This window comes from Pseudomonas sp. C5pp, from assembly GCF_000814065.1.
GTDB classification, from domain to species: domain Bacteria; phylum Pseudomonadota; class Gammaproteobacteria; order Pseudomonadales; family Pseudomonadaceae; genus Aquipseudomonas; species Aquipseudomonas asiatica.
The window spans coordinates 114,281-171,951 of the sequence record NZ_JWLN01000007.1 but is presented as its reverse complement, the minus strand read 5'-3'; the positions used below and the strand labels follow the sequence as shown (position 1 = coordinate 171,951).

Sequence of the window (57,671 nt, the reverse complement as noted above, 5' to 3'; positions counted from 1 at the left end):
CACCGTGCGTGCCTTCTGGAAAGGCGACGAAAGCCAACTGGCCGACTTTGCCTCGCGCATGACAGCCTCGGGGGACATGTTCAACAACCGTGGCCGGCGCCCCTATGCCTCGGTCAACTTCGTCACCGCCCACGACGGTTTCACCTTGCGCGACCTGGTGTCGTACAACCACAAGCACAACGAGGACAACGACGAGAACAACCAGGACGGCACAGATAACAACCTGTCATGGAACTGCGGTGTCGAGGGGCCAACCGACGACCCGGCCGTGAATGCTCTGCGCATGCGCCAGATGCGCAACTACTTCGCTACCCTGCTGCTGGCCCAGGGCACGCCGATGATCGTCGCCGGCGATGAGTTCAGCCGTACCCAGCATGGCAACAACAATGCCTATTGCCAGGACAGCGAGATCGGCTGGGTGAACTGGGACCTGGACCAGGAGGGCAAAGAGCTGCTGGCTTTCGTCAAGCGCCTCACCCGCCTGCGCCTGGCCTACCCGGTACTGCGCCGCTCGCGCTTCCTGGTTGGCGACTACAATGAGGCGATCGGCGTCAAGGATGTGACCTGGCTGGCACCGGATGGCAACGAGATGAGCGTGGAACAATGGGAAGACCCGCACGGGCGTTGCCTGGGCATGTTGATCGATGGCCGTGCCCAGGTCAGCGGCATTGCCAGGCCAGGCGCCGAGGCCACCGTGCTGCTGATCGTCAATGCCCACCATGACATCGTGCCGTTCCAGCTGCCAACCGTGCCCGAGGGGGATTACTGGAGCTGCCTGGTCGATACCGACCGGCCAGAGCTGCGCAAGGGGCAGCATCTGCAGTTCGACAGCACCTTCGAGGTGAAGGGGCGGTCGTTGCTGCTGATGGTGTTGCAGCGTGATGAGGAGTGAACCTGAAACGCTGGTATGTGTCCCTTGTGTAGGAGCGGCCTTGTGTCGCGATCGGGCCGCACAGCGGCCCCAGCTATTCTTGCCTTGGTGCTGACAAACGGGGCCGCTGCGCGGCCCGATCGCGACACAAGGCCGCTCCTACAAGGATCCGCGCAAACCCGTTGACCGAGGAGTAACCGTGAACCCCGAAGCCGGCAGTAAAGGTTTCGCCAGTGTCAACCAGGCCCCGGCCGTGAAGCGGCTGCGGGTGCTGACGGTGAATACCCACAAGGGCTTCACCGCCTTCAACCGGCGCTTCATCCTGCCGGAACTGCGCGAGGCGGTGCGCAGCACCCAGGCCGACATCGTCTTTCTCCAGGAGGTGCTCGGCAGCCACGACCGCCACGCCGCGCGCTACCCCGGCTGGCCGCAGACCTCGCAGTACGAGTTCCTCGCCGACAGCATGTGGAGCGACTTCGCCTACGGGCGCAACGCGGTCTACCCCGACGGCCACCACGGCAACGCGCTGCTGTCCAAATACCCGATCATCGAACATCGCAACCTCGACGTGTCGATCACCGGCCCCGAACGACGTGGCCTGCTGCACTGCGTCCTCGACGTGCCTGGCCAGCATCAGGTACATGCCATCTGCGTACATCTGTCGTTACTGGAAAGCCACCGCCAGAAGCAGCTGCAACTGCTGCGCAAGCTGCTCGAATCCTTGCCCGCCGACGCCCCGGTGATCATCGCTGGCGACTTCAACGACTGGAAATCCCACGGCAACCGCACCTTGGGCCTGCAGCGTGACCTGCACGAGGCCTTCGAACGCCACCATGGCCACCTGGCCCGCACCTATCCTGCGCGGCTGCCGCTGTTGCGCCTGGACCGTGTCTACCTGCGCAACGCCGAAAGCCATGGGCCGCGGATTCTGGGGCACAAACCTTGGTCGCACCTGTCGGACCACCTGCCGTTGTCGGTCGAAGTCAGGCTTAGCAATCATTCTTCATAGCCGCAGCACGGCAAATAGCGAACCTGGCTATACCTGACCGAATTGTCTTTTAATTCAACAAGTTGAACAAAGCCACGGAACCTGAACACTTCCTTCACGCTTTCTTGACGCAAGCGGCGCCCTCTCCTTAGCTGAACATATCAAGCAGTAATGATCTCGTGCCGGGCCTCTAGCTCGCGCCTTCGTGCGCGATGCAGAAAGCCAGGCGTGCTGGTTTGGGTCGCCCACTGTTTTTGCCGTACAGCTCGTGACAACAGGCCAGGTCCTAGGGCTGTAACACAAAAACAAAGGAGATCCGCCATGAAAAGCACCTCGAACCCCTTGCGCTTCGAAAGCATTTTCTACGCGGTTTCCACGTCGCTGCTTCTGGCAACCCCGGTGGAAACTATCGCGTATGAACTGCAGGACGACCCGACCTCGCCCGGCTTCCTGCACCAACCGGCAGTACCACAGCTTACGCTCGACCCGGTCAGCGCCAGTGGCTTGAGTATCGGTACCTTGAACGCGTTCTCGCAAAAGATGAGCGAACGCCATGGGCAGCCTGCACCGGACCTGGTCGCCAGCCAGTGGGCGCAGTTCTTCCCCACCACCGCGCGCAGTGGCGCGCAGCCTCCGGACCAGCTGGAGGCCCCCAGCCAGCAACTGATGATCGGCCCGGACCTGTTCGTGCGTGAAACTGCAGCGGGCAATGTGCACCGCGCGGGGATCTTCGTGGGGCAAAACAACCTGCAGACCAACTTCAACGGCATGCGCCAGCTGTTGGGCGACAAGCAACGCAACGCCGTGAACCTCAGCGGCGAAAGCCTGGGGGTGTACTGGAGCATGACCCATGAACAGGGCTGGCACCTGGATGCCGTGGCCATGGGCTCACGCATCGACGTCAACGGTCGAGGCGAAAACGGCCAGCGTCTGGACGATAGCGGCCACGCGATGACCTTTTCGCTGGAAGGCGGCATCCCCATCGGCCTGGGTGGCGGCTGGGTGATCGAGCCACAGGCACAGTTGATCAACCAGCAGTTCTTCCCCGGCAGCCGGGCGCAGGAAGAGACCTTGCAGGCCTTCGACAGCCAGCCGAGCTGGAGCGGTCGGGTCGGCGCCAGGCTGTCCGGGCGTTATGAAGTACGCGGCATGCCGATCGAACCCTATGTGCGGACCAACGTGTGGTATGACTTCAGCAATGCCGATGAGGTGAAGCTGGACCAGGTCGACAAGATCTCCAGCTCGCGCTACTCGACCACAGTGGAACTGGGGTTGGGGCTGGTGGCGCGGGTGACACCCACGGTGGCGCTGTTTGTCAGTGCCGATTACAGCAGTGACGTGGACGACAATGATCTGAACGGGTTGATTGGCAGCCTTGGAGTGCGGATGCGGTGGTAGGCAGGGTCGGCCCTTTCGGGGGTGAACCCGCTCCCACAAGGACCGCACAGGGTCTGAAGCTTGTGCAATACCTGTGGGAGCGGGTTTACCCGCGAAGAGGCCAGTACTGGCAAAACATCAGGCTGGTTTCATTATCAGAACACCCAGCGGCGGCAGGTTCAGGGCCAGCGACTGCGGCTGCCCATGGCTGGCTATCTCGTCACTTTGCACGACCCCCAGGTTGCCGACATTGGACCCTGCATACAGCTCCGCATCACTGTTCAACAGCTCCTGCCAGCGTTCGCCAAACGGCACGCCAATGCGATACCCCTCGCGCGGCACAGGGGTGAAGTTGGCCACCACCAGCACCGGCTCGCCACTGCTGCTCCAGCGCAGCCAGGCATACACGCTGTTCTGCGCATCGTCACCAATCAGCCACTGGAACCCCTGCGGCTGGCAATCCTGCTCATGCAACGCCGGCACCTCGCGGTACAGGCGGTTGAGGTCGCCTACCAGGCGCTGTACACCCTGGTGCTCAGGGTACTGCAGCAGGTACCAGTCCAGCTCGCCATCGTGGTCCCACTCACGCCACTGGCCGAACTCGCAGCCCATGAACAGCAGCTTCTTGCCCGGATGCGCCCACATGAAGGTGAGGTAGGCACGCAGGTTGGCGAACTTCTGCCAGCGGTCGCCGGGCATCTTGTCGATCAGCGAATGCTTGCCGTGCACCACTTCGTCGTGGGAGATGGGCAGGATGAAGTGCTCGGAATAGGCATAGATCAGCCCGAAGCTCATCTCGTTGTGATGATAAGTGCGGTGCACCGGGTCGTTTTGAATGTAATGCAAGGTGTCGTGCATCCAGCCCATGTTCCACTTGTAGGCAAAGCCCAGGCCACCCTGCTGGGTCGGCTGGCTGACGCCGGGCCAGGCGGTGGACTCCTCGGCGATGATCAGCGCGCCCGGGGCCTCGTGGGCCGCCACGCCGTTGAGGTGGCGGATGAAGTCGATGGCCTCCAGGTTCTCGCGCCCGCCGTGGCGGTTGGGCACCCATTCGCCGGCCTTGCGCGAATAGTCGCGGTACAGCATCGAGGCCACTGCATCGACGCGCAGGCCATCGATGTGGAAGTGCTTCAGCCAGTGCAGCGCCGAAGCCATCATGAAGCCGCGCACTTCGTTGCGGCCAAGGTTGTAGATCAGCGTGTTCCAGTCCTGGTGGTAGCCCTCCAGGGGGTTGTCGTATTCGTACAGGGCGGTGCCGTCGAAACGCGCCAGGCCGTGTTCGTCGGTGGGGAAATGCGCCGGTACCCAGTCCAGCAGTACACCAATGCCCCCTTGGTGGCAGGCGTCGATGAACGCGGCGAAGTCCTCGGCGCTGCCATAGCGCGAGGTGGGGGCGAACAGCGACAGCGGCTGGTAGCCCCAGGAGCCGCCGAACGGGTGCTCCATGATCGGCAGCAGTTCGATGTGGGTGAAGCCCAGTTCCTGAACGTACGGCACCAGGCGCTCGGCCAGCTCGCGCCAGTTGTAATAGCGCCCGACCTCGCCCGCCTCATCCAGCTCGCAGCGCCACGACCCCGGGTGCAGTTCGTAGATCGACAGCGGCGCGCTGTAGGCATGGCGTTGCGCGCGTTGCGCCATCCAGTCGTGGTCTTGCCAGTCGTGGCTGAGCGCCCCTGCCACCTTGGATGCGGTGCTTGGCGGCAGTTCGGTGGCGCGCGCCAGCGGGTCGGCCTTCAGGGGCAGTATGCCGTCCTTGCCCAGCACCTCGAACTTGTAGGTTTCGCCCACGCCCAGGCGCGGCACGAACAGCTCCCACACTCCGGCGCTGTGGCGCAGGCGCATGGGGTGGCGGCGGCCATCCCAGTTGTTGAAGTCACCCACCACCGACACCCGCCGCGCGTTCGGTGCCCACACCGAGAAACACACGCCGTCGACGCCATCGACCTGGATGGGTTGCGCACCGAAGCGCCCGGACAGGTCGCGGTGGTTGCCTTCGGCGAACAGGTACAGGTCCATGTCGCCCAGTTGCGGGCCGAAGCTGTAGGGGTCTTCGGTAATCTGCTCGCCACCGGCCCAACCGATCTGCAGCAGGTACGGGTGTGCCTCATCGAGGTGCGCGGTGAACAACCCTGGCAGGCTGCCCTGCTCCATTTCGGCGAGGATGCGCCCGTCATGCCGGGCCAGGATGCGCACATTCAGGGCGTTGGGCAGGAAGGCGCGGACCACCTGCCCGCCGGCGCCGTCGCCATGGGGGCCGAGTACCGCAAATGGATCGGCGTGCTCGGCGCGGGCCAGGGCGTCGAGGTCCCGTTGCCGAAGGCCGCCGTTTTCACGCGTGGTTGCATTCATCTATGACTCTCCCCAGGTACTGATCAGTCCATGCAGGCCATGCAAAGGCACGGCCAGCCAGCTCGGACGGTTCTCGGCTTCGTATGTGATTTCGTAGGCAGCTTTTTCCAGGCAGAACAGCTCCAGTGCAGCACGCTCGCCCTCGGCCTGTTGCCAGGCGTGAGGCATGGCCGCGGTGGCCAGGCCATAGGCTTCGACAAAGGCATGCCGCGACTGGTGCAGGTACTGCCTGGCAACCCGTTGCCGGGCTTGGCGCGCCGGGTCGGAAAGGTCGACCGCAGACGCGCTGCGCAAGATCATGGCAGCAGCATAGTCGAAGGATCGCAGCACGCCGCTGACATCTTTGTACGGGCTGTGTTTTGCCCGACGCTCTTGCAGCGGCCGGGCCGGTTCACCTTCGAAATCGATGAGGTAGGCGTCGCCCTGCACCACCAGCACCTGGCCCAGGTGCAGGTCGCCGTGCACGCGCATCAGCAGGCCGCCCTGGGCCTGGCGGGTCAGGTTGGCGATGTGCTGGGCCAGGCCGTCGCGCTGTTGCTGCAAATCGTCGACCAGCGCCTGGCTTTCGCTATCTAGGCTGTCGCGGTGCTGGGCCAGCAGGTCGAGGGCATGGGTGAGTTCGGCGCTGATCTGCGCACTCCAGCGTTCGCTGTCGTCGGCATCGCTCGGGCGCGGCTGGAAGGCCTCGTCGTTGGTCGGTGCAGCCAGCAGCAGGTGCATCTCGCCCAGGCGCTGGCCGAGCAAGGCGGCAAAGCCGGTGAGTTCGGCCAGTGCATCGGTGTGCGCATCGGCGTCGAGGCTGGAAGGCTCCATCTGGTCGCGGATGGCCCGTTCCAGGGTGTTCTGGGTCCAGGCCCAGGCGTCACCCTGGTTGCTCAGGTAGCCCTGGGCGATCATCAGCAGGTGTGGCGCGCCCTGCTCGTCCACCCGGCTGACCCAGGCCAGCAGCGGCGAAATGTTGGCAAAGCCTGCGGCGGTCAGGTAGGCACTCATTTCCAGCTCGGGGTGCACACCCGGGTTGACCCGGCGAATCAGCTTGAGCACCACCTGGTCGCCAATCACCACCGAGCTGTTGGACTGCTCGGCGCTGAGGTAGCGCACGCTGCTTTCGTCGTTCAACGCCAGGCCCGCCAACTGCTGCGTGCTTTCGAAGCGCAGCTCGCCCTCGCCGTTGCCACAAGGCAGATGCATGCCATCCTCACAAGCACGCAGTACCGCGCGGATGAATGGTTCGAGGACGAAGGCGTCGGTGATCAGACCAACCTGATGGGCACGACGCACCCGCGCCAGGGCCAGCTGCTGCGGCAACGCGGTACTGATCTGCTCTTCGGGCAGCAGGCCGAACGGCAGCTGATAGCGGGTAGCCACACCCTCGCTGAGCACTTCGATTTCACCGAGCAGCACCGGCGTGGTGGCGGTGCCGAAACGCACGCCGTAGCACAGGCGCACCTGGTCGATCGGCCCTTCCTTGCCGGCGAACCAGCGCCGCTTGGGCAGGTACTGCGGCAGGATGGCGCTTTGCAGGGTATCGCTGGAGGGGGCCTCCAGCAGTTCTTCCATGCGCTTGCGCAATACCAGTGTGGTCAATTCGGGTAACCCCTCGGTGGCCTGGATGTGCCAGCTGGGCATGCGGTCGTGGCTGGCCAGCAGGAACCAGTAAAAGGCGTAGGGTGGCAATGTCAGCAGGAACGGCAGTTGCCCGATTGGCGGGAAGGCGCTGCCGCCGAGCATCTCCACCGGTACTTTGTCGGCGTATTGTGACAGTTCCAGTTCAGCTGCCTGGGCGGCGCGGGAAACGTTGGCCACGCACAGGATGACTTCAGTGTTGCCATCGGCGTCGGTGTACTCGCGCAAGTAGGCGAGGATGCGCCGGTTGTTCGGCGTGAGGGTGCGCAGGCTGCCGCGGCCGAAGGCCTTCTGCTGCTTGCGCACCGCCAGCATGCGCCGGGTCCAGTTCAGCAGCGAATGCGGGTCGTTGGCCTGGGCTTCGACGTTGACGGTCTGGTAACCATACAGCGGGTCCATGATCGGCGGCAGTACCAGGCGCTGCGGGTCTGCGCGGGAGAAACCGCCGTTGCGGTCCGGCGACCATTGCATGGGCGTGCGCACACCGTCGCGGTCGCCCAGGTAGATGTTGTCGCCCATGCCCAGTTCGTCGCCGTAGTACAGGGTGGGCGTGCCGGGCATCGACAGCAGCAGGCTGGTGAGCAGTTCGATGCGCCGGCGGTCACGCTGCAGCAACGGCGCCAGGCGGCGGCGGATGCCCAGGTTGATGCGGGCGCGGCGGTCTTCGGCGTAGTAGTTCCACAAGTAGTCGCGCTCGCGGTCGGTAACCATTTCCAGGGTCAGCTCATCGTGGTTGCGCAGGAAGATCGCCCATTGGCAGTTGGCGGGGATTTCCGGGGTCTGGCGCAGGATGTCGGTGATCGGGAAGCGGTCTTCCATGGCCAGGGCCATGTACATGCGCGGCATCAACGGGAAGTGGAAGGCCATGTGGCATTCGTCGCCCTCGCCTTCGCCAAAGTACGGGCGGGTGTCCTCGGGCCACTGGTTGGCCTCGGCCAGCAGCATGCGGTCGGGGTAGTTGGCGTCGATTTCGGCGCGGATCGCCTTGAGCACGTCGTGGGTTTCGGCAAGGTTCTCGTTGTTGGTGCCGTCACGCTCGATCAGGTAAGGGATGGCGTCCAGGCGCAGGCCATCGACACCCAGGTCCAGCCAGAAGCGCATCACCCCGATCACGGCCTTGAGCACTTGCGGGTTGTCGAAGTTGAGGTCGGGCTGGTGCGAGTAGAAGCGGTGCCAGAAGTACTGGCCGGCGACCGGGTCCCAGGTCCAGTTGGACTTCTCGGTGTCGAGGAAGATGATGCGCGTGCCGTCGTACTTCTGGTCATCATCCGACCACACGTAGAAGTCCCGTGCCTTGCTGCCGCGCTTGGCATGGCGGGCGCGCTGGAACCAGGGGTGCTGGTCGCTGGTGTGGTTGATGACTAGCTCGGTGATTACCCGCAGGCCGCGTTTATGCGCCTCGGCGATGAAGCGGCGGGCATCGGCCAGGTTGCCGTAGTCGGGGTGCACGGCCTTGTATTCGGCGATGTCGTAGCCGTCGTCGCGGCGTGGCGAGGGATAGAACGGTAGCAGCCACAGGGTGTTGACGCCCAGCTCGGCGATGTAGTCGAGCTTGCTGATCAGGCCGGCGAAGTCGCCGATGCCGTCGTTGTTCGAATCGAAGAACGACTTGATGTGCAGCTGGTAGATGACGGCGTCCTTGTACCACAGCGGGTCGTCGATGAAGGCTGCAGGGCGGGAACGCTTGGCCATGTGCGACTCCTTTCAATTTCTGGTTGCTCTGGCCCTGATGCACAAGCAACTGACTTGACACAATCCCTGTGGGAGCGGGTTTACCCGCGAACACTGGCGAAGCCGGTGCCATGCTCCGCGGCGCCTGCTTCGCGGGTAAACCCGCTCCCACAGGGGATGGCGTATCCCGTCGCTAACGGGCCTTTTCGATGCGCCAGATACCGAACGGCAGATGCCAGGGTTCGATGCGCATCCATTGGGTCTTGCCGTACCACGACCAGCGATGTCCGTTCATCAAGTCCTCACCATGGGTTTCGGCGTTGTCATCCAGCCCCAGCTCCCACAGCGGCAGCTCGAAGTGCGCCTCCTGGGCGTTGTGCGGGTCGAGGCTGATTGCCACCAGAATGTAGTTGTCGCGCTCGGGCGTGCGCTTGGCGAAGTACAGGATGTTGTCGTTCCAGCAGTTGAAGAACGCCACGCCCAGGTGGGTCTGCAAGGCGCGGTTCTGCCGGCGGATGCGGTTGAGCTGGGCGATCTCGGCAATGATGTTGCCGGGTTGGCTGAAATCGCGTGGGCGGATTTCGTACTTCTCCGAATCCAGGTACTCCTCCTTGCCCGGCAGCGGTGTGCCTTCGCACAGTTCGAAGCCCGAATACATGCCCCACAGCCCCGACCCCATGGTGGCCAGTGCAGCGCGTATGAGGAAGCCGGCACGGCCGGAGGTATGCAGGAAGTACGGGTTGATGTCGGGCGTGTTGACGAAGAAGTTGGGCCGGTAGCACTGGCTCCATGGCGGCTGGTTGAGCTGCTCGAAGTATTCGCGCAGTTCCTGTTTGTGATTGCGCCAGGTGAAGTAGGTATAGCTCTGCGCGTACCCGACCTTGCCCAGGCGGGCCATCATCGCCGGTTTGGTGAAGGCTTCGGCGAGGAAGATGACCTCCGGGTGCCGGCTGCGCACATTGGCGATCAGCCATTGCCAGAATGGCAGTGGTTTGGTGTGCGGGTTGTCGACGCGGAAGGTCTTCACACCCTCCTCGACCCAGCCAACCACTACGTCACGCAAAGCCAGCCACAGCGAGGGCACGGCCTCGGGCGCGTAGAAATCGACGTTGACGATGTCCTGGTATTTCTTCGGCGGGTTCTCGGCATATCGGATGGTGCCGTCCGGTCGCCAGCTGAACCAGCCGGGGTGCTCCTTGAGCCAGGGGTGGTCCTGGGAGCACTGGATCGCGAAGTCGAGGGCGATTTCCAGGCCATGCTCGGCCGCTGCGGCCACCAGGCGACGGAAGTCGTCGCGGCTGCCCAGTTGTGGGTGAATCGCCTCGTGGCCGCCTTCCGCGCTGCCGATGGCATACGGGCTGCCCGGGTCGCCGGGCTCCGCGGTGAGGGCGTTGTTGCGGCCCTTGCGGTGCTGCATGCCGATGGGATGGATCGGCGGAAAATACAGTACGTCGAAGCCCATGTCGCGGATCATCGGCAGGCGCTCGTGCACATCGTTGAACGTGCCGTGGCGCTCGGGGCTGTCGGTGACCGAACGCGGGAACAGCTCGTACCAGCTGGCGAACTGCGCGGCCGGGCGGTCGACATCGACGGGGAATTCGCGGCTGCGGGCCAGGTAGCTGCGGTGCTCGGCGTCGCTCATCAGGCGGGCGGTAGCGGGGTCGAGAAACAGTGCCACCTGGTCGTCGGCATTCAGCGTGGGCAGGCGCTGCTGCAATGCCTGGAGCTCCTCGCGCAGGGCACCGTTGCACAGCTCGATGCCCTTGCCCAGCATCAATCGGCCTTCCTCCAGCTCCAACCGGACCTCGACACCGGCGTGGTACTTCTTCTCCAGGTCGTGGCAGTAAGTAGCGAACGGGTCGATCCAGGCCTCGATGCTGAACAGGTGCGGGCCCAGTTCGGTGGGGGTGAACTCGGCCAGCCACAGGTCGTTGCCCGGCGAGTACATGGGTACGCAATGCCAGCGCCGGCTGTGGGCCTGGCGCCAGTTGAGCATCACGGCCAGGCGGTCGTGGCCGTCGCTGTAGACCTTGCTGCTGACCGCCACCGGCTGGCCACTGATGGCCTTGGCGGCGAAGGTGCCGGCCTCGAGCACGGGTTGGGTGTCTTCGATCACGATGCGCGGCGCCAGCAGCGCCTGGGACAGGCTGATGGCCTGGTCCGGGTGATCGTTGGCCATGGGCACGCTTTCGAAGGGCTCGTTTCGTGACATCGGACCTTGCTCCCTCAGGCTGGTGGCGGTAAGGGTTCAGAGCCGGGCACAGGCGTGGGGTTCAAAAAAATTGAGCGAACGGCAGCTGCGAGGGGTCGAAGCCTGCAGCACCTCTTCAATTACCCAAGCGAGGTCAGGCCATGAACATTCCCATTCCACCGGAGACTCCCGATCCCAACATCGACGACCCGAGCCTGCCGCCGCCCGTGCCGGAGGAAGACCCGGACGAGCTGCCGATCAAGCCGACCGTGCCGCCGACAGTGGGCGACCCGCCGAGCCAGGAACCACCGGTGAAGGCTTAAGGGTAGACCAGGATCGACGCAGGCAGGACCGGCCCTTTCGCGGGTGAACCCGCTCCCACAGGGACCACGCCGATTTCGAACGCGGCGCTGTACCTTGTAGGAGCGGGTTTACCCGCGAAAGGGCCGGCAGCATCAATACATCAACCAGCAGTTAAAGCCGAGATCTCCGCCACACTGATCTCCCGCATGCGGAACTTCTGCACCTTGCCGGTCACCGTCATCGGGTACTCGTCGACAAAGCGGATATGCCGCGGCACCTTGAAGTGTGCAATGCGCGCCTTGCACCAGCCCTGCAGTTCCTCGACCGTGGCACTGTGCCCCGGGTGCAGCTTGATCCAGGCGACGATCTCCTCGCCATAACGGCTGCACGGGATGCCGATCACCTGGGCATCGGCCACCGCCGGGTGGGTGTAGAAGAACTCTTCCAGTTCACGCGGGTAGATGTTCTCGCCGCCGCGAATGATCATGTCCTTGTTGCGCCCGACAATGCGCACGTAGCCGTGCTCGTCCATCACCGCCAGGTCGCCAGAATGCATCCAGCCGGCCGGGTCGATGGCATCTGCCGTGGCCTGGGGGTTGTCCCAGTAGCCGAGCATCACGCTGTAGCCGCGGGTGCACAGCTCGCCGATCTCGCCGCGCGGGACGATGCAGCCGTCGGCGTCCACCAGCTTGTTCTCCAGCTGCGGCTGGGTGCGGCCGACGGTGGTCACGCGTAGCTCCAGGTCGTCGTCCGGGCCGGTCTGCAGCGACACCGGGCTGGTTTCGGTCATGCCGTAGGCGATCTGTACTTCGGCCATGTGCATCTGGTCGATGACCCGGCGCATCACCTCGATCGGGCAGGTGGCGCCGGCCATGATGCCGCTGCGCAGGGTCGACAGGTCCATTTGCCCGCGCGCGGGGTGGTCGAGCATGGCGATGAACATGGTCGGCACGCCATAGAGGATGCTGGCACGCTCTTCGGCCACGGCGCGCAGGGTGAGCTCGGCGTCGAAGGCGTCGTTGGGGTAGATCATGGTGCTGCCATGGGTGATGCAGCCGAGGTTGGCCATGACCATGCCGAAGCAGTGGTACAGCGGTACCGGGATCACCATGCGGTCGCGTGCGGTCAGGCCCAGGCTTTCGCCGACCATGAAGCCGTTGTTGAGGATGTTGTAGTGGCTGAGCGTGGCGCCCTTCGGTGCGCCGGTGGTGCCGGAGGTGTACTGGATGTTCACCGGCTGGTCGAACTGCAGGCTTTGCTGGCGCTTCGCGTAAGCCTCGACGGAGGTCTGCCCTGCCCGCTCGGCCAGCGCTTGCCAAGGCAGGAAGCCTGCCGGCGGGTTGGCGGCCAGGCTGACCACACCACGCAGGTCGGGCAGGCGTTCACTGGCCATTTCACCCGGGGTGGCGCTGGCCAGCTCCGGCGCCAGTTCCTGGACCATGGCGTGGTAGTCGGACGTCTTGAAGGCATCGGCACACACCAGCCAGCGGCAACCGGACTGACGCAGCACGTATTCCAGCTCGCCCACGCGGTAGGCCGGGTTGATGTTGACCAGGATGGCACCGACCTTGGCGCTGGCCAGCTGCAGGATGCACCACTGGGCGCAGTTGGGCGACCAGATGCCGACCCGATCGCCGGTGTTCACGCCCAGGGCCATCAGGGCACGAGCATGCACCTCGACCTGCTCGGCCAACTGCCGCCAGCTGTAGCGCAGGCCCTGATGGCGCGACACCAGGGCCTCGCCGTCGGCACAACGGGCCACGGTGGCGTCGAAGGCCTGGCCGATGGTCTGGGTCAGCAAGGCTTGGTCCTGGCGACCGCGGGAATAGCTTGGTTGACTCATGGGTGTCCCTTCTTGTGGTTGTTCTGGGCACGACTGAAGCAAGCGGGAATACTCTGGCGCAGATTTACGTTTACGTAAAGGTGATGAGTCGATTGACAGTAAGTGCATGCAGGTTTACGTTAACGTAAAGGTGAAAACGACATCGGGTTTGTCGGCGCACCACCGACCCTGTGGGAGCGGGTTTACCCGCGAATGCGATCATCCAGGCAATGACGGTGGCCCTGCTGACGCATTCGCGGGTAAACCCGCTCCCACAGGGCCGGTGGATAGCCCTTGAGCTACGGTGTTACCCAATTTCAAGAACAAGAAGGTGCCCCAGCATGCATTACCCCACCCTGAACTTCGCCCTGGGCGAAACCATCGACATGCTCCGCGACCAGGTGCGCACCTTCGTCGCCGCCGAACTGGCTCCGCGCGCCGCGCAAATCGACCACGACAACCTGTTCCCTGCCGACATGTGGCGCAAGTTCGGCGACATGGGCCTGCTGGGCATCACCGTGCCGGAAGAATACGGCGGTGCCGGCCTGGGCTACCTGGCCCACGTGGTTTCGATGGAAGAAATCAGCCGTGGCTCGGCCTCGGTGGCACTGTCCTACGGTGCCCACTCCAACCTCTGCGTCAACCAGATCAACCGCAACGGCAGCCACGAGCAGAAGCTCAAGTACCTGCCCAAGCTGATCAGCGGCGAGCACATCGGCGCCCTGGCCATGAGCGAGCCCAACGCCGGTTCCGACGTGGTATCGATGAAGCTGCGCGCGGAAAAGCGCGGCGACCACTACGTGCTCAACGGCAGCAAGACCTGGATCACCAACGGCCCGGACGCCAACACCTACGTGATCTATGCCAAGACCGACCTGGAAAAGGGTGCGCACGGCATCACCGCGTTCATCGTCGAGCGTGACTGGAAAGGCTTCAGCCGCAGCAACAAGTTCGACAAGCTGGGCATGCGTGGCTCCAACACCTGCGAGCTGTTCTTCGACGGCGTCGAAGTGCCGGAAGAAAACATCCTCGGCCAGCTCAACGGTGGCGTGCGCGTGCTGATGAGCGGCCTGGACTACGAGCGCGTGGTGCTGTCCGGCGGCCCGACCGGCATCATGCAGAGCTGCATGGACCTGGTAGTGCCCTACATTCACGACCGCAAGCAGTTCGGCCAGAGCATCGGCGAGTTTCAGCTGATCCAGGGCAAGATCGCCGACATGTACACCCAGCTCAACGCCAGCCGTGCCTACCTGTATGCCGTGGCCCAGGCCTGCGACCGTGGCGAGACCACCCGCAAGGACGCCGCCGGGGTGATCCTGTACACCGCTGAGCGCGCCACGCAAATGGCCCTGGAGGCGATCCAGATTCTCGGCGGCAACGGCTATATCAACGAATTCCCGGCAGGCCGCCTGCTGCGCGACGCCAAGCTGTACGAGATCGGTGCCGGCACCAGCGAAATCCGCCGGATGCTGATCGGCCGCGAACTGTTCAACGAAACCCGCTGAGCACAAGGGACGGGCGCACATGGCTACCTTGCACACCCAGATCAACCCGCGTTCGGCAGAGTTCGCCGGCAACAGCGCGGCCATGCTCGAACAGGTCCAGGCCCTGCGCGGCCTGCTCGCCCAAGTGGCCCAGGGCGGTGGGCCCAAGGCTCAGGAGCGGCACACTTCGCGTGGCAAGCTGCTGCCGCGCGAGCGTATCGACCGCCTGCTGGACCCGGGCTCGCCGTTCCTCGAAATCGGCCAACTGGCTGCCCATGAGGTGTATGGCGAAGACGTGCCCGCTGCGGGCGTGATCGCCGGCATCGGCCGCGTCGAAGGCGTGGAATGCATGATCGTGGCCAACGACGCCACGGTCAAAGGCGGTTCCTACTACCCGCTGACGGTGAAGAAGCACCTGCGTGCGCAGACCATCGCCCTGCAGAACCGCCTGCCGTGCATCTACCTGGTGGACTCCGGCGGCGCCAACCTGCCACGCCAGGACGAAGTGTTCCCCGACCGCGAGCACTTCGGGCGGATCTTCTTCAACCAGGCCAACATGAGCGCGCTGGGCATTCCGCAGATTGCCGTGGTGATGGGCTCGTGCACTGCCGGCGGTGCCTACGTGCCCGCGATGGCCGACGAAGCGATCATGGTGCGCCAGCAGGCGACCATCTTCCTCGCCGGCCCGCCACTGGTGAAGGCGGCCACTGGCGAGGTGGTTAGCGCCGAAGACCTTGGCGGTGCCGATGTGCACTGCCGCACCAGCGGCGTGGCCGACCACTATGCCGACAACGACGAACATGCCCTGGCCCTGGCCCGACGCAGCGTGGCCAACCTCAACTGGCACAAGCTGGGCAAGCTGCAGCGCCTGGCCCCGGTGGCACCGCTGTACGCCGCCGATGAGCTGTATGGCGTGGTGCCGGCCGATGCCAAGCAACCGTTCGACGTGCGCGAGGTTATCGCGCGTCTGGTCGACGGCTCGGTGTTCGACGAGTTCAAGGCGCTGTTCGGTACCACCCTGGTGTGCGGCTTCGCCCACCTGCACGGCTACCCGGTGGCGATCCTCGCCAACAACGGCATCCTGTTCGCCGAAGCGGCGCAAAAAGGCGCGCACTTCATCGAACTGGCCTGCCAGCGCGGCATCCCGCTGCTGTTCCTGCAGAACATCACCGGTTTCATGGTCGGCAAGAAGTACGAAGAAGGCGGCATCGCCAAGCACGGCGCCAAGCTGGTCACTGCCGTGGCCTGCGCCCAGGTGCCGAAGTTCACGGTGATCATTGGCGGCAGCTTTGGCGCCGGCAACTACGGCATGTGCGGCCGTGCCTACGACCCGCGCTTCCTGTGGATGTGGCCCAATGCGCGGATCGGCGTGATGGGGGCCGAACAGGCTGCCGGCGTGCTGGCCCAGGTCAAGCGCGAACAGAGCGAGCGCAGTGGCCACCCGTTCAGCGCCGAAGACGAAGCCCGGCTCAAACAGCCGATCCTTGACCAGTACGAGCACCAGGGCCACCCCTACTACTCCAGCGCCCGCCTGTGGGACGACGGTGTCATCGACCCGGCACAGACCCGCGACGTGCTCGGCCTGGCGTTGTCCGCCGCGCTGAACGCACCGATCGAACAGAGCCGCTTCGGCATTTTCCGGATGTGACCCATGAGCGATTTCAGCACTCTCGAAGTGATCCGCGACCCGCGCGGCTTCGCCACCCTGTGGCTGAGCCGCGAGGACAAGAACAACGCCTTCAACGCCTTGATGATCCGCGAGCTGATCGTCGCCCTCGACCAGTTGGCCGAGGACGCCAGCCTGCGCTTCGTGCTGCTGCGCGGCCGCGGCCGGCACTTCAGCGCCGGCGCCGATCTGGCCTGGATGCAGCAGTCGGCGCAGCTGGACTTCAACACCAACCTGGATGATGCCCGCGAGCTGGGCGAGCTGATGTATGCCCTGCACCGCCTCAAGGCGCCGACCCTGGCCGTGGTGCAAGGCGCGGCCTTTGGCGGCGCGCTGGGCCTGATCAGTTGCTGCGACATGGCCATCGGTGCCGAAGACGCTCAGCTGTGCCTGTCGGAAGTGCGCATCGGCCTGGCCCCGGCAGTGATCAGCCCGTTCGTGGTCAAGGCCATCGGCGAGCGTGCCGCGCGCCGCTATGCCCTTACCGCCGAGCGTTTCAGCGGCGTGCGGGCCCGCGAGCTGGGCCTGCTGGCCGAGGTCTACCCGGCCAGCGAACTGGACGCCCAGGTCGAAGCCTGGGTGAGCAACCTGCTGCAGAACAGCCCGCAAGCGCTGCGCGCCACCAAGGACCTGCTGCGTGAAGTGGACGACGGTGAACTCAGCCCGGCCTTGCGCCGCTACTGCGAAAACACCATCGCCCGCATCCGAGTCAGCGCCGAAGGCCAGGAGGGCCTGCGCGCCTTCCTGGAAAAACGCCGCCCCGCCTGGCAAACCGACGACAAGAAGGAGCCGCGCCCATGAGCCGCCCCGCTTTGACCACCCTGCTGGTCGCCAACCGCGGCGAAATCGCCTGCCGGGTGATGCGCACCGCCAAGGCCATGGGCCTGACCACCGTGGCCGTGCACAGTGCCACCGACCGTGATGCCCGGCACAGCCGCGAAGCCGATATCCGCGTCGACCTCGGCGGCACCAAGGCTGCCGAAAGCTACCTGCTGGTCGACAAGCTGCTGGCCGCAGCCAAGGCCAGCGGCGCCCAGGCCATCCACCCGGGCTATGGCTTCCTGTCCGAGAACGCAGGCTTCGCCCGTGCCATCGAAGAGGCCGGGTTGATCTTCCTCGGCCCACCGGCCAGCGCCATCGACGCCATGGGCAGCAAGTCGGCGGCCAAGGCACTGATGGAGGCCGCTGGCGTGCCACTGGTGCCGGGCTACCACGGCGAAGCCCAGGACCTGGACACCTTCCGCGCCGCCGCCGAACGCATCGGCTACCCGGTGCTGCTCAAGGCCAGCGCCGGCGGCGGCGGCAAGGGCATGAAAGTGGTCGAGGAAGAAAGCCAGCTGGCCGACGCCCTGGCCTCGGCCCAGCGTGAGGCGCAGTCGTCGTTCGGCGATGCGCGCATGCTGGTGGAAAAGTACGTGCTCAAGCCGCGCCATGTGGAAATCCAGGTATTCGCCGACCAGCACGGCAACTGCCTGTACCTCAACGAGCGTGACTGCTCGATACAGCGCCGTCACCAGAAGGTGGTGGAAGAAGCCCCAGCGCCAGGCCTGTCAGCCGAATTGCGCCGGGCCATGGGTGAGGCGGCGGTACGCGCGGCCCAGGCCATCGGCTACGTGGGCGCCGGCACCGTGGAGTTCCTGCTCGATGCCCGTGGCGAGTTCTTCTTCATGGAGATGAACACCCGCCTGCAGGTGGAGCACCCGGTCACCGAGGCCATTACCGGGCTCGACCTGGTGGCCTGGCAGATTCGCGTGGCCTGCGGCGAGGCCCTGCCGATCACCCAGGAACAGGTGCCGCTGATCGGCCATGCCATCGAAGTGCGCCTGTATGCCGAGGACCCGGCCAACGAATTCCTGCCCGCGACCGGCAAGCTGGCGCTGTACCGCGAGTCGGCAGCCGGCGAAGGGCGACGGGTGGACAGCGGGGTCAGCGAAGGTGATGTGGTGTCGCCGTTCTACGACCCGATGCTGGGCAAGCTGATCGCCTGGGGCGAAGACCGCGAGCAGGCGCGCCTGCGCTTGCTGGCCATGCTCGACGAATTTGCCATTGGCGGGTTGAAGACCAACATCGCCTTCCTGCGGCGCATTCTCGCCCACCCGGCGTTTGCTGCAGCGGAACTGGATACTGGCTTCATTCCGCGTCACCAGGAGGTTTTGCTGCCCGCGCCGCAAGCGCTGCCGGCAGGCTTCTGGGAAGCCGCGGCCGAGGCCTGGTTGCAGGGCCAGGCCGCACACCAGCGGGAGGACGACCGCAGTTCGCCGTGGGCCGAGCGCAACGGCCTGCGCCTGGGCCTGCCGGCGCGCAGCAGCCTGCACCTGGTCAGTGGCGGGCAGGACCAGGCAGTCGCCCTGGAGCGCAGCGCTGCGTCTACCTGGCAGTTGCTGGGCGAGCAGTTGGTACATGACCAAGCTGGCGTGCGTCGCCAGCATCTGGCGATCCGCCGCGGTGGCACGCTGTACTTGCACTGGGACGGCGAGATGCATGCCATCGAAGCCTTCGACCCGATCGCCGAGGCCGAGGCCAGCCACAGCCACCAGGGCGGCCTGGGCGCGCCCATGAACGGCAGCATCGTGCGGGTGCTGGTGGAGCCTGGGCAGGTGGTGGAAGCAGGTACGGCGCTGGTAGTGCTGGAGGCCATGAAGATGGAGCACAGCATTCGCGCGCCGCATGGCGGCACGGTGAAGGCGTTGTTCTGCCAGGAAGGGGATATGGTCAGCGAAGGGACGGTGCTGGTCGAACTGGCGGAGTAAGAGTCCTGGGGGCCGCCTTGCGGCCCTTTCGCGACACAAGGCCGCTCCTACAGGTACGGTGCATGCCCTGAGGTTGGTGCGGTACTTGTAGGAGCGGCCTTGTGTCGCGAAAGGGCTGCGCAGCAGCCCCGGCAATCTAGAAGGAGCCATGCACTCGCACGACCACACCCAGAAACTCGCAGCCTTCCTCACACAACAGCGCCGGGTAGTTGCTGTTGAGTGCCTTCAGGTACCGTTGCCCACCTTCCTCCGCCAACTCACGGAAAATCGCCGGTTTGCCCGGCTGACGAGCGATAACCAGACGCCCTGGCTCGGCATCTACCCCAGGATCCACCAACATCCGCATGCCCTGCGGCACACTGCGGCCACTGGCGGCACTCATCGCATCATTCTCGACAGTCAGCCAGAACGCCTTGCCTTGGGCCAGGTAGTCCGTCTGCTCGAACACACCTGGCTCCGCCCCCTCTGCGATACCTAACTCATCCCAGCCCAGCACCGGGTAGCGGAAGCACACGATGTATTGCATGAGGTCCAGGTCATCATCGGAGTCATCGACCTCGTAAATGCTCCGCTTCCCGTCAACCTGCCCCTGAATGCGCAGCTGCAAGCTGACGATATAGTGCGGCATGCCAATTTCGATGAGCGTGCGGTTCATCGACTCGACCTTCGGCTGCCGCCGCTTGTTCACCCAATGCCCCACGCTGCCTTGAGACACGCCAACGCGCTCGGCAAGCTGCTCCTGAGTAAGCCCTAGCTCCTCCATCCGGTCACGGACCAGGGCAATCCATCTATCCATATTCATCGCTGCCATCAGCCTCCTGCAAAGGCGCGCATATCGATCGAACCCGGTGTGGCCGCTGTAGGAGCGGCCTTGTGTCGCGACAGGGCTGCACAGCAGCCCCCGGCAAGCTAGAAGACCTCGTGCCCCCGCACGACCACACCCAGAAATTCGCAGCCGTCTTCACACAGGACTGTCGGGTAGCGGGTATTCAGCGGTTTGAGCATCCTGTCTCCGCCCTCCTCGACCAACTGCCGCAACACTGCTGGCCGCCCGGGCTGCCGCGCAATCACCAACCGGCCTGGCTCTGCCGGCAGGCCAGTATCCACCAGCACACGCATACCCTCAGGTATGCTCCTGCCACTGGCGGCATTCATCGAGTCGTTTTCCACCACCAGCCAGAACGCATTGCCGGCGGGCATGTAGTCAGTCTGTTCGTGGGCCTTGCTTGTTTCTGGCAAGGGCCCCTGCAAGTCAGCCCAACTCAGCACCGGGAAGCGAAAGCTCGCGTAAAGCAGTGCTTGTGCCGAAACTGGCTGCTCGGCCGCATAGTGACCAGGCGATTCGCGCACGATATCGCGCTCCACCACCATGACTTGGGCTTCCAGAAACACCAGCCCAAGCTTTTCGAGCTTTTCGTTGATGGTTTCCAGCGTCGGCCGCCGCGTGCCACGCAGCCAATGCCCCACGCCCCCCTGAGTCATGCCCAGGCGCTCGGCCAGCTTGAGCTGGCTGAGATTGTGTTCGCGCTTGTAGCGCTTGAGAAATGCGTTCCAGTTTTCCATGAGCGGCAACAATACGGACTGTATTAATCGCAGCAATACACAATCTGAATTATTTATTTTTAGATAGATAGTACAGACTGACCTATCCTCTGATTCCTGTGTGTTTGAAGGGAAATCAGAAGGTATCGCGATGAAACCACCGAAAAACGACGAAACAGATCTCGACAGCGAAGCCGCCCGCCGCGCCCTCGACTACTACCTCAACCCCAACCCGCCGCGTCCCACCCTGGACAACAGGATCTGGACCCTGCACGAGGGTGTAACCGGCGACCAGGCCCAGGAACACGCCATCGCCCTGCTGCGCTGCGCCGCCGCCACCGCGCAGGAAACTGCCACCCACCAGCACGGCAGCCAGCGCGAACTGACCTTTGCCCTGATGCACATGATGGACATGGCGCGCGCACTGCTCGAGCACAAACGCACCGTGGAATCGGGTTTGTAAGCAAGAAAGAAGGGAGAGAACGTGATGGCCGGGTAACGGCGAAGGCCCCGATTGCCGGGACAAGGAAGCGCACCGGTAAAACTTTTTTACCGGATTAGCGAAAATTCATTTGACTGGCAAATGATAACGATTATTATTGCACTCAGCTGATCGCGAGATCTGCTGGATAACCTGGAGCTTAGGTCGCTCTCAGATTATCTCCTCATCAGGCTAATCACGGTTTTTGACCCAGCTTTTTGCTGGGTCTTTTTTTTTGGCTCTTCAGGCTAATGAAGATCGTGATGGCGCGCATGATAGCAAAGGTATTTCAGGGCGTGAACGCTCATTACAAAACTTTGCGGAATCAGCACTTGAGAATCAATCTCGTTTCACATACGCTGATCACGCATCACGGAAGATGCCCCCATCCCTTTCCCTCCACAGAGCAAGGAGCTGTCCATGACCCGTCTGCTGCTGCCCCTTGAGTACCCAACCCCTGCTGCCGAACATCATGCCGACGACGCCCTGCTGCACGCCCTGAAACGCCTGCCACGGCGTGTCCAACAAGTATTCCTGCTCAACCGCCTCGACCAACTGGACTTCGCCAGCATCGCCGCCCGCCTCGACCTGCCATTGGCGAGCATCGAGCGGCACATGGACCAGGCACTGCAGGCCGGTCGCTCGCGCCGGGATGTGCTGGCGAGTGTTGCCGGGCAATGGTATGTGCGCTTGCAGAGCCCACAGGTGACGGCGTGCGAGCGGATCGATTTTCGCCGTTGGCTGGATGCGGACATGACGAACTTGCAAGCGTTTCATGACACGGAACTGCACTGGCGCAGCCTGTTGGCACCGGCACGGCAGCTGGGCCAGGATGGTTGGTACCGGCAAGGTCGAGCGGCACTGTCGTTGGGCGGCTGTTCGGTTGCGGTCGGGCTTGGCGTGGCGGCGTTGGTGCTGTTTGGTTTCTGGGCCTGATCAACACCTGCGCTACACCGTTATCGTTTTCACCGCGGATGGCTCGGTCGTTATCAAGTTCGAGTGCTGGTCAGCGTTTCCGTCAGGCATGCAAGCAGTAGCCATCCGCACAAACTGACACCCAGGAACAGAAGCCCCAGGCTCATCGGCAGCTCGCTTTCGACGCCAGCAACAAGACTGCCGGCCAAACCACCACCTGCGAACAACAATGTCGTATTGAGCGACGCTGCCGCACCGGCTTGGTGCGGGTAACGCGCCAAGGCTTGGGTCGTCGCAGCAGGACGCACCAGCGTTGTCCCCGTCGTGCAGATGATCATCGGCAGCATAAGACTCGCCACCGTCAACCCTGCAACCTGCTCCCAGATCAACAGTGTGATGCCCCCGGCAGCTATGAGCAGGAATCCCGTCTTGATCTGAACCTGCGGGCTTACGCGGTTGTTCAAATAGGTCGCGGCTACTCCGCCAGCGATATACGCAAGCCCATAGGCGATAAATAACACCGAGAATTGATATGGCGTCAGCCCCAGGCTGTCCATCAACGCCAATGGCGCGACAACGATGAAGGAAAAATGGCAGGCAAACGCGAGGCTGGACAACAGGGAGTGCGCAAGATAGGTCGTATCACGCAGCATGATCCAATAGCTGCGCATGCCCGAAGTACGGCCTCGCGATGCAGGCGTGTCCTGCAGCAATGCATATGACAGGCATGAAACGATCACGGCGATGAAAGCGAATACCGTAAAGCTGCCCTTCCAGCCAAAGGATTGTTGGAGAAAAGCGCCTGCAACCGGTGACAACGAAATGAACAGCCCACTTGCGCTGGTCAGCAGGATACGCATGGCATTGCGTTGTCTACCGCTGTACAGATCCTGCACGAGCGCCTGGCCCAGCACGAAACTCCCGCAACCCAGGGCCTGCAGCAAACGGAACGCCATGAACGTCTCATAGCGGGTTGAAAGTACACAACCCACTGCCCCTGCAATGGACACTCCCAACCCAGCGAGCAACAACCGCTTGCGCCCCATGCCATCCGACAATGGCCCGATCACGATTTGCGCCAAGGCGACACCAAACGCAAAGAAGCTCACCGAGTAGGCTATCTGCTTTGGCTCGACGTGAAACTCGTCTGCGAGCGCCGGGAATGATGGCAGGATCACATCCAGAGGGAATACGCCCAATAGACACAACAGAATCAGCAAGGCCGAGCGCAGAAAGCTACTGAGCGATTCCGAACGCCGGTTCACGCTACTAACCCCGCCATTTTGAATTGCAACAAATAACCCTCGTCATCCAGCAAATCAGTACGCTGAATCGCTCGAAGCGTCGGCCCAGAAACTTCAAGCATCCTAGCAGACCAATTCGACTCTAAATAAACGACAATTTCATTCCCGATTACTGGCCGACCTTCAAAAAGCATCTGCAAGAAAGGGATATCTGGCCGACAGAATACCGCGAGCACCTCAAGTAATACTTGAACCACGTAATTCTTCTCACACACGGAGATTTTCCGCCACAACCTAACGAAGCACTCAGAAAAGAAAATCGCATGACGCCCTTCATCATGTAGATGGTCAATAAACATGTGTGCCACAGGACCTACAAGTGAGCCGCGAGACAACTTTAACAATTCACTAGCAATCAAGGTCTCTGATACAAATGCGATACAAAATCGGGTTAGACACCTAAATTCTAAAGGGCTTTTCTCCAAAATACGATCTAGCCCCATAATGCGAGTAGATTTAGCCCGCATCAGATCAAAATGCCTCGCCACTTGACCTGCAATATCCCGTGAAAATAAAGCGTGATATCCTTCATCAGCGTACAGCTTCAAAGCAATACAACGTTCTCCATCCTCAAAGTATTTCTTTAAACCACCAATTACAATGCACTGCACAGCTTCGTTGACATGAGCTATCTCTAGCTCTGTCGTGTAATCCATAAAATACACCAAATGATACACATGCAGCGCCCTCAACTCTTGCTTTGAAAAAGCTTTTAGTGAGTCATGAGCCAGCACAGGACTGAGCGCAGCAGGAAACCACAAGCCAGGCTCAGATTGGGAAAAGTCCGCCTCTGAAAATTTATAGACATAAGGCCGCGAGCGCACAGCACTAGACAGGTGCCAATCTCTAAACATAGTAATACTACGATCAGTTACTTTCCTCATGCACACACCCCGCGCAAACTTTACTTCAGTAGAGATTTTAAGCAGTTCGGGATAGCGGAACCATCGCTATAACCACAGCCAACAAAAAAAATCACTTGCTCATCAGAAGTTTCAAGTTTTAGCAATGATTCAATGGAGGATTCATTCAACGCACCAGTTAGCCATGTACTCATCCCACCGGCAGTCGCCGCTAGTTGGAACGTCTGCGCCACATGACCAACCTCTATCAATGCCATTCGATAGGCGCGCGAATGCTCGTACTTCCACCACAACTTATCGAACCTGGATGTTAGAAACAGCCCCACTGGTATATCGTTCGCGAAATGCTGTCCTGAAAGCAAGTCGCCGAGTTTCGGTGCCAACTGACTACGCCAATGCACCTGATGACGATGAGGATCGTAGTAATATATTCCTGGCTCCAGGCCTTCGACATTAGCCACATATACATAACCTTCTGTAGCATTTAAGCCACCTGCTGATGGACTGCTACGCCGCTTGGAGAACTGCTCCACTCCTCCTTGTTGATTAGAAAGTACCCGCCCCTCAACAAAGCCCAGTGTATGGTGCAAGATCTTCCCTAGCTCAGCTATTGAAATCGGTAAATGATGGAAGGCTCTTGCTGTTGCGCGGCGTGCAAGTACCTCATCAAATTTATCAGCAGCGCAAAAACCAGGTAACTGGATACCACCTCCGACGCCCCAAGAGCTCTCAACAGGCGAAGCTTCACTCAACACATCATTACAGTGCTCCAAGTATTGAACGGCCCATTCATGCTCGCTGGCAGGCTGATTTTCCGGCACTATATCTTTGGTGCCAATATGAAAAATCCTAGAAAGCACATCCCAACCCCAATCATTCTCGCCTCCGGGAGAGTCCAACATAACCTTACAACGTTTCAAATCCTCAGCCACAGCATCACTCGAATCACTGCAACTTTGATCATAAATTAGTGAAATCAACCGATGAGCATGCTCGACCGACAACTGATACTGCTTGTGCCTTTTGAAATCCCAGCAAATCAGAGCATTATCTATAGCAATAAAAAAGCAGTCCCTACTTATCATACCCCCTCCTTTAGCCAAAGCGCAGGCCGGCACTGCGCTTTAGCACCTATCGAGTAAGGCTTATTTAGCCCGCCTAACCAGAAGAGCCAAATTTGCCAACTTTACGGACTCCATCTTGATAGCTTTCATATTTGAATCTCCATATAACTGCCGCGAAATTGCGACACACCTGATAATAGCGACATCATGAAGATGTACAAGCCGAAGCAGGCAGCGAAACTTCCGAAGGCATTGTAGGATTTTTTACCGGCACACTTACGAACGACGCGTCCAAATCGCCCGCAGGGCCTCTGAAACGCGCCAAACAAGCCATTAGGCCGCAGCTTCGCTCGGTTCATCTCAGCTGTATAAAAACAGCTTGGTCTCAGGCGTCGAGCAGGAGATCAGACTTATTGCGGACCAAGGGACTGGGAATCCTGGAATGGCAGGACCGTCGAACGCGTAGGCGATCAGATCAGTTGCAGTGCGGTCATCGAATTAGATGCAGCCTGCAGAATCATAGAGGGAGGGAGACACAACCAGCCACGGACGGATCTTGGTCGAGGGAGAGCCCGGTTGGCTCATTGATTGAAAGGCCGCCAGCGACATATCAGTATTTCAAATACTGACACTGTCGCCGGGCAAGTCCTTCCAGAAAAACGCTTAGCCTTCCAGCCCCTTCTTCAGCGCCGCTAGGCCGTCTTCATAGATACCAGCGAACAGCGCGAGCGCTTCTATCAAATGGGAATGGCCGAACAGTTACTGATGAGCGCCGCTGCCGGCATGGCACGAGAAGGCATGACCCCCTTTGCCACCACCTATGCGGTGTTCGCCTCCCGTCGGGCCTATGACTTCATCTGCATGGCGATCGCAGAAGAGAACCTCAACGTCAAGATCGTCTGTGGGCTGCCTGGCCTGACCACCGGTTATGGTCCTAGCCACCAGGCCACGGATGACCTGGCCATCTTCCGGGCGATGCCCAACCTGATGATCGTCGACCCCTGCGATGCGCTGGAGATCGAACAGGCTGTGCCAGCGATCGCCGCCCATCAGGGGCCGGTCTACATGAGGCTGCTGCGCGGCAACGTACCCTTGGTGCTCGATCGCTACGATTACCAGTTCCAGCTGGGCAAGGCGCAGGTGTTGCGCGGTGGCCGGGACGTGCTGTTGATAGCCAGCGGCCTCATGACCATGCGCGCGCTGGAGGCTGCCGAGCAGTTGCAAAAGGACGGAGTGGACGTGTCGGTACTGCACGTGCCTACCATCAAACCGCTCGATGAACAGACCATTCTCGCCGAGGCACGCAAGCCTGGTCGCCTGGTGGTCACTGCGGAAAACCACTCGATCATAGGGGGCCTGGGGGAAGCTGTGGCCGGCGTACTGCTGCGCAACGGGGTCACACCTACCTTCCGCCAGATCGCGCTACCGGATGCGTTTCTCGATGCAGGGGCACTGCCGACTTTGCATGACCGATACGGGATCTCCACTGACGCTGTGTCGAGGCAGATCAAGGCATGGCTTTGACCGTAGCCGTGGGTCAAACCTGAAGCGCGGTGGATGCAAGCGTGATGGATACCTGGCCCATGACAAAGGCACACCGCAGCCCCTGGGATCCAGGCAATGATGAAAAATGCTCCGTAACATTCGATACGGAGCATTTTTTGGGGCGACGAAACCTGCAGACGCCACCTAACCTCCTGCCACGCTACCGATGAAATTCGCCAGCTCAGCTGTTCGGGGCGCCGCAAAAACCTCGCGTGGATGGCCAGTCTCGTGGACCTTGCCTTGATGCATGAAGACCAGCTTGTCACCGACTTCCCGGGCAAAACGCATTTCGTGGGTGACCATGATCAGGGTCATGCCTTCACTGGCCAGTTGACGCACCACACCGAGCACTTCGTTCACCAACTCGGGGTCGAGCGCCGAGGTGATCTCGTCGCACAGCAACACCTTTGGCGACATGGCAAGCGCCCGGGCAATCGCCACCCGCTGCTGCTGGCCGCCGGAAAGGCGGTCCGGGTAGGCGTCGAACTTGTCGCCCAGTCCAACCCTGGCGAGCATCTGCTCGGCCAACTGGCGGGCCTCGGCCTTGCCGGCCTTCTTCACCACCTGGGGCGCAAGCATCACGTTCTGGCCCACTGTCAGATGAGGGAAGAGGTTGAACTGCTGGAACACCATGCCAACCTTCTGCCGCAGCGAGCGCAAGTCGGCGCGGCCGGCATCCAGGTATTCGCCGTCCACCTCGATCACCCCATCGCTGATCAACTCCAGGCCGTTGAGGGTACGCAGGAAGGTACTCTTGCCGGAACCGCTACGGCCGATGATGGCGACCACCTCGCCCTCCTCGATCGCCAGGTCGACACCCTTGAGCACATGATTGTCGCCGTAGTACTTGTGCAATGCAGACACTCTAAGCAGGGGCATGCAGCCTCCTCTCCAGGTAACGGGCGCTCAGCGAGAGCGGGTAGCAAAGGACGAAGTAACCCACGGCCACCAGACCGTAGATCAGGAACGGTTCGAAAGTGGCGTTGGCCAACATGCCGCCGGTCTTGGTCAGCTCGGTGAAACCGATGATCGAGGTCACCGCCGTGCCCTTGACCACCTGCACCGAGAACCCGACGGTCGGCGCGACGGCAATGCGCAGGGCCTGGGGCAGGATCACGTGGCGCAACTGCTCCAGACGGCTCATGGCCAGGCTGCCGGAGGCCTCCCACTGGCCATGTGGTATGGACTCGACGCAGCCTCGCCAGATCTCGGCGAGAAAGGCACTGGTGAACAACGTCAAGGCGATGGCCGCCGCCATCCAGGCCGAAACATCGATGCCGAACAGGGCGATGCCGAAAAACACCATGAACAGCTGCATCAGCAGCGGCGTCCCCTGGAACAGCTCGATGTAGCTCCTGGCCGCGCCACGCAGCATCCGGCTATCGGAGATTCGCGCCAACAGCAGCAACAGCCCGGCAATACCACCGCAGACGAACGCCACCAGCGACAGCAGCAAGGTCCATTGCAAACCTGCGAGCAGGTTGCGCACGATGTCCCACAAGGTGAAATCCATTCAGCGTCTCCCCGTCAAAGCGCGCCGGCCGATCCATGCCAGCAGTTGGCGCACCAGGATGGCCATGACCAGGTACAGAGCCGTGGTCAGCAGGTATGTCTCGAAAGCCCGGAAGTTGCGCGACTGGATGAAGTTGGCAGCAAACGACAGTTCTTCTGTGGCGATCTGCGAGCACACCGCCGACCCGAGCATTACGATCACGATCTGGCTCGACAGGGCCGGCCAGACCTTGGCCAGTGCAGGTTGCAGCACCACATGGCGAAAAGCCTCGAAACGACTCATGGCCAATGCCGCCGCAGCCTCCAGTTGCCCTCTGGGAATGGCCTGGATACCCGCCCGAATGATTTCGGTGGAATAGGCCCCAAGGTTGATCACCATGGCCAGTACCGCCGCCTGCCATTCCGTCAACCGAACGCCAAGCGAGGGCAGGCCGAAGAAGATGAAGAACAACTGGACGATGAAGGGCGTGTTGCGGATCAGCTCCACGTAAAGGCCGAACAGCGCATCGAACGGCCGTAGTCGCCAGGCGCGCACCACCGCACCCAGCACACCGATGGCCACCCCGAACAGGGTGCCGATCAACGTCAGCTCTAGCGTGAACACAGCCCCTTCGAGCAGCAGGCCGCCTTGGGCCAGCACAGGGGAAAAGTCAAATTGATAGGCCATGGGTCGGCGACTCCAGGGCCGTTCAAAGGTCGGCCGGCAATGGCTGCTTCAGCCACTTTTCGGCATTGCGGTCGAGGCTGCCGTCGGCCTTGGCCGTATTCAGAGTGGCGTTGACCTTCTCGAGCAAGGCCGGCTCCTGCTTGGCCAGCCCCACGTACACTGGCGAGTCCTTGAGCTTGACCTTCATGACCGGCACCTTGTTCGGGTTCTTCTCGGCAATGACAGCCATTACCACGCTGCCGCTGGCGATCAGCTCGACCTGGCCCGACAGGTAGGCGGCGATGGTCGAGTTGTTGTCCTCGAAGCGCTTGATGACCGCACCCTGAGGGGCGACCGCGGATAACTCCATGTCCTCGATCGAGCCTCGCGTGACACTGATGGTCTTGCCGGCAACGGCACCGATATTGTCGATCGACGTCTCGGCCGGCCCAAACACTGCCAGGTAGAACGGTGCGTAGGGGCGGGAAAAATCGATCACCGCTTCCCGCTCCGGGTTCTTGCCCAGGCTGGAAATCACCAGGTCGACCTTTCCGGTAGTGAGGAACGGAATGCGGTTGGTGCTGTTGACCGGGGTCAGCGCCAGCTTGACGCCGAGCCTGTCAGCCAGTAGCTGCGCGGTGTCGATGTCCAGGCCGCGAGGTTTGAGGTCCGGCCCCACCGAGCCGAAGGGAGGGAAGTCCTGGGGTACGGCTACCTTGAGCACGCCCCGGGCAGTGATGTCGGCCAGCGCATCAGCCTGGGCGTGGGAAACGCTCATGACGCCGCCACAAACCAGGGCGGCCAGAAGCAAGGAACGGATGTTTTTCATGGAAAATGCCTCGGGTGCATGCGAAGAAGTTGCCTAGCCCGAAAAGCACAGGCCGTGCCAGTGTTGCCCGGCAGCCCCGGAATACGCTTTCGCCCCTTGGCATCACGCGGTCTTACTGGTCTGAACAGCTAGCGCCTACCCTCTGCCATCGCCCCCCTTTCGTGCAGCCACCTGCCCCGCTGCGTCAGCATGGGGCGATACTTGCCAGGCAACCGGTAAAGCCTTTAAAAAGCGCAGACCCCTTGCCAGCTGGTCTGAACAGATGCTCGACACACTCACCCGCGCAGTTCCGGAAATCGCCTTGCAGGCTATCCGCAAACTGATCCAGGAAGGCGACTACCAGCCCGGTGATGCCCTGCCCTCCCAACGTGACCTGGCAGAGCAGTTGGGTGTAAGCCGCGCCTCCCTGCGCGAGGCGCTGTCCTCCTTGAGCGCCTTGGGGCTGGTGAGCGTACAACCGGGCAAAGGGGTATTCGTCCAGGCGCCGCCATCCGCCACCGGCTTCTCCTGGCCCTATGCCGAACAGGTATCCGCCGTCGATACCTTCCAACTGCGCTATGCACTCGAAGGGTTTGCCGCCGGCTTGGCGGCGCTGTACCTGACGGCAGCGGACATCGATGCGCTCGAAGCCAATGTCGAGTCGATGCGCCAGGAGCTGCGTGCCGGCAATTTCGAGGCCGCAGCGCGCCTGGACTTCGCCTTTCACCGCCGCCTGCTGGAAGCGAGTGGCAACCACGCCATGCTGCAGGTGATCACCACCAGCCAGGACATTTTCCTGGAGAGCCAGAAGTTGCCGTTCATTCGCCCTGAACGCGCCATGGAGACCTGGCAGGAACACCGCAAGATCCTGCGCCAGCTTGCCCGTGGCAACCAGGCCGGGGCACAGCGTGCAATGCAGGAGCATATCCGCAACGCGGCATCGCGCACGAACGTGGTGTTCCCATGTTGACTGGTCAGCCAAACACCGGAATACCAGGCCAGCGACCCCGTGCATGACAACACACGGCAACATCACCCTCACAGGGTAAGTGGAAAGGCTTCAGCATTGACCTGAATCAGTCAAACGCCATGGGCGGTGTTGTAAACAGCACACCAAACATATGGGAATGCAGTTTGATGAGCGAGTCCAACCAGGCAACCAGAATTATCTGCAACAATCTTGAACTGGCCGATCAATTGCGCCAGTTGTTGGCGCCTGTAGCACCCGATTGCGAGGTGCTGAGCACGCCTGGCAATTGCAGCGTCGCCCCGCTTTGCCGCTGGCTCGGTGAAACCCAGTTGGGCTCGGCTGGGCAGATACAGGCTGCCTTGCTGGATGCCACCGCGGTTCTCGAACAGACCCGACACGCCTTCAAATCCCGCGAACTGGGGCTGCTGCGGCGACGCCTGGTTGCATTGCTGGATAAATTGTCGGAAGATCCCCAGTGATGTGAATGTGCCATCACCAGGTTCCGCCCTGCGGGAACCGGCTTTGCCGAGCAGGATAATAGGCCTGAAAGACGAAGCGCCGTGGCAACAAGTTCTTGAGCAGAACTTGTTGCCACGGCGCTTTTTTTTGTTCAGCAAAAAGGAATCTTCTCCAACACCGGGGGATGTGAATGAAGGTGACAAAAGACCTCGAGGAATTACTCAAGCGTATCCGTCTCGACCATGCGGAGATTGTCGAACGCTTTCGCTTTCTCGACTGGAGCGCCGAAGATGCCAGACGACTAGGCGTAGCAGCTCAGTACATGGCCCCGTCCCAGCAAGCTTTCGTCGACCATCTGTACCGTCACCTGGCGGAATTTTCCACGCCGTCCGCGTTGCTTCGCACGCCGGAAGTCACCGCCCGTTTGAAGCAGAGCCAGGCTGAGTATTACCAGCGCTTGTGGAGCGGCCCCTACGATGAAACCTACGTCAACGGCCGCCTGCGCATCGGTGTGATCCATCAGCAGATCGGCCTGGAGCTGAAGTGGTATCTCGGCAGCTATCGGCTTTACCTCGACGACATGCTTGAAAGCGTGTTCGGCGACAGCCCGGATGCCACGCTGTATTCCAGCCTGTTGAAGGCAGTGTTCTTCGACATGACGCTGGCCATCGACACCTACAGTGCGGCCCAGCACAAGGCGCTGGAAGATAGTGAGGCTCGCTTCGCCCGCGCGTTGCGCGGTGCCAACGACGGGCTGTGGGACTGGCATGTCGATCAGGACCGGCTTTACGTTTCAGAGCGTTGGGCCAGCATGCTTGGTCTCAGCCGCGACAGCATCGGCGAGAGCAGTTCCAGTTGGTTCGGTCGCGTGCACCCGGACGACCTGCCCGATTTTCGCCATGCCATCGATGCCCATCTTCAAGGGCAGACATCATCCGTTCACCACGAGTACCGTATCCGCAAGCACAACGGCGACTACATCTGGGTCCTCGTGCGAGGGGTCGCCGAAATGACCAACCCTGGCGAGCTACGCATGGCTGGCTCGCAGTCTGATATCAGTGCACGCAAGGATGCCGAGCAGCGCCTCCAACATACCGCCCAGCACGACCCGTTGACCGGCCTGGCCAACCGCATCCGGCTTGACGAGCAAATGCAGAAGACCTTCAGGAAGCAGCGCAAGGGCGGTGACTACGAAGCGCTGCTGTTCATCGATCTGGACCGCTTCAAGTTGATCAACGATAGCCTCGGCCATAACGTCGGTGATCGCGTGCTGGTGGAAGTGGCAAGGCGCTTGAAAGAGTCGCTGCGCCCCACTGACCAACTGTTCCGCTTCGGCGGAGACGAATTCATCGTTTTGCTTCACGACCTCACCTGCGACCGCGACGCCGAGCAGATATCCCAACGCATCCTCGACAACCTGCACCAACCGCTGCACATGGACGGTCGAACCCTGGTGGTCAGCGCCAGCATCGGCATCGCTCCGTTGCACGACAATGGCAAAGCCCTGGATGTGCTGCAGGCTGCCGACCTTGCCCTCTACCGAGCCAAGTCTGCCGGCAAGGCGCGGTACGCCCACTACGACGAAACACTGCAAGATACCGCGCAGCAGCATCTGGAACTGGAATCCGCGCTAGGCCAGGCACTGCAACAGAATGAATTCGAACTGTACTACCAACCGATCTATCACCTGGACCAAGGGACACCTGTGGTGACCGGGGTCGAGGCGCTGTTGCGGTGGCGCCATGGCGAACGTCTGATCTCGCCACTGGAGTTCATCCCTGCGCTGGAGGAATCGGGAGAGATCATCCGCGTCGGCGAATGGGTACTGCGCCAGGCCTGTCAGCAGGCCCGGGCCTGGCAACTGGCCGGGCATGAGCGCCTGCGCTGCTCGGTGAACATTTCCAGCACGCAATTGCAACAAGCCGACTTCACCCTCCGGCTGATCGATATCCTGCAAGAAAGCGGCCTGCCTCCCGCCAGCCTGATCCTGGAGATCACCGAAAGCCAACTGATGCATGACGACATGGACACGCTGGCCTGTCTGCATGAGCTGACCAGCCTTGGTGTTCTGCTGGCGCTGGACGATTTTGGCACGGGTTACTCCTCGCTCGGCTACCTCACGCGCTTTCCGCTGCACATCCTCAAGCTCGACAAGAGCTTCATCACCGGCGTTCCTTACGAGAACAAACAGAGCGCGATCAGCCAGGCAATCATCGTTCTCGGCCGTAGCCTCGGCCTGGAAGTAGTGGCCGAAGGCATCGAGAGTTCGGCGCAACTCGAATTCGTGGTCGGTGAAGGCTGCCACTACGCCCAAGGCTACTGGTTCAGCCGACCACAACCCGCCGCTCAGATACAACACCTGCTCAGCACAGAAGACCGTTTCGAAGGAAGCGCAGTTACGCGGCGCGTACCTGTCAGTTCAGGAGAAAAACAATGAAAACCAATCTTCCGGTCAGTGGTCGTGCCGTCGAATTCAGCGCAAACGCGAACATTCTTTCAACAACCAACCCAAAGGGCGCCATCACTTACGTCAATCCCGACTTCATCAACATCAGCGGATTCAGTGAAGCCGAATTGCTCGGCGTCAATCACAACATCGTGCGCCACCCGGACATGCCGCCAGAAGCTTTTGCGCATATGTGGCAGACACTCAAGGATGGGCGCTCGTGGATGGGGCTGGTAAAAAATCGCTGCAAGAATGGTGACCACTACTGGGTCAGCGCCTACGTCACGCCGATGCAGCGCAATGGCGAAACAGTGGAATACCAATCGGTTCGCACGCTACCGGCCAAAGCGCTGGTGGAAGCAGCTGAACATCTCTATGCACAGTTGCGTAGTGGTAAAAAGACCAACTGCCTGCGTATGTCACAGCTGTCCGTCGGAATGCGTCTGGCACTTGCCAGCACTGGCGTGAACCTGCTGTGCTTTGCTGCCTTGGGCTTGTTGGGTGCGTTGTCCTGGAGCCATGCCGCTTTCTCCATGACGCTATCGAGCTTGCTGCTTGGCGGCGTGTTGCGCTTCAGCCTGCGCCCCCTCGACGCTCTTGCCCGAAAAGCCAGGAATATCGCCGACAATCCGCTGAGCCAGATTCTCTACAGCGGCCGCCGCGACCAGTTTGGCCAGATCGATTTCACCCTGCAAATGCTCGAAGCCGAGACCCGGGCAATAGTCGGACGCATTGCCGATTCGTCCCGCCAGTTGAGCAAGGAAGCCGAAGAGCTTCTGTCTGCAGTGGACAACAACAATTGCGCAACCCTCCGCCAACAGGGGGAAACTGCCCAGGTTGCCAGCGCAATAACCCAGATGGCGAGCAGTGTGCAGGAAGTGGCGCGCAACGCTCAGCTTACCGCCAGCGCCGCGAACCTGGCCAACCAGGAATCCGACCGCGGCCACCAACTTGTTGAGCAGACCCGCCAGCACATTGATAGCCTCGCCCGCGAAGTGCAACAGACCAGCATGGTGATTCATCAACTGGAACAGCATGGCAATGAAATTGACCGCGTACTCGAGGTCATTCAAAGCATCGCCGAACAGACCAACCTGCTTGCCCTCAACGCCGCCATTGAGGCTGCCCGCGCTGGAGAGGCGGGCCGGGGTTTCGCGGTGGTCGCCGACGAGGTGCGCGGGTTGGCTTCGCGGACTCAGCAATCCACTGCTCACATCCAGGGCACCATCGACACCCTGCGGCGTTCCACGGGGGATGCCGTGCTTGCGATGCAGCGCAGTCACAGCAAGGCCGGTGTCAGTGTCGAACAGGCACTGCTGGCTGCCCGGGCGCTGGACGGGATCACCCAGCGCGTAGATGAAATAAGCGGCATGAGCGTGCAGATCGCTGCCGCCGTAGAGGAGCAGAGCGCGGTGGGTGACAGCATCCAGTGCAACCTGGCCGATATCAGTCAAACCACCCAGAAAAGCGTGCTCGCCAGCAACCAGAGTCGAACCACTGCCGCCCATGTCGCCAAGCTGGCCGAGCGCCTTCAACTGCTGTCGGCGCAACTTTGGGGGCGCCAGCGCAATGGGTGACCGGTTCGCACCGTACTCCCAAGCCAACCCTCACAAGCCGGCCTGCGTGGTCGGCCCCAGCTTGGGCGACTTCTGCAACAACCCTCGTGGCAACTGGAAACCTTTGAAAGGCTCTTGCGTAATAGGGTTGAAGGCTTTCTGCGCGTTAAGCCTGTAGCGCATCACGCCATCGCCGGTCCTGAAGCTCAGGTCCACGCTGGTCGCCGTGCGCCCATTGAGCGAGCCACGGCTGAGCAAGCGGAACATCGACCAGGGGCCACGGTACTCAAGGCTGCTGCTGTTGCCGTTCTGCCGGAGCAAGGTCAGGTTACTGCGCACCTGCTGCCCCAAGGTATTGGGCCAGACGATACCGGTGATCTGGCTCGGGCCATGGGTGTAGGGAATCAATTGGCCGTCCAGGTCCAGCAAGCTCGTGCGTTGGTTGGCACTCAGGCCCAACGGCTCGATGCTGAACTGCACACTCAGGTTGCCGCGCTGATCAAAGAATGTCTCACGGATACGATCTGCCCGCTCCAGCTGTTCGAGCACATCACTGCGGATCAGCGACTGCCCCTGCTGGCCGGCCTGCAGGGCTTCGAGGTTATCCCTCAGGAAGACCTTCAGGTATTGATCATGGAACCGCTGCAGCCGCCCCTTCGGCCCGAAGAAGGCCTCAAAGTCGTCCAGCGAAGCGTCGGGAGCCTTCACGACAAAGGGGTAACGCCCTGCCAGGCGCTGCTGGAAGAAGCTGTATACCTCGGCGTCCCAGCGTCGCTCCAATTCGCGCAACGCTTCGACATTCAGCACCTGTGCTGTTTGATCGGCCATCTTTCTGACCTGGTGGTTGATCGGTTCCGGTAAGCCGATGGCCACCCGCTGCAGGGTGCCGATGGGGTCTTGCCCTGTCATCGAGAATCGCTGATGCACGGCCTGCAGGGCAGCCTTGCCTCGGTCGGGGCTGTCCTGCACCGCCTTGGCATAGTCGTGCACGGCCGCGATGGCACCAAGAGTTTCATCGTAGTAGCTGGGTTTCTCACCGGTTGCCTGCAGCATGGCACTCAGCCCGGCAAAGGCCCGCTGAATGGCCCAGGCCTGTTGTTGATCAGGCCTGCCACTTGTCGGTCGCAACGCTTCGACCTCCCCGGGTGCCTCAGCGACAACGGCTGATGAAAGCGATGTGTTGTCCCTCACTGTGTCCAGCAACCGATGCAGGGGCGCTGCTGGCCCGGTCAACTGCCCCAGGATCGCTACGCCATGATCCAGGTCGTGGAAGTCAGCCACCGAAAAGGCATTCAAGGCACGACGCCAACTGTCAATGAAATCGGCGCTGTACAAGTTACGTAGCCGTTCGCCCAGCGCCTCCCGGTCGGCATCCGAGTAATCGAGCTGGCCACGTTCTCCAAGTGCCCACTGGTCGATCATGGCCATATCTGCAAACCTTTGACTACGTGGTTCGAAGTAGTCTATGAAACCCTTGGCGGTGAGCATCGGCGCTATCAGGACACCATCGCCCTGCCTGAGGCCGGGAGAGGACTGATACACCACATCGAACGCTGGCCCCACCTGATGACGCAGGTCCAGGCCGGCATTCAACTGCTCTCCAGCCTGCTGTTTCAGGCTCGCGTACACCCGCTCTGGCAAAGGTACCTTGCGCAGGACCTGCTGCACCTCTGCAATACGCTGGCGATACTGCGGCAGATCGGTATCGGCATAGGCCAAGGCATACTTCAGGTGCCGCATGAGGTCGCCTTGCAATTGCCCCTGCCCGGGGAACTTCTGTTGCCACTGGCGGGCCATCCAGTCCTCGACCCATTCGGGGCGGCGGCTCTGGCGGTCCTCCAGCATTCGATAAACCCGAAGCGCAGCCATCTGCTGTTCGCTGCCCGGCGGCGCAGCGTCCATGGCATCGATCACACCGCTGGCCAAGGCTGGCAGGAAGCGCCTGGAGAGCAAGCTCAGGTAGGCCTCATCGACGCGAGGGCCAATGGCGCGACCCTGATACAAGCCAAGGTCGGAAACACCCGGCCACGCGGCACGATAGTCGCCAAACACCGACACGGCATCGCGTATCTGGTCCAGCGGTTCCAGCAGGTTGCGCCCGGTGGGGTCCAGACGCTGGTCCACTTCGTGATGACTGTACTCTCTGCTCTTGGCGAGCACGTTGGCGGCCTTGGCGCCATTGATGTCAAAGTAGCGTTGCCAACTGGCGATGGCGACACTGAAGGCCAGCACGCCTACTGCAGACCCCACCCAGAGCAACCGACGTTTGCTGCGCGCTACCTTGATGTTGTCCCCGGCAAGGCCGGCCTCCTGGTAGATGACTCGCCGGAAGGCGTGCTGAATGAAGTAGACCAGCGCCTGCCCCTGCGCCTTGCCTTCACGCAGCGGAAACTCGGTCTTGTACGGCTGTGCCGCCTCACGCACGAACGCATTGAGCATGTCGCCCTGCTGCAAGACCGAAGACCAGTACACGCCACGTACCAAGGCAGGCGTGGTGAAGCGGTCACTTGCGAGGGTTTCTTTCAGGAAGGCCAACAGTATCGGACGCAGCCCGATCAACTGGGCATGCAACGAGAACAAGCGAACTCGCGACGGCGCACCGTCCAATACATCGAGCCGGTCCACTACCTGTTCAAACAATTGCCTTATCAACCGATCGTAATGATCGCCATATTCATCCAGCCAGGCATCGAACGTGCCGACCGCATCCAGTTTGAAGGTGAAGCCCAGCATGTTTTCCCGCATGACGGCGGGAAGCCCAGCGTACAGCTGGTCGAAACCGTCCAGCAGATCGAATTTGGCCAGTACCACATACAGCGGCAGGCGCGAGCCCGACTGACTGCTCACTTCATACAGCCGCGTGCGTAGCACATGCGCCAAGGCGACACGTTGCTCAGGCGTGCCATGCAGTAGCGCAGGCAGGTCAACGACCAACAGCAAGCCATTTAGTGCTCTCTGGCTTCGGTTACGTACCAGCCAGCCCAGCATGTGTTCCCACAACCTGGCCGAGGTGGCGGGTGGTGCTTTCGACGTGTCTGAATCCTCGGCTGATGAACCTGCCAACGATTCCTGACGGACGAAAGCGCCCGGCGGGTCGATGATCACCGCATCGTTACTGACCCACCAGCCTATCGGATAAGCCAGCAACTGCGCTTGCCTGCCTCGCGCTTGTGCCTTGTCGATGCGGGTCAGGGAAAAACTCTGTTCGGTACGGTCGATGAAGCTGGTCTTGCCGGCCTGTTGGTCGCCCACCACCAGATACCACGGCAGTCGGTACAAGGCTCGCCTGCCACCCGCATTGTCCAGATAGCGTGCCAGCCCTTGGTCCAAGGCTTTCTCCTGTGCCTGGACGAAAGGCAACACGTTGTCCAGTTCAGCGTCCACCGCCTGCTTGCGTTCGGCCTGCAAACGGCGAAAGCGCCTGCGCAGCACCACAAGCCAGCAGAGTAGCGGCACCAACACCAGCGCCAGGCTGGCCAAACCGCGATGCGCCACGCTAGCCAGCGGCTGCTGCTCGCGCCAGACCCATTGCGGGCCGAGCCACCAGATTGCAACCAGCATCAATGCGGCACCCAGCCCGAGCAGCAGCGGCATGGCCAGGCCGATACGGGCCACCAGGGGCAAGCCCCAACGTTTAAGATGCTTCCACAGTTGATTCATCCTGACTCCCGTTCCTTGTTCCAATCAGCCCGTGATGGACCGTGCACGCGTACTGCTGAAGGCGTTGAAACACCGCAGGCTCCCAGGCGCTGGCGGTGGTTTCCTGCATCGTTCGGGCAACGCCTGCGCACAAGTCCTGGGCCAGCCAGGACACGCCCCGAGCCGCCAGCAGATCAGCCGCGATCACCGTGGTATGGCAGCGCTCACGCAGGCTGCGGAAGTCCGCCTGCATGCCCTGCAGCCTGAGCAACACCGCTTCCACGCCGCTGGTTTCCAGTTGGCAGGCCAGCTCCTCTCGCAACGTGGCGAATTCCTGAGAGGCTGCGTCCGAATCGGATTGCCCTTGTGCCCCCCTGAGCCACGCCAGACATTGGTCATCGACAAATACCTTGCCGTCGCTGAAGCACAACTGCTGCAGCGCGGGCATGCGCTGCACGAACCGCGCGGTCGCAGCGCGAATGGCCTCAGCCACCTCGCCCATCGCCAGCCGCGTGGCAGCGCTCGCTGCCAGAAAGCTGCCGCGAATCCAGTAGGGGCAAGCCGTCACGCTCTTTTCGATCCGCTGCAGCAGGGCCGCGTCGATTGCAGTAGCGGCAATGGCATCCTCATAGTCCCCGGCAATGTCCTGCGGCACCGCCATCAGCTCCGTGCGGTTGCCCTGCCTGGTTTGAGGCGGCGTCTGGATGTGCGCCCACAAGCCGAACCGACGCAACTGGTAGCCAGCAGGATCGTAAGGGTCCTGTTGATTGATCAGCTCGGCCATGGTCAGCATGGCCCTTCGTGATTCCCGCTCGTTGCCCAACGACACACGGGGCATCGGCGTGGCGATGACCTCGGCCAGGGGCGCAGACTTGATGGCGTTTGCAGGGGGCTTGTCCGTGGTGGGCTCGGCAAGGCCGTTCGAAAGCTCCGTGTGCTTGCGTAGCAGGCGCTCCAGTTCGCCAAGGGCCGCTTCATCGAGCTGCGCTGCTTCCCGCTGCTGTTGCAGGCGTTGCAGCGCGCCCTGAGCCGCCGCGGCGTGCGCGGGGCTGAACGTGAAGCGGTCCAGGCGCGGCAATGCCACGAGCAAACGGTTGAGCATCAGGCCCACCAGCTTGCGCTTGCCGAGGAACCCTTTGGGGCCCGGTTTCGGGTATGCGCTTTCCCAATAGGCTTCGACCATGCCGGCCAGCAGTGCGAGGGTAAAACCCCAGCGCTCCCAGCATTGGCTGCGCAGCCAAGCGACACCCAGGTGCGCGACGATGCGCAGGTGCTTGCACTCCTGGCCCAGGTACTGGCGGGACGCTTCTTCGATATAGGCCCAGTCGATGAAAGGCTCCTGCAGCCCACCCAGCTTGACCATTTCCTGATCAATGGCCTGGTAGGTTTCGTTCTCCACATCGAACAGGCCGGCAGGGTTCTGCGCGTCGATGGGGGCAAGCAACCGGGCAATTTCCTGTGCGGTGACCTCTGCTACCAGCGACATGCCTTGCGCGCCTCATCGATGAGTGGGTCCAGCCCCTGAGCGTCGAAAACCAGCCCATCAACGGCTGGGTTGTCGCTCTCGACCTGAATGCGATGGGCCCCGATCAGTGGCTTGATCTGCTCGATGCCCGGCAAGCCCCTGCCAGCGTCAAGCACCTGGCCGTTCTCCGTCACCTGCCAGGGTGTAGCAAGGGTGGAGCCACGCTCCCCCTGCAATCGCACCATCACCCGGCCGGCATCGATGGGTTGTGCGGTAACCAGTTGCAACCGGGAAATGTTCTGCACACAACTGATCACCAGGTAGGGGTGCGGTGCGACCGAAGCGATTGCGGGCGCCGAGATCATCAGCCCGTCATCCCCTTTTTCGAGGCGAAACGTCAGCTCCTCCGGCGACCGCCCCGCCTCATGGGTCATCACACGACGCAGCGTGGGCGAATCCTGCTCCGGCGCGGACCATTGCAGTTTCGTCACATGTGCCGGGGTGCCAGCGGCCTGATCGAAACAAGCCAAGCGCTCGACGTTGGAGACGATCTGCGGGCAGTCCCTGGTCTGGCTTGCCAAACTTGGCGCCAGGGAGAGCAACATCGAAAGGCCAACGCCATATGCATAGCGAAGAATCATATTGGCTTTACTCACTCGTAAAATATCGCAACAGTGCCACCCGACTGGCCAGTCACGATTTAATAGCAGTCATCCACACAACTACCGAATAGTGGAGCACCGAAACGAAACAAAGGCTAGTACAGAAAAAATCATATTCACAACCAAATATTTCCTTACACTTTCACGCTCGACGCACAATATTTTTTCGGTGCATGGTTTTTTACACGCACATAGCGAGACTCCAATTACGTTTAAATTTAAACATAACTTTGTAGGACGCTTCCTACATATATCCAAACTTCACGAAGGCTGACATCCATGAATAAAAGCTCAGGCTCCGTTGCACCCAAAGAACGCATAAACATCAAGTACGTACCGGCCACCGACGGCGAACAAGCCGAGGTAGAGCTGCCGCACAAGATGTTGGTACTAGGCGATTTCGGCCTGGATGATACCCGCGCACTGGAAGACCGTTCGATCATGCGAATCGACAAACACAGTTTCAACAATGTGTTGAACGACGCCGATGTCAGCCTCGCCATGTCCGTGCCATCCATGCTCAGCACTGCCCCCGACGCAGAGCTGGCGGTCAACCTGCAGTTCAAGTCCATCAACGATTTCGGGCCAGACAGCATCGCCCGCCAGGTACCGGAGCTGAACAAGCTGCTGGAGCTTCGCGAGGCTTTGGTCGCGCTGAAAGGCCCACTGGGCAACGTGCCCACGTTCCGCAAGCAACTGCAGCACCTGCTGAATAACGAACAGGCACGCAAACAACTGGCAGAAGAACTTGACCTGGTGCTCGAGGCGCCAAAAGAAGACTGAGACAACGGAGCGGCCCCATGCCAAAGCAAAACAGCACGACCGTCGCGGTTGAAGCAACAACCGAACCACTGAGCAACGCCACCCTGCTCGACCAGATCATGGCAGAAACCAAGTTGGCACCTACTCAAGAGGGCTATCAAGTCGCTCGCCAGGGTGTATCTGCTTTTATCGCCGAAATCCTGAAAAGCCATGACCCTGATCAACTCATCAACAAACATCGCGTCGACCAGATGATCGCTGAACTGGATCGAGTGCTCAGCAAGCAGATGGATGCCATCCTGCATCACCCCGAGTTTCAGCAACTTGAATCCGCGTGGCGCAGCCTCAAACTTTTGGTCGACCGAACCGACTTCCGCGAGAACATCAAGCTTGAAGTCTTGCATGTCAGCAAAGATGACTTGCTCGACGACTTCGAGAATGCCGCCGACATCACTTGCAGCGGCATCTACAAGCATGTTTACACCGCAGGTTATGGCCAATTTGGTGGTGAGCCCGTTGCTGCGATGGTCGGCAACTACAGCTTCGGCCCCTCTTCTCCCGATATAAAACTGCTGAGTTACATGGCCTCGGTCGGTGCCATGGCACACGCACCTTTTCTCGCGGCGCCCTCTCCTGAGTTCTTCAATCTGAGCAGCTTTGAAGAGCTGCCCAATCTGAAGGAAATCAAGGACATTTTCGCCGGCCCCCGGCATGCCAAGTGGCGTGCGTTCCGTGAAAGCGAGGATGCCCGCCATACCGGGCTGACCGGGCCGCGATTCATGCTCCGTTCTGCCTATCACCCGCAAGAAAACCCGGTCCAGAGCTTCACCTACGACGAGGACATCGCCGGGCGGCACGACAACTATCTGTGGGGCAACTCCGCCTTCCTGCTGGCCAGCTGCATCAATGACAGCTTTGCCCGCTACCGCTGGTGCCCGAACATCATCGGCCCGCAGTCGGGTGGTGCCGTCGAGGACCTGCCGGTGCACCTGTACGAGTCACTGGGTCAGCTGCAGGCCAAGATTCCGACCGAAGTCCTGATCTCCGACCGCAAGGAGTTCGAGCTGGCCGAAGAGGGCTTCATCGCCCTGACCATGCGCAAGGACAGCGACAACGCCGCGTTCTTCTCGGCCAACTCGGTACAGAAACCGAAGAACTTCCCCAAGACCCCGGAAGGCCTGCAAGCGCAAACCAACTACAAGCTCGGCACCCAGCTGCCCTACCTGTTCGTCGTCAACCGGCTGGCCCACTACATCAAGGTGCTGCAGCGCGAACAGATCGGTAGCTGGAAAGAGCGCAAGGACCTTGAGTCCGAACTGAACAAATGGATCAGGCAGTACGTCGCCGACCAGGAGAACCCGTCAGCCGATGTGCGCAGCCGTCGCCCATTGCGTGCTGCAAGGGTCGAGGTGTCGGACGTTGCCGGTGACCCGGGCTGGTATCAGGTCTCGCTCGCCGTGCGCCCGCACTTCAAGTACATGGGGGCGAATTTCGAGATCTCCCTGGTCGGCCGGCTTGATACCCAATGAGTGGATTTTTCGACCGTTTGGTGACGGATCAACTCGCAAGCCGGGTGCCGTCCAGGCAAGAGAACGCTACCCAGAAGTTCGCCGCCATCAAGCGCCACCTGGAAACGCTGCTCAATGCTCGCCAGGGTTGCTCGCAAAGCAGCCCTGAGCTGGGCCTGAGTGACTTCAACGGGCACGACGCAAGCAGTGGCGACCTGCTGAAACAGGTGAGCGCGGACATCCGCCGCACCATTCAGCGCTTTGAGCCGCGTGTGCACGTGCGCGCGCTCAAGGTCGTCCCCGATTGCCATGCCCCGCTGGAACTGCATTTCAGGCTGGACTGCCACGTGCAGGTCAACAACCACACGGAGCAGCTGCAACTGGAGCTGCTGGTCAATGGCCATAACCGCCACACCCGAGTGAGGTGACCTATGTCACTCAAGGACCGATTCAGCGAAGAGTTGCGTTACCTCCATGAACTGGGGAACGACTTCGCCCAGGACAACCCACAACTTGCCCGCCTGCTCGGCAAGGGTGGCAGCGACCCGGATGTCGAACGCCTGATGGAAGCCTTTGCATTCCTCACGGCCAAACTGCGGCTCAAGCTGGAGGACGACCTGCCCGAGCTGACGCACCCCATGCTGCAGTTGCTGTGGCCCAACTACCTGCGGCCCCTGCCGAGCGCCACGATCATCCAGTTCACGCCGCGCAAGCAAGCGCTGAGCCAGTCGCAACCCATCGCCAAAGGCTCGCGGTTGTTCTCCAGCCCCGTGGATGGGGTGCCCTGCGAATTCCGCACCTGCACGGCGGTGGACATTCACCCGTTCGAGATCGAGTCGGTGAACGCTACCCAGACACTCGACAGTTCGGTGGTTCGCATCGGCCTGCAAACCTTGGTCGAGCGGCCGCTGAACACCCTGGGTTGCGCCAGCCTCGACTTTCACCTGAGCGGTGATACCCAAACTGCTCGCACGCTGTACCTGTGGATCGCTCAATACCTCAAGCATGTCTGCGTGACAGTCAATGGTGGGGTACGCCGGCTGCCGGCCAGCAGTATCGTGTTCCCAGGCTTCAGCCCGGACGAAGCGCTGCTGCCTTACCCACAGAACGTCTTTGACGGTTACCGGATCCTGCAGGAGTACTTCGTATTTCCCGAGCGTTTTCACTTCGTCAGCATCACCGGCCTGGAGAAAATCTGGCCTGATCAAGCGACTCAGCGGGTCGGCCTCGAATTTCACTTCACCCGACAGCTACCGGATTCGCTGCGTGTCGGCAAAGCAGACTTCAGCCTGTTCTGCACCCCGGCAGTGAACCTGCTCAGCCACAGCGCCGAGCCCATCGACCTGTCCAGCCGGCCCGCCCAGGTCGAGCTTGTGCCCAGAGGCAAGGAGCGGCACGCCTATGAAATCTTCAGTGTCGATCGGGTCATCAGCACCCGCACCACGACTGACGGAAGTACCGGCGAACACCTGAGAACCTTCCGCCCCTTCGAGTCGTTCGCCCATGAGATCGAGCATGTGCAAGGGCGCACGGCGTTGTACTACCGCTACACACTCGAGGACTCCCTGCGCGGCGATGGCGTCACCCATCGCATCGCTTTCGTGCGCGCCGATGCCAACGCCTACATCGGCGAACTGGAAACAGCGTCCATCGACCTGACCTGCACCAACCGCGACCTGCCGCTGGCGTTGGGTATCGATGACATCAACGTGCTCACCGAGATCACGCCGCCGCTGGCCACCTATACCAACATCCGTGCCCCCACCCGCCCCTACCGGCCGGTGCTGGATGGCCAGTTGCAGTGGGCCCTGATCTCCAACATGTCGCTCAACTACCTGTCGCTGCTCTCGGCCGAGCCGCTGAAAGCGGTCATCCGCGCTTACGACTTCGCGGCCTTGCACGACATCCAGCAGACACGCACCACCCGCAAACGCCTCGATGGCATCCGTGATGTGCAAACAGAGCCGCTGGACTGGCTGATCAAGGGCCAGCCCATTCGTGGCTTGCGAACGCGGCTGAAGCTGGATCAAAGCGCATTCCTCTGCGAAGGCGACCTGTACCTGTTCGGTTGCGTGCTCGCGCACTTCTTCGCCCTGTACGCCAGCATCAATTCCTTCCACCAACTGGAAGTGATCAACACCACCAACAACGAGCACTACACATGGCCAATCCAGACCGGCAAACAACCGCTGATCTAGCCGACAAGCTGTTCGCCGAGGCGCACCAGTACAACTTCTTCCAGTTGCTGGAGCGCCTGCACGGCTTGCACGGGGATGACCTGGAACCACGCTGGCCAGATCAGGCCACCCGGCTGAGGGTGCGGCTTGCCAGTGACCCGCGGCTGAGTTTCCCGGTTTCCGACATATACAAGGTCGAACGCATGCCCGGGGAAGCTGACCGCTATCGCGTGTGCACCACCTTCATGGGCCTGCATGGCACCGACTCGCCGTTGCCCACCTATTACCTGGAGCAGGTGGCATACGAGCATGCACAGGGCATCGGTGTGCGGCCGGCGTTCTTCGATTTCTTCAACCACTACCTGCTCAGCCTGCTGCATCGCATCTGGCGTAAATATCGCTACTACATCCGCTTTCAGCCGGGAGCTACCGATGGGTTCTCCCAGTACATCTTTGCCCTGCTCGGGTTGAATGACAGGCAGTTGCGCGGGGACACGGCACTGCCGTGGAGCCGGCTGCTCAGTTTCGCCGGCGTCATTGCCAGCCGCAGCCGTGCGCCGGGCACGGTCGCCGGCATCATTGCCCACTGCTTCGACTTGAAGCAGGTACAGATCCGCGAGTTCGAAACCCGCTCGGTCCCCACTGCCGCCAAGCAACTGGTCAGCCTTGGCCGCAGCAACGGCGAGCTGGGCAGCACCTTCATGGTGGGCAGCCGCACGCGAACACGCAGCAGCAAGTTCACCATCGTGATCAGCGAACTCGACCCAGTGCAATTGCGTGACCTGCTGCCCAGCGGCATCAACTTCGGCCGGTTACGGGCACTGATCGACTTCCTGCTGCGGGATGGCCTGGCCTATGACCTGGAACTGCGCCTGAAGCAGAACGCACTGCCGCCCTTCTGCCTGCACCGTAGCCTGGGGGCCTACTTGGGCTGGACCAGCTTCGTCGATGACCGTCACGGCCAGAGCAGCCCTGTGGTGCGGTTCCGGGGGCGCTCATGAGCACTTTGACCTTGAGCATCACCAACCTGGATCAGTTGCAACACAACGTCACTGCCCGACATCAGTTCGACTGCACAGGCGGCACCATCGGCAGCGCGAAGGCCACCTGGCGGATCAACGATCGTGAGCAGACCGTTGCACCGATCCACTGCGAGATCCGCTGGATCGAGGGCAGCTTCTGCGTCATCGATCGCTGTCAGCGTACCTACCTGAACGACAGCCTCCACAGCCTGGGGTCGCTTACCGCCAGGCGGCTGCTCGAGGGTGACCAGTTGCGCATTGGCGCCTATCGGCTGCAGGCCCAGCTTGCGCAGGACGATGCACGCTCACTGGAGGACCTGTTCAGCCCTGAACAGAGAACCCTTGATCACTGGTTGCTGGATGTTCCACCCAAGGCTTCTCACGCCGCTGCAGCCGCCCCCCAGGCTGTCGCGGACATCTGCTCGGCATTCGAACCGGGCATGGGCAACGACCCCTTGGCGGCACTGGACACAGAGGCAGGGCCGGCGCAGCAGAGCCCACTGGAACGCCTGATTTCAGGAGAACGCCCATGATGCGTCCGACATGCGTGGCCGGCCTGCTGACGGCGCTGATCGGGCTCTCGGGTTGCACGTCCCTGAGCAAGATTGGCCAGGTGGTGATGGACCCGTCATTGCCCGTCGGGCCGCCCGGGGAACACCCCACCCAGGTCGCGTTCAGCATCAACGCCAGCCCAACGCTCAATGGCAACCCGAACAGCCTTGAGATGGCGCCCGAGCCCGCGCCGGTTTTGGAGCCCAGCCCTTACGCGGTCAGCCTGAGTGCAGGCGACCCCTACGTGCTGACCGAGAAAGTCGGGGCCTTGTTCGAGTACCTGCTGGAACAGTTCCCGGCCATGTCTCCCGTCGATTCGCCAGTTGACGATGGCGAGGATCCGGCGCGCTCCCCCATGGAAGAAAGTACCCCGGGCAGCTACGACGACCCGACCGTGGTGCTGACCTTGCCGCGCACCACCACCGTGGCCACCGAACCCGTCGCTACGCCCATGGCCGTGAAGATCCTGCAACTGCGCGACGACTCTCTCTTGCGCAACAGTGTTTACGAACTGCTGGACAAGGACCCTGCCGAGGCACTGCGCAGCACCTACATACGCGATGACGATTACCTGCTGCGCCCTGGCCAGTTCAAGTTCATCCCCTTTGCGCCCATCGAGCCCGAAACGCGCTTCGTCGCGGTGATCGCCGACTACCGGAACCAGGAAAACGCCACCTGGAGCCAGGTGCTGCGCATTCCGCCCCGCGGGCACCAGATCATCCTGTCGGTTTTGCTCAACGACACGCAGCTCCTGCTCAAGGAGGAAGACTGATGGCGCCTGTAACCCTGCCCTTCTCGCTTACTCACGCTGACATGGAGCGCTCATGAGTTCACGTAATCCTGTCCTGTGGCCGGAAGGCCTGTTCGTCAAACCGCAGCATTTCCAACAGGCCGCCCGTGCCGCCGAAGCGGCCCTGCATCAACGTCTTGGCAGCCTGAACGCAGCCTTCTATGGCTTCAGCGAATTGCAGTTGAACGACGAGTATCTGAGCCTGGGCAAGGTCGCCATCACCCGTGCACGGGGCATCATGCCGGACGGCACGGTGTTCGATATCCCTGCGGACCTGCCACCACCGCCACCGCTGGAAATCGAAGACGACGGCGCGAAAGACAGCGAGATCTACCTGTGCCTGCCGCTGCGCACCGAAGGTGGCCGTGAAGTAAGCTGGCCCGATAACCCCGCCAATTTCCGTTACAGCGCCCAGGCCCTGGAAATCAAGGACACGCACAGCGCCGACGGTGACCTGGTGCAGGTTGACCTGGCGGTGCCCAACCTACAGCTCAAACGCAAGGCCGACGACAGCAGCGCCTACACCCGCCTGGCCGTGACGCGCATTCTGGAACGGCGCCCCGATGGCAGCCTGCAACTGGATGAAGGCTTCTATCCCACCAGCGTTTCAGTGCGCGCCGTACCCGCGCTGCAACGGTACCTGGAAGAAATCACCAACTCCCTGCGCGAACGTGCGCGCAACCTCGCCGCCCGCATTGGCGCCTCAGGGCAGTCCGGCATCGCCGACATTCGCGACTTCAACCTGCTGCAGGCCATGAACCGCTGGTGGCCGTGTTTCCAGCATCTGGCCAGGCAAGGGCAGACCCACCCTGAACAGTTGTACCTGTGCATGAGCCAGGCCTGTGGCGAGTTCGTGACGTTTACCGACGAGAGCCGGCTGCCGCAGGAATACCCCGCCTATCACCATACCGCGCTGCGCACCTCCTTCAAGCCGCTGGAGGACACGCTACGCCGGGCACTGAGCACGGTACTGCAACCCCGCGCCGTTTCGCTGCCGCTGGAGACGCTGGAGTACGGCTTGCTGACAACGACGCTGGAGGATCGCCGCCTGATCGACGAGGCCGACTTCATTCTGGCAGTGCGAGCCCACATGCCGCCTCAGACATTGCGTCGAATGTTCGTGCAGAAGGCAAAGGTCGTCTCGCTGGAATCGTTGAACGAGGTAGTGCCGCTGCAGCTTCCAGGTATTCCACTGGTGCCGCTGCCCGTGGCTCCTCGGGATCTGCCCTTCCATGCAGGCTTCACCTACTTCGAGCTGGACCGTCGTTCCCCGGCTTGGGCGGGCATGGAGACATCCAGTGGCTTCGGTATCCACGTCGCGGGCGAGTTCCCGGGGCTGGAACTGCAGTTCTGGGCGATCAGGAGTGAATGAAATGAAACAAGAAAACAGCCCCTCAACTGATGCCGAACAGGTCGAAAGCGAGCAACTGCACGCGATGCTCGAGGCGTCATTGTCCAACGACTCACCCGCACCAACAGCGGCTGATGGAGCTGAACGAAAGCCGAAGGCAGAGCCAGTGTATGAAGGCTACCCGGCAGACCCAGACTTCCAGCTACGTGGCGGCTACGACAACCTGATGCTGGATGCAGCTGCGCCACTGTTCGGCCTGGTGATACGCCTGCGCACACTGGATGCGCTGCCCAACATCAAGGAGGTGCACCAGCAGGTGCGCAACCAGATCGAGAACGTGCGTGAAGAGATGCGCCAGCACGGCTACGAGCCCGCTCAGTTGCTGGCGTACTCATACGGTCTTTGCCTTTTCATCGATGAAGCTGTCATGGACAGGCCTTGGGGTAAAACCAGCTGCTGGAGCCAGGAACCCCTGCTCAGCATCTTCCACGACGAAACCTGGGGTGGAGAGAAAGTCTTCACCGTACTGTCGCGCCTCATGCAGGAACCCAAACGTTATCAGGACGCGCTGGAGTTCATGTACTTCGCGCTTTGCCTCGGTTTGAAGGGCAAGTACGCCATCGCGCCGAAGGGCGAAGAATCCCTCAACGCATTGATACATCAACTCCACGGGATCATTCGCGAGCTGCGCGGCCCTACGCCGGAGACAGTCTGCGATCCGTACACCAACGTCGCCCCAAGCAACTTCCGCATGAACCGGCAATGGCCGTGGTGGAGCCCATTGGTCATTTCCGCCCTCGCCATGGCGGTGGCCTACGGCATCTACAGCTACCGGCTGCACCTCATTACCACCGAGGTGCTGGAGTCGCTGAACGGCATCTTGCAGCAGTAGCGAGCCCACACCCGGCTCAACTGATTTCAAGGAATTAGCGAAGCATTTGCTTCGTTGACAAGCCCATCGTTCCCGATGGCCACGCCACCCTGGGTGCGCGTGTTTTATCCACATGGACGCAGGAGAAACTGCCATGGCTACACCCGCATACATCAAGATGACTGGTCAGACTCAAGGCAACATTACGGCCGGGGCCTTCACCGCTGACTCTGTCGGCAACGTTTACCAGCAAGGCCACGAAGATGAAATCCTGGTTCAGGAGATCAAGCATGAAGTGACCACTCCCACAGACCCACAGAGCGGCCAGCCCACCGGACAACGCGTACACAGACCATTTGTCTTCACCAGCTCATTAAACAAGGCGACGCCGCTGATGTATCAGGCTTTGGCTACCGGCGAAATGTTGCCTAGCGTCGAAGTCAATTGGTATCGCACCTCAGTGGAAGGCAAACAGGAGCACTTCTTCACGACCAAGCTCGAAGACGCCACCATCGTCAGCATCAACACCGTCCTACCGCACGCCCAAGACAAGGAGAACGAAAACTACACCCAGCTGATCGAGGTAGCGCTGGCCTATCGGAAGATCACCTGGACACACGATGCCGCAAAAACCCAAGGGTCCGACGACTGGCGCGCACCGGCCGCCGCCTGATATCTGCACATGCTCCGGGTGGGTGCTCCTGCCCGGACTTGGTGTCACCTCAGACGGCGGACAAGGATTGCTTATGCCTAGCCAATCTGATTTGCGTTACAGCTTCCAGCCTTTAGTTGGAAAAGCTGAATTCGAAGTGGTGTCGTTCGAACTCCGAGAGGGGATCAGCATGCCCTTCGAGCTGGAGCTGAAACTCATCAGCTTCGAAAACGATATCGACTTCGGCCACCTGCTCGACAAGCCCGTACTTTTTACCATCTGGGACGGCGAACGCCCGGTGCGCTACGTGCACGGCCTTGTCAGCCGCTTCAGCCAGGCTGAAAGTGGCTTCCACCGCACCTACTATCACGCGCTGGTCGAGCCCCAGCTGGCCCGGGCCGACTTGCGCTCGAACTGGCGCATCTTCCAGCAAAAGACCGTCCCGCAAATTCTTGAGCTGATGCTCCAGCGCCAGGGCATCAGCCAGTACGAACTGCGCGCCAGCATGGACCATCAGGTCCGCGAGTTCTGCGTTCAGGCCGGTGAGACGGACCTGGCGTTCATCGCCCGCCTGGCTGCCGAAGAAGGCTTCGTCTACCGCTTTGCGCACAGTGAAAAGCTGCACAAGCTGATCATTACCGATCGGCTGCAATCATTCGGCTTGATCAGCCATGGGACCATCAAGGCCGAGGATGACGACGAGCCTGTAGACCCTGACAGCGTGCTGTACCAAGCCACCGGCGGTGGCGATCAAGCCATGCCGTGCCTTCGCCGTTTGCGCTACAGCGAGCAGGTGCGCACCGCTCGCCAGGTTCAGCGTGACTACACCTTTACCAACCCGGCCTACCGCCAGGAACACAGAGCTGCCGGGCCCTTCCTGGAGCATCAGTCCAAAGAGTACGAATTCTTCGATTACCCGGGCCGTTACAAACGCGATGTGGTCGGCAAGCCGTTCACTGAGAACCGCATCACTGCGCTGCGCCACGATGTACGTATTGCCGAAGTTGAGGGTGACGATGTTCGCCTGCAACCGGGCCTGAGCTTCACCCTGACAGGTCACCCACGTGGCGACCTAAACGCGCATTGGCGGGTGAACACGGTTACCCACAAAGGCAAACAATTCACCAGCCTGCAGGAAGAAGCCGCCGGCGCAGATATCAGCACGCACTACGAGCAGACCACCGTGCTGGTCCCCGGCCGGACCGAATGGCGCCCTGCCCCACTATCAAAACCACGCGTTGATGGCCCGCACATGGCTACCGTGGTCGGCCCGAAGGGAGAAGAGATCTATTGTGATGAGTGGGGCCGGGTGAAGGTCAGCTTTCCCTGGGACCGTGAAAGCCAGAACAACGAGTTCAGCTCCTGCTGGGTGCGTGTGTCGCAAGGCTGGGCCGGTGGCAGCTGGGGCGCGATGGCGATCCCGCGCATCGGCCAGGACGTGATCATCCAGTACGTCAATGGCGACCCCGACCAGCCGATGATTACCGGGCGTACCTACTGTGGTGATCAGCTCCCGCCCTACGACCTGCCCGACCACAAGACCCGCATGACCATCAAGAGCCAGACCCACAAGGGGGATGGTTTCAATGAACTGCGTTTCGAGGATGAGCTGGGTCGGCAAGAGGTGTTCATTCATGCCGAGAAGGACCAGAACAACGTCGTCAAGCACAACGAAACCACCTTCGTCGGCAACGACCGCAGCGAGCGCGTCGATCACAACGAAACCATCTCCATCGGCGACCACCGCACCGAAGACGTTGGCAAAAACGAAACCATCAGCATTGGCGCCAACCGCAGCGTGACCATCGGCGCCAACAAGACCGAAACCATCAAGCTGGCCAAGGCAGAAACCATCGGTTTGGCCAAGGCCCTGACCATCGGTGCGGGCTACCAGGTGAGCGTGGGCGCGGCCATGAACACGACTGTTGGGCTCAGCCAGAGCGAGCAGGTGGGGATTCATAAGTCAGTGGTGGTCGGCAACAGATTCAGCATCACCGCAGGCGACGAACTGAGCATCACGGTGGGCAAGGCCACTCTGGTGATGAAGTCCGACGGCACTGTGCTGATCAACGGCAGCAACTTTGACTTCAGTGCCACAGGGCCTGTGCAAATCAACGGCAAGGATGTCGATCTCAACTGAAGGGGTAGCCCAAGATGGAATTTCGCAACCTGACGCCATTTGACGTCATGTGCTTCAGTGCGCTCGATAAACAGGATGTCGAACATCCTGTGATTGTGATGAAGGTTGGTTATCGGTTAGAGCCTATCGCCGAAAGACCCGGGCACCTAAGCGCCCAAGTAATAGATGATGAGCCCGTAGCACTCTGCCTGGCTGATCATTACTTCGGTGATGAAGGTCGCAGCAGCGTAAAAGAGGAAAGCGACTTAGCCCCCTTTAAACCTCGCTGTGATGTCATCATTAACGGGCACGCCCACGCTCCCAATGGAACTCTCACTCGCGACTGGGTAGCTGGCATTCGCCTAAGCGAACCGGCAGCGCCGTTGAAGATCACGGTCGAGCAGCCTAAGCCATGGAAGGCAGGCGAACCACTTACGCAACAGCAACTCTATGCATGGCGTGATGCGCAAGCCGAAGCAAACCTACGCCGCGCGAACGCACCCACTCGCAATATTCTTTTAGATAAACGACTACGTTTCACAGGGCCGCGAGTATTTAGGCAAGGCTTCTTGGGTGGCTGGCATCTAACTGAAGCCGAATTGGCCAAGCATGTACCATTACAATGGGAATACGCATTTGGCGGATCGAGTGTCTTTGCGAATCCGCACTACCCCGAGCACACGCCTGAGCCCTACCTACTCAATCAGGTCTGTTATAGCAACCCTCTGGGGCGAGGCTGGATTGAGCGTCGTCATTTTGAAGTGGCCAGCTCACTTGAACTGCTCCTTGAGGAACTACCCGCCCCGCAGATTGAGCCGACTGATAGGCCTATCGAAAGGCTGCTGAAAATCTCCCAGCCAGACGGGGATATCAGTGCCGTTGAAATGGCTGAAATTTCGAGCGCCCTGGGCCACCAGCCTGTCGGGTTCGGGGTTGTAGGACGAGCGTGGGCACCCCGCCTGGCTTTAGCCGGCACGTACGACAGTGACTGGCAAGACAGACGCTGGCCAGGTCTGCCCGACGACTTTGATTTCAGCTATTGGAACGGCGCACCTGCGGACCAGCAGACCACCTTTTTTCGACCAGATACTTGCATTGAGTTGTTCAACCTCACCCCGCCCGATTGGAACCACAACGGCCAGTCATGCATAGAGCTACCAGGGCACCGCCCATTCCTACTCGCTCGGCTACACAGTGGTGCGATGGTCCCTCTACCGTTGCTGACCGACACCCTCTCGATCGACACCGACACAATGACGTTGTCGATGACTCATCGGGTGAGCCTTCCCTCAGCAGATCCCATTCGTGTGTTGGAGGCCCGATTCGAAGTTGACCCACGTGCTCCGCTCATCAAGCGCGCCTCAACAGATCACCTGAACCAGGAGGTGCTCTGAAATGGCGGAGAACGTTCTTGCACGTAAACAAGACAAATGGATAGTCGTCAGCATTGCCCCAGATGTCTGTAAAACACCCATGGGGGGAGCCACGCCACCCGTACCCTACCCGGTCTCTGCAGAGCTGAAAGCTGCAACAGGCGTCGCGAAGTCAGTGCGCGTTAATGGACACTCCATAGTTGTCTATGACAAGAGTTTTATACCCAAGACAGACGGTGACCAAGCGGGTGCGGCCAAAGGCATTAAAAGCAATACGGTTGGAGGGAAATGTTACCCGCACGAGAGAAGCAGCACCGTCCGGGCCGAAGGAAAGCTGGTAATACGCCATAACGATCTTTTCTGGATGAACGGGTCGTGATTTATGGACGAGCCACTCAACATCGAAATAAGTAAATTTCAGAAGCCCATCAGCGCCACTAAGAGCATCGCCACTTACCAACAGGGTGATCTTGTCGTCGTACAAATTTGGCAAGGGCAAACTCGACTTTACCATGACGCCCTTACCTATGAGGAGTATTTAACATTCAAAGATAGCGTCCCTGAATATGGACTACCTAACTACCCACCACCCAAGGACTACAAAAATAAAGACATAGACGGGACAACCGCCAACGGTAACACGATAGGCCGTGTCGTCGGCGAAACTGCGAAAGCGAAAATACCAGTTCCATCTTCCAACCCCTCACCGGAGGCTGAAACAGAAAAGGAAAGTTTGTGGGAAAAAGCCAGCCCGTGGGTGCATGGCACACTAGACGGACTCGGGTTCTTACCAGGCTTGGGTGCTATTTCTGACGGAATCAGCGCGTTCATTTATGTCTTGGAAGGGGACATTGAGAACGCGGGCCTTGCTGCTTTTGCCGCGATCCCGGTTTTCGGCGATGCAGCTAAGGGCGGTGTACTTGTGGGCAAGGCTGCAGGCAAAGTGAACAAATCTCTAAAAAACAGCCATGCCACTCCTCCAAAACCCTCACCACCGACAGAGAGAAAGCCGAACAAGCCGAAGAACAACGGGGGAAAGTCTAAAGGCGAGAAAAGAAATTGCCGACTTCGCAGATACGGCAATGGAAATAATTGCCCGCCTGGAAAAACAGGGCACCATATAGTAGCAGATCGCGCTTTTAGGCTCCCCAACAAAAATAAAGCCCCAGGACCACGACTACCTGGCGGGCTCTCACATGCAAACGGCTACACTATCTGTGTCGACGGGGGAACCCCAACCAAGAAAGGTAGCAAAGCAAACGAACATGGTCTGATCCACGCTATTTATGACCCTGCTGAGAGGGAGTTAGGTAGAAGAGGCACACCTCAGGGAACTGCCACATTAGGTGAGCTTGAACTCATTGGCGTAATGGCAGCGTCAGCTATAACCGGGTGCAACCCTACAAGGATGCTTGCAGAATTACACGCATACCACGCCAGCATGGGATTGAGATCCAACGATCGCTACCGCGCTTATAACAAAACAAACCTTCTAAACCCTGGCGACATCACAAAGCTCGGGTCCAACACTCAAAAAGGCTCAGGCGGCTTATAACTTGCCAACAAGAGGAAAGCAAATTGAACATCAGCAGCAAAATAACATTTGGGAGCGCATGCGCGATAAACGACGACATATTATATGTCGCGTCCTTCGCGGACAAACTTGAGAGCATAGAGCACACAAGAGTGTTCGTTCTAAACCTTGGCCTGCCTGAAAAGTGGTTTTATCACGACATCGACCACAAAACAGTAATTTCGACTGCCCTAAGACCTCCGCACGCTGAAACCGTAAGAGCAGGATGCTCTCTCACAGCAGATGGTGAAATTGAAATATACAACTCCGACGGCATTGAAATTTTAGCAATCCCGAAGAGAAGCGAAGCGAAACTCACTTCACTCACCGTGATTGACAATATTTTTTTTGTTTGTGGCGGAGAAGGCCAAATATACCAACTAGACCAAAACCGCTGCACAGAAACCGGTTATCAGATAGGAAAAGAAACAACATCAACCTTAGCAAAGACACTTGAACTAGTTAGTTCAGACAATTCAAACAAAATTCAAGAACTTGCTCAGCAAGCTAGATCAATTACAACCTTGCAATGCATTGACGGCCTTTCCAAAGAAGATGTCTACACCTGCGGAACCAACGGCACAATTTATCACTGGAACGGGGCCTCATGGACCAGATGCAAAAGCGGCACCAAACAACATCTGCACAATATTCATTGCATTTCAGCTGATGACATCCTGATTTGCGGCCACAACGGAACAATTGTAAGAGGCAATTACAAACTGGGCTTCAAACGAATACCCACAGAAAAGACAGATACAAATTTTTGGTGCATCAAGCAATTTAACGAACAAATCTACATTGGTACAACCACAGGCTTACTCACGCTAAAAAACAAGAAATTTGAAAAAGCCATACCCTCTACGCTACCAATCCCTCACCAATATAGCATAGAAAATTTAAGCTCAACCCAAAGCACTCTTTGGATAACAGCAGACAGATTCATATTGCGACTTCAAAAAGATCAATGGGAACTAATAGAACACCCAGACAACCTATAAGTTACAGAAAACACACACCAGAGCCTCGCCTTGAACTTATAAACGGCGAGCCTTGGCGCTCCCGAGCAGAATAAACGGATAACCTCATGGACTTCGATCACATCAAGCCCTGCTTGACCTCTCGATTAAAAGAATAGTTACCTTGAAAATCAGTTCACCAACCCAGCTCAGGCCGCACAGACCTGCGTTTAATCGCTTCGGCATTCATATGCCCGAGGCATCCCCAGGTTCTTTATCCCGCCCTGGGCCATCAGGAGCGAACAACATGACAAAAGATAACAGCAGTGAAGAAGATGTCACAGAGAGCGTGGTGGCGTCGATTCAACGAGCCAAGAAGAAGGCAGAAGAAGCACGAGTTCGCGCCCATGATGAGCCCAAACACAGTGAGAGTGAGGAAGCCAGCACTGCAAAGGGCGAATCTCCGGGTTATACGTCAGACCCAGACTTTCAACTGCGTGGCGGCTACGACAACCTGATGCTGGATGCCGCCGCCCCTCTATTCGGCCTGGTGATACGCCTGCGTACCCTAGATGCCTTGCCCAACATCAAGGACGTGCATCAGCAAGTGCGTAACCAGATCGAAAACGTGCGGGAAGAGATGCGCCAGCACGGCTACGAGCCCGCTCAGTTGCTGGCGTACTCATACGGTCTTTGCCTTTTCATCGATGAAGCTGTCATGGACAGGCCTTGGGGTAAAACCAGCTGCTGGAGCCAGGAACCCCTGCTCAGCATTTTCCACGACGAAACCTGGGGTGGAGAGAAAGTCTTCACCGTACTGTCGCGCCTCATGCAGGAACCCAAACGTTATCAGGACGTGCTGGAGTTCATGTACTTCGCGCTGTGCCTTGGTTTGAAAGGCAAGTACGCCATCGCCCCGAAGGGCGAAGAATCCCTCAACGCTCTGATACACCAACTCCACGGGATTATCCGAGAACTGCGCGGCCC

Annotated in this window: 46 protein-coding genes and 1 pseudogene (2 of these 47 running past the window's edge); 31 read left to right on the top strand and 16 right to left on the bottom strand. The window is 60.6% G+C overall.

Annotation, left to right across the window (positions count from 1 at the left end; genetic code table 11):
* The 3 genes from glgX to RR51_RS08085 all read left to right on the top strand — a co-directional run.
* Positions 1–892 carry the end of a glycogen debranching protein GlgX gene (gene glgX, locus RR51_RS08095; protein WP_039613148.1) on the top strand. The gene continues 1,262 nt to the left of window position 1, outside the view, so only the last 892 of its 2,154 coding nucleotides appear in the window; the start codon falls outside the window, past its left edge; its stop codon occupies positions 890–892.
* A gap of 178 nt (positions 893–1,070) precedes the next feature.
* A complete protein-coding gene (locus RR51_RS08090) occupies positions 1,071–1,880 on the top strand; it encodes an endonuclease/exonuclease/phosphatase family protein (RefSeq protein WP_015271002.1) in 810 nt (269 codons plus the stop codon).
* Between the two features lie 300 nt (positions 1,881–2,180).
* Complete coding sequence (locus tag RR51_RS08085) at positions 2,181–3,257, top strand: autotransporter domain-containing protein (protein WP_013973333.1); 1,077 nt, start codon at positions 2,181–2,183, stop codon at positions 3,255–3,257.
* 117 nt (positions 3,258–3,374) lie between these two features.
* On the opposite strand, the gene glgB is transcribed toward RR51_RS08085, so the two are convergent.
* The 3 genes from glgB to RR51_RS08070 form a co-directional block, all read right to left on the bottom strand.
* A complete protein-coding gene (gene glgB, locus RR51_RS08080) occupies positions 3,375–5,585 on the bottom strand; it encodes a 1,4-alpha-glucan branching protein GlgB (protein WP_038409972.1) in 2,211 nt (736 codons plus the stop codon).
* Complete coding sequence (gene treS, locus RR51_RS08075; RefSeq protein WP_039613147.1) at positions 5,586–8,903, bottom strand: maltose alpha-D-glucosyltransferase; 3,318 nt, start codon at positions 8,901–8,903, stop codon at positions 5,586–5,588. It lies immediately after the preceding gene.
* 172 nt (positions 8,904–9,075) lie between these two features.
* The gene (locus tag RR51_RS08070) at positions 9,076–11,094 is read right to left on the bottom strand and encodes an alpha-1,4-glucan--maltose-1-phosphate maltosyltransferase (protein WP_039613146.1); all 2,019 of its coding nucleotides are present in this window, start codon (positions 11,092–11,094) and stop codon (positions 9,076–9,078) included.
* A gap of 140 nt (positions 11,095–11,234) precedes the next feature.
* On the opposite strand from RR51_RS08070, the gene RR51_RS31180 reads away from it, so the two are divergent.
* Positions 11,235–11,396 (top strand): hypothetical protein, encoded by a 162-nt coding sequence (locus RR51_RS31180; RefSeq protein ID WP_003251307.1) that lies wholly within the window; start codon positions 11,235–11,237, stop codon positions 11,394–11,396.
* A gap of 140 nt (positions 11,397–11,536) precedes the next feature.
* Here RR51_RS31180 and RR51_RS08065 read toward each other — a convergent pair whose 3' ends face one another.
* A complete protein-coding gene (locus tag RR51_RS08065; protein ID WP_039613145.1) occupies positions 11,537–13,219 on the bottom strand; it encodes an AMP-binding protein in 1,683 nt (560 codons plus the stop codon).
* Positions 13,220–13,539: 320 nt separating this feature from the next.
* On the opposite strand from RR51_RS08065, the gene RR51_RS08060 reads away from it, so the two are divergent.
* From RR51_RS08060 to RR51_RS08045, 4 genes are read left to right on the top strand one after another with little or no spacing between them, the layout of a single operon-like run.
* Complete coding sequence (locus RR51_RS08060) at positions 13,540–14,703, top strand: isovaleryl-CoA dehydrogenase (RefSeq protein ID WP_013973339.1); 1,164 nt, start codon at positions 13,540–13,542, stop codon at positions 14,701–14,703.
* 19 nt (positions 14,704–14,722) lie between these two features.
* On the top strand, positions 14,723–16,330 hold the full coding sequence (locus RR51_RS08055) for a carboxyl transferase domain-containing protein (RefSeq protein WP_013973340.1): 1,608 nt from the start codon (positions 14,723–14,725) through the stop codon (positions 16,328–16,330).
* Positions 16,331–16,333: 3 nt separating this feature from the next.
* Positions 16,334–17,149: a gamma-carboxygeranoyl-CoA hydratase gene (locus tag RR51_RS08050; RefSeq protein WP_039613144.1), complete on the top strand. Its 816-nt coding sequence runs from the start codon at positions 16,334–16,336 to the stop codon at positions 17,147–17,149.
* Positions 17,146–19,098 carry an acetyl/propionyl/methylcrotonyl-CoA carboxylase subunit alpha gene (locus RR51_RS08045; RefSeq protein ID WP_038409976.1) on the top strand — a complete coding sequence of 651 codons (1,953 nt, stop codon included), beginning with the start codon at positions 17,146–17,148 and terminating at the stop codon, positions 19,096–19,098. Before RR51_RS08050 ends, RR51_RS08045 begins: the two co-directional genes overlap by 4 nt.
* A gap of 136 nt (positions 19,099–19,234) precedes the next feature.
* On the opposite strand, the gene RR51_RS08040 is transcribed toward RR51_RS08045, so the two are convergent.
* Together RR51_RS08040 and RR51_RS08035 are read right to left on the bottom strand one after the other, a co-directional pair.
* Positions 19,235–19,900, bottom strand: a complete 666-nt coding sequence (locus RR51_RS08040; protein WP_177328649.1) for a LexA family transcriptional regulator — start codon at positions 19,898–19,900, stop codon at positions 19,235–19,237.
* 107 nt (positions 19,901–20,007) lie between these two features.
* Complete coding sequence (locus tag RR51_RS08035; protein WP_039613142.1) at positions 20,008–20,661, bottom strand: LexA family protein; 654 nt, start codon at positions 20,659–20,661, stop codon at positions 20,008–20,010.
* 130 nt (positions 20,662–20,791) lie between these two features.
* On the opposite strand from RR51_RS08035, the gene RR51_RS08030 reads away from it, so the two are divergent.
* Positions 20,792–21,103 carry a DUF6124 family protein gene (locus RR51_RS08030; protein ID WP_025339827.1) on the top strand — a complete coding sequence of 104 codons (312 nt, stop codon included), beginning with the start codon at positions 20,792–20,794 and terminating at the stop codon, positions 21,101–21,103.
* A 438-nt stretch (positions 21,104–21,541) separates the two neighbouring features.
* The gene (locus RR51_RS08025) at positions 21,542–22,057 is read left to right on the top strand and encodes a sigma factor-like helix-turn-helix DNA-binding protein (protein ID WP_039613141.1); all 516 of its coding nucleotides are present in this window, start codon (positions 21,542–21,544) and stop codon (positions 22,055–22,057) included.
* A 53-nt stretch (positions 22,058–22,110) separates the two neighbouring features.
* On the opposite strand, the gene RR51_RS08020 is transcribed toward RR51_RS08025, so the two are convergent.
* From RR51_RS08020 to RR51_RS28990, 3 genes are read right to left on the bottom strand one after another with little or no spacing between them, the layout of a single operon-like run.
* Entirely contained in the window at positions 22,111–23,301 is a 1,191-nt protein-coding gene (locus RR51_RS08020) for a Bcr/CflA family efflux MFS transporter (RefSeq protein WP_039613140.1), read from the bottom strand.
* Complete coding sequence (locus tag RR51_RS08015) at positions 23,298–24,224, bottom strand: diiron oxygenase (RefSeq protein ID WP_082044664.1); 927 nt, start codon at positions 24,222–24,224, stop codon at positions 23,298–23,300. The genes RR51_RS08020 and RR51_RS08015 overlap by 4 nt, the downstream gene beginning before the upstream one ends.
* A gap of 20 nt (positions 24,225–24,244) precedes the next feature.
* Positions 24,245–25,288: a SagB family peptide dehydrogenase gene (locus tag RR51_RS28990; RefSeq protein ID WP_082044663.1), complete on the bottom strand. Its 1,044-nt coding sequence runs from the start codon at positions 25,286–25,288 to the stop codon at positions 24,245–24,247.
* A gap of 705 nt (positions 25,289–25,993) precedes the next feature.
* Between RR51_RS28990 and RR51_RS08010 the strand changes: the two are divergent.
* Positions 25,994–26,791 (top strand): annotated as a pseudogene (locus tag RR51_RS08010) (transketolase family protein); the annotation flags it as partial.
* 165 nt (positions 26,792–26,956) lie between these two features.
* Here RR51_RS08010 and RR51_RS08005 read toward each other — a convergent pair.
* From RR51_RS08005 to RR51_RS07990, 4 genes are read right to left on the bottom strand one after another with little or no spacing between them, the layout of a single operon-like run.
* A complete protein-coding gene (locus tag RR51_RS08005) occupies positions 26,957–27,691 on the bottom strand; it encodes an amino acid ABC transporter ATP-binding protein (RefSeq protein WP_039613139.1) in 735 nt (244 codons plus the stop codon).
* Entirely contained in the window at positions 27,678–28,325 is a 648-nt protein-coding gene (locus RR51_RS08000) for an amino acid ABC transporter permease (protein WP_013973354.1), read from the bottom strand. Before RR51_RS08000 ends, RR51_RS08005 begins: the two co-directional genes overlap by 14 nt.
* On the bottom strand, positions 28,326–28,991 hold the full coding sequence (locus tag RR51_RS07995; RefSeq protein WP_003258372.1) for an amino acid ABC transporter permease: 666 nt from the start codon (positions 28,989–28,991) through the stop codon (positions 28,326–28,328).
* 22 nt (positions 28,992–29,013) lie between these two features.
* Positions 29,014–29,799 (bottom strand): transporter substrate-binding domain-containing protein, encoded by a 786-nt coding sequence (locus RR51_RS07990; protein ID WP_039613138.1) that lies wholly within the window; start codon positions 29,797–29,799, stop codon positions 29,014–29,016.
* Between the two features lie 262 nt (positions 29,800–30,061).
* Between RR51_RS07990 and RR51_RS07985 the strand changes: the two genes are divergently transcribed.
* The 4 genes from RR51_RS07985 (at position 30,062) to RR51_RS07970 (ending at position 35,230) form a co-directional block, all read left to right on the top strand.
* A complete protein-coding gene (locus tag RR51_RS07985; protein ID WP_039613137.1) occupies positions 30,062–30,748 on the top strand; it encodes a FadR/GntR family transcriptional regulator in 687 nt (228 codons plus the stop codon).
* A gap of 167 nt (positions 30,749–30,915) precedes the next feature.
* Positions 30,916–31,227, top strand: a complete 312-nt coding sequence (locus RR51_RS07980; protein ID WP_003258368.1) for a hypothetical protein — start codon at positions 30,916–30,918, stop codon at positions 31,225–31,227.
* Positions 31,228–31,397: 170 nt separating this feature from the next.
* Positions 31,398–33,644: a putative bifunctional diguanylate cyclase/phosphodiesterase gene (locus tag RR51_RS07975; RefSeq protein WP_039613136.1), complete on the top strand. Its 2,247-nt coding sequence runs from the start codon at positions 31,398–31,400 to the stop codon at positions 33,642–33,644.
* On the top strand, positions 33,641–35,230 hold the full coding sequence (locus tag RR51_RS07970; protein WP_039613135.1) for a methyl-accepting chemotaxis protein: 1,590 nt from the start codon (positions 33,641–33,643) through the stop codon (positions 35,228–35,230). Before RR51_RS07975 ends, RR51_RS07970 begins: the two co-directional genes overlap by 4 nt.
* A 30-nt stretch (positions 35,231–35,260) precedes the next feature.
* On the opposite strand, the gene tssM is transcribed toward RR51_RS07970, so the two are convergent.
* Genes tssM through vasI form a run of 3 tightly spaced genes read right to left on the bottom strand, consistent with a single transcriptional unit; the run spans position 35,261 to position 40,954 of the window.
* Positions 35,261–38,869 (bottom strand): type VI secretion system membrane subunit TssM, encoded by a 3,609-nt coding sequence (tssM, locus tag RR51_RS07965; protein WP_039613134.1) that lies wholly within the window; start codon positions 38,867–38,869, stop codon positions 35,261–35,263.
* Complete coding sequence (gene tssA / locus RR51_RS07960; protein WP_039613133.1) at positions 38,844–40,334, bottom strand: type VI secretion system protein TssA; 1,491 nt, start codon at positions 40,332–40,334, stop codon at positions 38,844–38,846. Before tssA ends, tssM begins: the two co-directional genes overlap by 26 nt.
* On the bottom strand, positions 40,322–40,954 hold the full coding sequence (vasI, locus tag RR51_RS07955; protein ID WP_023662401.1) for a type VI secretion system-associated protein VasI: 633 nt from the start codon (positions 40,952–40,954) through the stop codon (positions 40,322–40,324). The genes tssA and vasI overlap by 13 nt, the downstream gene beginning before the upstream one ends.
* Positions 40,955–41,254: 300 nt before the next feature.
* On the opposite strand from vasI, the gene tssB reads away from it, so the two are divergent.
* From tssB to icmH (RR51_RS07885), 16 genes are all read left to right on the top strand, one after another.
* Positions 41,255–41,758 (top strand): type VI secretion system contractile sheath small subunit, encoded by a 504-nt coding sequence (gene tssB, locus RR51_RS07950; protein WP_039613132.1) that lies wholly within the window; start codon positions 41,255–41,257, stop codon positions 41,756–41,758.
* Positions 41,759–41,775: 17 nt separating this feature from the next.
* The gene (tssC, locus tag RR51_RS07945; protein WP_039613131.1) at positions 41,776–43,266 is read left to right on the top strand and encodes a type VI secretion system contractile sheath large subunit; all 1,491 of its coding nucleotides are present in this window, start codon (positions 41,776–41,778) and stop codon (positions 43,264–43,266) included.
* Positions 43,263–43,673 carry a type VI secretion system baseplate subunit TssE gene (gene tssE / locus RR51_RS07940; protein ID WP_039613130.1) on the top strand — a complete coding sequence of 137 codons (411 nt, stop codon included), beginning with the start codon at positions 43,263–43,265 and terminating at the stop codon, positions 43,671–43,673. The genes tssC and tssE overlap by 4 nt, the downstream gene beginning before the upstream one ends.
* A 3-nt stretch (positions 43,674–43,676) precedes the next feature.
* Complete coding sequence (gene tssF, locus RR51_RS07935) at positions 43,677–45,443, top strand: type VI secretion system baseplate subunit TssF (RefSeq protein WP_039613129.1); 1,767 nt, start codon at positions 43,677–43,679, stop codon at positions 45,441–45,443.
* Positions 45,407–46,423 carry a type VI secretion system baseplate subunit TssG gene (gene tssG, locus RR51_RS07930; RefSeq protein ID WP_039613128.1) on the top strand — a complete coding sequence of 339 codons (1,017 nt, stop codon included), beginning with the start codon at positions 45,407–45,409 and terminating at the stop codon, positions 46,421–46,423. The genes tssF and tssG overlap by 37 nt, the downstream gene beginning before the upstream one ends.
* Complete coding sequence (locus RR51_RS07925; protein WP_039613127.1) at positions 46,420–46,977, top strand: FHA domain-containing protein; 558 nt, start codon at positions 46,420–46,422, stop codon at positions 46,975–46,977. The genes tssG and RR51_RS07925 overlap by 4 nt, the downstream gene beginning before the upstream one ends.
* Positions 46,974–47,768, top strand: a complete 795-nt coding sequence (gene tssJ, locus RR51_RS07920) for a type VI secretion system lipoprotein TssJ (RefSeq protein WP_039613126.1) — start codon at positions 46,974–46,976, stop codon at positions 47,766–47,768. Before RR51_RS07925 ends, tssJ begins: the two co-directional genes overlap by 4 nt.
* A 52-nt stretch (positions 47,769–47,820) precedes the next feature.
* Positions 47,821–49,158 carry a type VI secretion system baseplate subunit TssK gene (gene tssK, locus RR51_RS07915; protein ID WP_039613125.1) on the top strand — a complete coding sequence of 446 codons (1,338 nt, stop codon included), beginning with the start codon at positions 47,821–47,823 and terminating at the stop codon, positions 49,156–49,158.
* A gap of 1 nt (position 49,159) precedes the next feature.
* Positions 49,160–50,029: a type IVB secretion system protein IcmH/DotU gene (gene icmH, locus RR51_RS07910; protein WP_039613124.1), complete on the top strand. Its 870-nt coding sequence runs from the start codon at positions 49,160–49,162 to the stop codon at positions 50,027–50,029.
* Positions 50,030–50,162: 133 nt separating this feature from the next.
* Positions 50,163–50,681, top strand: a complete 519-nt coding sequence (locus tag RR51_RS07905; protein ID WP_039613123.1) for an Hcp family type VI secretion system effector — start codon at positions 50,163–50,165, stop codon at positions 50,679–50,681.
* A 73-nt stretch (positions 50,682–50,754) separates the two neighbouring features.
* Positions 50,755–52,800 carry a type VI secretion system Vgr family protein gene (locus tag RR51_RS07900; protein ID WP_039613122.1) on the top strand — a complete coding sequence of 682 codons (2,046 nt, stop codon included), beginning with the start codon at positions 50,755–50,757 and terminating at the stop codon, positions 52,798–52,800.
* Positions 52,801–52,814: 14 nt separating this feature from the next.
* Positions 52,815–54,173 (top strand): DUF2169 family type VI secretion system accessory protein, encoded by a 1,359-nt coding sequence (locus RR51_RS07895; protein WP_039613121.1) that lies wholly within the window; start codon positions 52,815–52,817, stop codon positions 54,171–54,173.
* A 1-nt stretch (position 54,174) separates the two neighbouring features.
* The gene (locus RR51_RS28985; RefSeq protein ID WP_082044662.1) at positions 54,175–54,531 is read left to right on the top strand and encodes a DUF4150 domain-containing protein; all 357 of its coding nucleotides are present in this window, start codon (positions 54,175–54,177) and stop codon (positions 54,529–54,531) included.
* A gap of 3 nt (positions 54,532–54,534) precedes the next feature.
* On the top strand, positions 54,535–55,707 hold the full coding sequence (locus RR51_RS30170) for a hypothetical protein (protein ID WP_152619865.1): 1,173 nt from the start codon (positions 54,535–54,537) through the stop codon (positions 55,705–55,707).
* A gap of 23 nt (positions 55,708–55,730) precedes the next feature.
* A complete protein-coding gene (locus RR51_RS30165) occupies positions 55,731–56,726 on the top strand; it encodes a hypothetical protein (protein WP_152619864.1) in 996 nt (331 codons plus the stop codon).
* Between the two features lie 265 nt (positions 56,727–56,991).
* On the top strand, positions 56,992–57,671 hold the 5' portion of the coding sequence (gene icmH / locus RR51_RS07885; RefSeq protein WP_039613119.1) for a type IVB secretion system protein IcmH/DotU. 196 nt of this gene lie beyond the right edge of the window; the window shows 680 of its 876 coding nt (coding positions 1–680); it begins with the start codon at positions 56,992–56,994; its stop codon lies beyond the right edge, outside the window.

Bases quoted from the DNA above. Each gene is read 5' to 3' on its own strand.
- RR51_RS08085 (WP_013973333.1), top strand. From the start codon at position 2,181: ATGAAAAGCACCTCGAACCCCTTGCGCTTCGAAAGCATTTTCTACGCG.
- glgB (WP_038409972.1), bottom strand. From the start codon at position 5,585: ATGAATGCAACCACGCGTGAAAACGGCGGCCTTCGGCAACGGGACCTC.
- treS (WP_039613147.1), bottom strand. From the start codon at position 8,903: ATGGCCAAGCGTTCCCGCCCTGCAGCCTTCATCGACGACCCGCTGTGG.
- RR51_RS08070 (WP_039613146.1), bottom strand. From the start codon at position 11,094: ATGTCACGAAACGAGCCCTTCGAAAGCGTGCCCATGGCCAACGATCAC.
- RR51_RS31180 (WP_003251307.1), top strand. From the start codon at position 11,235: ATGAACATTCCCATTCCACCGGAGACTCCCGATCCCAACATCGACGAC.
- RR51_RS08065 (WP_039613145.1), bottom strand. From the start codon at position 13,219: ATGAGTCAACCAAGCTATTCCCGCGGTCGCCAGGACCAAGCCTTGCTG.
- RR51_RS08060 (WP_013973339.1), top strand. From the start codon at position 13,540: ATGCATTACCCCACCCTGAACTTCGCCCTGGGCGAAACCATCGACATG.
- RR51_RS08055 (WP_013973340.1), top strand. From the start codon at position 14,723: ATGGCTACCTTGCACACCCAGATCAACCCGCGTTCGGCAGAGTTCGCC.
- RR51_RS08050 (WP_039613144.1), top strand. From the start codon at position 16,334: ATGAGCGATTTCAGCACTCTCGAAGTGATCCGCGACCCGCGCGGCTTC.
- RR51_RS08045 (WP_038409976.1), top strand. From the start codon at position 17,146: ATGAGCCGCCCCGCTTTGACCACCCTGCTGGTCGCCAACCGCGGCGAA.
- RR51_RS08040 (WP_177328649.1), bottom strand. From the start codon at position 19,900: ATGAATATGGATAGATGGATTGCCCTGGTCCGTGACCGGATGGAGGAG.
- RR51_RS08035 (WP_039613142.1), bottom strand. From the start codon at position 20,661: ATGGAAAACTGGAACGCATTTCTCAAGCGCTACAAGCGCGAACACAAT.
- RR51_RS08030 (WP_025339827.1), top strand. From the start codon at position 20,792: ATGAAACCACCGAAAAACGACGAAACAGATCTCGACAGCGAAGCCGCC.
- RR51_RS08025 (WP_039613141.1), top strand. From the start codon at position 21,542: ATGACCCGTCTGCTGCTGCCCCTTGAGTACCCAACCCCTGCTGCCGAA.
- RR51_RS08015 (WP_082044664.1), bottom strand. From the start codon at position 24,224: ATGAGGAAAGTAACTGATCGTAGTATTACTATGTTTAGAGATTGGCAC.
- RR51_RS28990 (WP_082044663.1), bottom strand. From the start codon at position 25,288: ATGATAAGTAGGGACTGCTTTTTTATTGCTATAGATAATGCTCTGATT.
- RR51_RS08005 (WP_039613139.1), bottom strand. From the start codon at position 27,691: ATGCCCCTGCTTAGAGTGTCTGCATTGCACAAGTACTACGGCGACAAT.
- RR51_RS08000 (WP_013973354.1), bottom strand. From the start codon at position 28,325: ATGGATTTCACCTTGTGGGACATCGTGCGCAACCTGCTCGCAGGTTTG.
- RR51_RS07995 (WP_003258372.1), bottom strand. From the start codon at position 28,991: ATGGCCTATCAATTTGACTTTTCCCCTGTGCTGGCCCAAGGCGGCCTG.
- RR51_RS07990 (WP_039613138.1), bottom strand. From the start codon at position 29,799: ATGAAAAACATCCGTTCCTTGCTTCTGGCCGCCCTGGTTTGTGGCGGC.
- RR51_RS07985 (WP_039613137.1), top strand. From the start codon at position 30,062: ATGCTCGACACACTCACCCGCGCAGTTCCGGAAATCGCCTTGCAGGCT.
- RR51_RS07980 (WP_003258368.1), top strand. From the start codon at position 30,916: ATGAGCGAGTCCAACCAGGCAACCAGAATTATCTGCAACAATCTTGAA.
- RR51_RS07975 (WP_039613136.1), top strand. From the start codon at position 31,398: ATGAAGGTGACAAAAGACCTCGAGGAATTACTCAAGCGTATCCGTCTC.
- RR51_RS07970 (WP_039613135.1), top strand. From the start codon at position 33,641: ATGAAAACCAATCTTCCGGTCAGTGGTCGTGCCGTCGAATTCAGCGCA.
- tssM (WP_039613134.1), bottom strand. From the start codon at position 38,869: ATGAATCAACTGTGGAAGCATCTTAAACGTTGGGGCTTGCCCCTGGTG.
- tssA (WP_039613133.1), bottom strand. From the start codon at position 40,334: ATGTCGCTGGTAGCAGAGGTCACCGCACAGGAAATTGCCCGGTTGCTT.
- vasI (WP_023662401.1), bottom strand. From the start codon at position 40,954: ATGATTCTTCGCTATGCATATGGCGTTGGCCTTTCGATGTTGCTCTCC.
- tssB (WP_039613132.1), top strand. From the start codon at position 41,255: ATGAATAAAAGCTCAGGCTCCGTTGCACCCAAAGAACGCATAAACATC.
- tssC (WP_039613131.1), top strand. From the start codon at position 41,776: ATGCCAAAGCAAAACAGCACGACCGTCGCGGTTGAAGCAACAACCGAA.
- tssE (WP_039613130.1), top strand. From the start codon at position 43,263: ATGAGTGGATTTTTCGACCGTTTGGTGACGGATCAACTCGCAAGCCGG.
- tssF (WP_039613129.1), top strand. From the start codon at position 43,677: ATGTCACTCAAGGACCGATTCAGCGAAGAGTTGCGTTACCTCCATGAA.
- tssG (WP_039613128.1), top strand. From the start codon at position 45,407: ATGGCCAATCCAGACCGGCAAACAACCGCTGATCTAGCCGACAAGCTG.
- RR51_RS07925 (WP_039613127.1), top strand. From the start codon at position 46,420: ATGAGCACTTTGACCTTGAGCATCACCAACCTGGATCAGTTGCAACAC.
- tssJ (WP_039613126.1), top strand. From the start codon at position 46,974: ATGATGCGTCCGACATGCGTGGCCGGCCTGCTGACGGCGCTGATCGGG.
- tssK (WP_039613125.1), top strand. From the start codon at position 47,821: ATGAGTTCACGTAATCCTGTCCTGTGGCCGGAAGGCCTGTTCGTCAAA.
- icmH (WP_039613124.1), top strand. From the start codon at position 49,160: ATGAAACAAGAAAACAGCCCCTCAACTGATGCCGAACAGGTCGAAAGC.
- RR51_RS07905 (WP_039613123.1), top strand. From the start codon at position 50,163: ATGGCTACACCCGCATACATCAAGATGACTGGTCAGACTCAAGGCAAC.
- RR51_RS07900 (WP_039613122.1), top strand. From the start codon at position 50,755: ATGCCTAGCCAATCTGATTTGCGTTACAGCTTCCAGCCTTTAGTTGGA.
- RR51_RS07895 (WP_039613121.1), top strand. From the start codon at position 52,815: ATGGAATTTCGCAACCTGACGCCATTTGACGTCATGTGCTTCAGTGCG.
- RR51_RS28985 (WP_082044662.1), top strand. From the start codon at position 54,175: ATGGCGGAGAACGTTCTTGCACGTAAACAAGACAAATGGATAGTCGTC.
- RR51_RS30170 (WP_152619865.1), top strand. From the start codon at position 54,535: ATGGACGAGCCACTCAACATCGAAATAAGTAAATTTCAGAAGCCCATC.